Consider the following 57,671-nt stretch of genomic DNA (forward strand, 5'->3'; position numbering starts at 1 on the left):
TCTTAAGTATGAGAATTGAATTCTATAAGCAGCTTTACATTGAGATGGGCTGTGGTGAACTTGGAGATAAACAAGTGGCTTACCTATTCAACGCGGTCGATAATAATAAAGATCAAAAACTGAATGGTGACATCATCGCAATCACGGAAAAACAATGGCTGAATTTCGAAGTGATCGAATTTCCCGGGCATGCCCCGGATCAAATTGCTTTCCTTGACAAAGAAGGGAAACGGCTTCTTGCCGGTGATTTATTGATTGATCATATATCAAGCAATGCCTTGATCGAACCTGATGAAAACGGTAATAGAATGCTGACTCTTGTAGATCATATCGATTCATTAAAACGCTGTTTAGCATTACAGGTGAATCTCCTCTTTCCTGGTCATGGAAACATCATAGAACAGCCAGGATATCTGATTGAAAAAAGACTCAACAGCATAGAGAGAAAATCACGAAAAATCCTGACCTTGATAGAATCAGGAATTTCTACCGGCAATGAACTGGCAAAGGAGTTTTACAAACAAAAGTATATTGCAGAATTCCCGCTCGTCATGTCAGAAGTCATTGGCCATTTGGATTATTTAGAATATCAGGGGAAGGTCACGAAACAACTCGTTGAAAATGTAGTTCATTATCAAGCTAAATGACATCAAAAAAGGCTGAAATCATTAAAGATTTCAGCCTTTTCTCGCTGATGAAACTCACACACACACTACAACCTCTCTGGAAAAAATGCCTTTCCTGGCCACACAGCGATCAGCAATTTCAAATCCTGCTTCTTCAATCATATGATCCATCGTGTCTATCGTTACGACGACGACCTTGTCAGCAAAGCTTCTGGCATGTTTAAGGATCGATAGCTGATCTTCCGGCGTCGCATGTGTATATAAATTGTAAGGCATATCGATAATCGCTACATCATATTTACTGGTGACCTCCGAAATCGGACCTGTAGTTACATTACCTTCGAGTCCGAAATAGGCAATGTTCTCCCTGGAACCGTCGGTAACAAGCGGGTTAATATCCCTGCCATCAATATTGATCCCCATCGACAGGGCTTCTACCAATACCGTTCCAATTCCGCAGCATGGATCAATTGCCTTCACTCCATCCGGATGTGGAACGGCTATGTTGGCAATGGCCCTTGCCACTCTTGTGCTAAGCGCTGTTGAATATTCACGGGGCTTCTTCATATGTTTTAACCAAACCGCTTCAGGCTTGACATACTTCCCAAAATACCAACGTCCGCCAAGGGTCACGATTCCAAAGACTTGATCAGGATTACGCACATCGGCATTTCCCTGAATATGCCAGCCAATCTCCCGTTCAATTTCACGCTGTCCATCATAATCTATTTTTGCATCTTTATTCAAATCATTAATTTTTACGAATAATACTTTGAACGTCGAATCAGGCAAATGAATACCTTTCACTTGCTCAACGATTTCGGAAATGCTTTCCCCTTCAAACATGACGTCGACCCGCCCTTTTATGAAAGGGCTCCTGCTCGGTTCAATTTCTATATCACTTTTCAAAATATCCCCTGAAGTCTCAAAGCCAAAGAACGAGCGCATCTCCATTTTAGATAATGAGCGTTCGTCAGGGGTGCATGTAAACGTATATATATATGCCGGTCTGCGGCTCTGATTAGTCAATCCATTCCCATCCTTCATTACTTTAGATTATATCTTTCTATCAAACATAGCTGTAATAGTAGAGAAAAGCAAATGGAATCGTATGAAAAAAGCAGGAATGCTTTTCTTTCAACACTCCTGCTGTTATATTTTTCATTGTTCCATCACTATAGGAAAGGAATTATTAATCCAATTTATGCAGCCGGCTATTTATATACTTTGCACGGGCCTCAATGAATTTCAGGATGAATTCGGGCTCATTATCAAATTTCACAATATTTCCCTTGATATATGGATCTTTTGAAACATAAGGTCTTATTTGATCATGCATTTCAGAAATGATAGGTTTCATATAGCCCAAGTTAAAATGATTGTTCAAAATCTCCTTTAGAAGTTCTTGGTACCGGACACGAAATCCCCTTACATCAAGGATTCTAGCAGTCAATGTATTGAATCCCTCGATTCCCACATAATCCTCTTCCATCACTTTCCCGTTAACATCCCTGCCCCATGTCGCATCATAATCCCATGGAATCATTTCAAAGAGTCCAGTATCTCCATTTCGATACAAAGCATAGTTATGAACGAACCCATCATAGTTTTGCGTAAATACGACACCGGCCAGCCAGCGCAGGTACTTTTCCACATCGACATATTTTACGATTTCCTTTTCAAAATCCACTCTTGAAATTGTATTGATTTGGAGGATCAACTCTTGTAAATATAATTCATCCTTTGCTGTCCCGCATTTTTTTTGATAGCCCATCTCCAATGATTTTTTGATTCCTTTATCCAAATCGCTCATCAATGAGAAATTGGCATCACCATCCACTGCATAGAAAATGGCACCCTTGGGCAGCCCCCTTTTCTTCAAATAATATTCATCCACCGATTCCAATTCTAGGTATATCCCTTCGTCCTTTCCGTTCAGATTCAGGAAAACGAACTGGGAGTTCGGTGATAAGGTGCCTATATCCGCAAAAAAGTCTAAAGATAATTTATTTCTTAGTAAAGATTTATCTTTATATTCGGCATTTAAATGAACTTCCTTGGCATTCTTATAAGTATTAGGTTTATAAAAGACTACATTATAGGATTTTTTGCGAAAACCGCGGATATGTGAGCCACGGTAAACAATATCAATATCCAGTTTTTTTCTGTTAAGTGTTAACTTTGCCGGTAAAGGATCATTGCACCATATATCTCTGCGAAGTTCCATTAAATTAACTGGTGGAATAAAAAGCTGGTACACAGGCAGCTTCTTGTCAGAATTCATATAACTCTTCCCTTCACTTTCACTTTCATATTAAATTATGAAAAAAAACGAGGGGTGTCACCAAAAACAAATTTTTATTAAAAATGTGCTATTATCTCTGGCATATTACGTACAAGCGCATAGTTTAACGTATAGAAAGGGGGATATGTAAATATGTCTGATATCAATCGAAATATACAAAATGCGGTGGATAGAGCCAATTCCTTCGGGTTAGGCGATTTCATGTATAATGACCCATGTTCAAAAGGCCGTTCTTCACGTAAAAACAACAAGAAGAGGCGCACTTCCCGCAAAAGCACTAAACGTTGCACGAGCAGGAATCGGTCCACTTCCGGCACGCAAAGGCGCTCTTGCTGGAAACGGAGATCTACATGCAACACACAAAGACGCACTAGCAGGAGGAGGTCCACTTGCAGCACACAAAGACGCACCAGCAGAAACCGGTGTTCCATATGCAGCAGACGAAGGCGCTCCAACAGAAACCGGTGTTCCTCCAACCACTGCAGTTGGCTTTGCGGCAATAACTTTCGCAATAAACGGTGCTTCTAGATTCATGGTTCCGTTTTAATGTACAACTAATATTTTTTACTGGATATTAAGCTTTACTTTAAAGTCCAATTTCTATAAAAAAACACAAACTCGTCGTAAATTGGGCGAGTTTTGTGTTTTTTAAAATTATCACGATCGTTACATTCATTCATATGTCCCGTTCCTTAAACAATACAAACACTGCCATTTATAATGGCAGTGGATTTTATTGCGATGTACCTGAACCTATAAAAAGGGATCCTACCCTTTTCACATACGGTAGGATCCTTCCAGTTTCGCTTATTTAACGGAGACCAATTCGAACTGTGCATACACATCCTTCAGCCCTGCTTGAATGGCTTGACCGGCCTTCCCACGATAATGCATTTGCACACGATCAATCAATTCTTCGATACCATCTTTCAGGCAATAACCGCGCAGCAGTTGACGAATGAATTCCCTGCCATGTTCTGTAGCAAGTGTACAGGAAGCTTCGACTATTACACCATATTTAAAGTCAAGCTCTACCGTGATCGTGATGGAATCATATATATTTCTCGCTGCCATCCCTTGTGGAAGTTTTGCATGCCCTGCAATAAGGTATGTGTTCATCATCTGATCTCCTCTATCTATAGTTAATGGACGGAAACTTGCTCGAAGGGCCATGCAGGCAATTGCTTACGAAGCTCTTTATCTTGTCTGTAGCCAAGTGCGTATTCGCCCTGCATTACAGTATGAATCTCACGGGTTCCTTCGTAAATGACGGGGGCTTTTGAATTCCGCAGAAAACGTTCCACTGGATATTCATCCGAGTAGCCGTAGGCACCATGAATTTGAACAGCATCATTGGCCGCTTCGTTAGCAGCATTACATGATATCCACTTTGCAAGTGATGTTTCCTTCGTATTCCTTTTTCCTTGATTTTTTAAGGTACCCGCTTTAAAGACCAGCAATCTGGAAATCTCTAAATTTGCGGTCATCTTGGCAATCATCTGTTGAACGAGCTGATGCCTGCCAATCTCTTTTCCGAAAGTACTTCTTTCATGGCAATATTTCAAGCTTGCTTCCAGGCTTGCTTCTATTAACCCTACAGCACCTGCTGCCACTGTAAACCGGCCGCTGTCCAATGCCGACATGGAAATTTTAAAGCCCTCACCTTCTTCACCAAGCCTATTCTCCACCGGAACTTTTACATCCGTTAAAAAGATTTCCCCTGTATTCCCGGCACGAATTCCCAATTTCCCTTTAATGGCTTTCGACTCCACTCCATCGAAAGTCCGTTCCACAATAAAAGCCGTGATTCCCCTTGAACCGGCATCATGATCCGTCTTGGCGAAAATGAGGAAATGATCTGCATAATCACAGAGCGAAATCCATGTTTTTGACCCGTTCAAGATATAATGGTCCCCAACACGTGTTGCTGTTGATTTCATTGCCGCAACATCAGACCCTGCATTTGGTTCAGTCAGCCCAAAAGCGCCAATCTTGATCCCTTTTGCCTGCGGTACTAAATATTTCTGTTTTTGTTCTTCCGTCCCCCATTGCAGCAAGGTCATGCTATTTAACCCTGTATGTACAGAAACTGCAGTTCGGTAAGCCGTATCGCCTCGCTCCAGCTCTTCACAAACGATGGCAAGGGTATTATAATCCATTCCGACTCCACCATACTCTTCGGGTATACAAACGCCCATCAGCTGCAATTCCGCTAACCTTTTTAAAATATGCGGCTGGAATTGACCTTGCCTATCCCACTCTTGAATGTATGGGATAATTTCCTTATCCACAAATTTTCTTACCACTTTCTTCACACTTTGCTGCTCTTCTGTTAATTCGAAATTCATCATTAAAATTCCTCCTAAATAATTTTATTTTCCTTGAATTTACTTATTTGGTCTGTACTATATCCAATTTCAGCCAAAATGGAACCGGTATGCTCACCATACAGTGGCGGATGCTTTCTCATCGTAACCGGCGTTTTTGAAAGGTTCAGTGGCGATCCCGTCACTCTAAGATCTTCGATTGTGGGATGTTCCATGTTCACCAACATGCCTCTTGCGATGATTTGCGGGTCCTCGAACATCTCTGCGATATCATTAATCGGACCATTAGGTATCCCTGCATCATCAAATAGCCTTTTCCATTCTTTCTTTGTCTTTCCTTTCAACAAATCCTCTATTATCGGTATTAATCCTTCCTTGTTCAGCAAACGTTTTTCATTATGCTTAAACTGTTCCTGCTCGGCTAAATCAGGTCTGCCTATAACGGCCGAAAATCTCCTGAACTGGTCATCATTTCCTACAGCCACAACAAGCTCTCCATCACTTGTCTGGAATGTTTGGTATGGAACGATATTGGGATGTTGGTTTCCCATTCGTTCAGGGGTCAGGCCACTGAATAAATAGTTGCTGGCGACATTCACCAATGAAGAAACCTGGCAATCCATTAACGAAATATCAATTTCCTGTCCTTCCCCCGCTTTATCCCTATGATGCAAAGCGGATAAAATGCCAATGCATGTATACAAGCCAGTCAATATGTCAGCTATGGCCACCCCGACCTTCACGGGGCTTCCATCTTTTTCTCCTGTGATGCTCATCAAACCACTCATCGCTTGAATGATATAATCATAGCCAGGCAAATCTTTATAAGGTCCGGTTAAACCAAATCCCGTAATCGAGGCCATAATCAGCTTGGGGTTGCATTCCTTTAAATCCTCATAGCCTAACCCCAGTTTTTCCAACGTGCCCGTCTTGAAATTTTGAATCACTATATCCCCTGAAGACACCAACTTCCGGAAGATCTCTTTCCCTTGTTCTGACTTTAAATTCAAGGTCATGCTTTGCTTATTTCGATTAGCACATAAATAGTAAGCGCTTTCTCCTTGGGCGAATGGCGGACCCCATCCTCTCGTTTCATCCCCTGCCTCATGATGCTCGATTTTAATAACATCGGCACCCAAATCACCGAGAATCATTGAACAAAACGGCCCCGCCAAAACACGGGATACATCGATAATCTTGACTCCTTCCAAAGCTCCATTCATATCATCACCCCTTTCAAACTGTCGGGATACACAAAAAAGAGCCAGTAAAACCAACAATGAATTACATTGTATGTTTCACTGACCCTTATCCACGAACTGTCTTCCTGCAAAGGAAGATCAAGTGAACCAAGTCAATTTTTATGGATTCCAGTTTTATGACAAGCCGGCCATGCAACAAGGTAACTTGCTGTCATCGGTTTGGTAAATTAAGTATAGTCCCGTTTTTTGAATTTTGCAATAATTTTGTTCAGGTGTTTTCATTACATCCATTAAAATACTCTTTAGCATACTTCCCGTTTAATATAAAAATACACCCCTCAATCCAGAGTAATCGGAAATTGCCTTTATTCGTGAGGCATGTGATGATTGAATATGCATAACTGTCAATATATGAATTTTTCATACTATCATTTATCGCTCGACAGAAAAGGAAAGATTAAAAGGGAGATGGCGATATGGACAATAAAAAAACGGAAATAATCGAAGCAATCAAGAAATACCAAACAATCATCATTCACCGCCATGTTAATCCGGACCCGGATGCATTGGGATCACAAATCGGTTTAAAGAAGCTATTGAAGCATTCCTATCCTTCTAAAGAAGTCTATGCGGTAGGCGAAGAAGTGGATAAGCTTCTATTCATTGGTGATATGGATGTCATTTCCGATAACAAATACAAAGGTGCCTTAGTGATTGTTTGTGATACTGCCAACATTTCACGGATCAGTGATTCCCGATATGATCACGGGGACATGCTAATCAAAATTGACCACCACCCCGAATATGAGCAATTTGGTGATTTTTCTTGGGTTGACCCCTCTTATAGCTCTGCCAGTGAAATGCTTGTTGATTTATTCTTGGAATTTCCAGAAGGCTTTATCATGAATAAAGAAGCGGCTAAATCATTTTATACAGGAATACTTAGTGATACAGGTAATTTCATGAATGGGAATACAACTCCAAGGACATTAAAAATGGTTTCGCACTTAAGAACTTATAATATTCATCCAGAAAGAATCCATAACCTCCTTAATACAAAGACTAAAAGTTCTTCAAGGCTTCAAAAAGATATTCTTATGAGCTTCAAAGTAACCGAAAAAGGGGTAGCTTACTTCATTATTACGGAGGATCTATTAAATATGTATGGTGTGGATCGAATTGAAGCTTCGAATTTAGTTAACACCCTTTCTTCTATTAAAAGAAACAAAATCTGGGCGTTCTTTATCGAATATCCGACGGAAATCCGTGTCAGAATTCGTTCAAGAAACATCCCTATCTCTTCAATTGCCCGGCAATTCAATGGAGGAGGGCATTCATTTGCTGCCGGTGCAACCATCCATTCGTGGGAAGAAGTAGATCATGTTATCGAGGCCTTAAATCAAGTTTGCCCAAAGTAAGCTAGAGAAAAATTGCTGCTCCTAGGTAAAGTAAAAAGCCTCAAACCTATATCAGTCTACGGCATGAGGCTCTCTCTACCATTTATTTTTTAACTGCCTTCAGCTTCACTTTACCCAGTTCATCTGTTAAATTTTCAGGTTTATCGTAAAAAGTTATTGGAAATTCACAGCAATGGTTGTTTGACTACTCTTTTGACTCATTTCAAACCTCTCCGCTTGATATTCGAATTCATCTATTATTTTCATATGATTTGAAAAAACATTTTCACATTACTATATAAACCGTATTAAACATTCAATATTTCTCAAATTTATTAAGGCGCACAAAAAAACGCCCAAGGCTAAAAATCGGCTGAGGCGTTTTTTTACATTTATTATTTGGACACTTCTTCAAGAATTGATAAATCGATCATGCCTTTTATATCATTGCTCGGGATATAACCAGCTTCTTTGCTTATGTCTGCCATTTCCTGAATGACTTGCTCATTAACTTCAGTTGTCACTTCAAGGCGTGAAAATGCTGAAGCCACTTCTTCTTTACTTAATTCTTTTCCAGTCAGTTCCTTCAAATGCTTAATAACCAGTTCTTGGCTTTCTTCAGGGTTGTCTTGTATAAACTTCACCGCTTTTTCATGTGCTTTCAAATAGGAAGCAGCGAGCCCCTTTTTATCCAAGAACTTCTGGCTTGCAGCCACTACCGTGTTAGGTGAATCTTTCCCCCATGCAAATTGATCCCAGTCAAGCAATAACTTTCCTTTTGCCTGGTTTTCCAATACATACCCCCATGGTTCCTGAGTTGCTGCTGCATCGACAGATTTTTGGACAAAAAGGGCGGTTGTGTCAGCAGGTGCTGCCGCATACAGCTCAACTGTCCCCCCGTTTGTAGTCGGTTTTAAGTCAACATCTTGAAGGGCCTTCCTTAGCATGACATCCTGTGTGCTTCCAATGACGGGAATCGCTACCTTTTTACCGCCCAAATCTTTTAAATCCGTAACCTTGCTGCCCTCGCTAGCCACAAGTACGGCACCTCCATTAACAGCCCCGGAAATCAAGTGGTATTCAGGGTTTTTTACGTAAAAGTTAAGCAATGGACCAGGCCCGACCGTTCCGACATCAATGGCGTTTGTAGCCATTGCTTCCATGAATAATCCGCCATTGGCCACTGTTTTGGTTTCAATCTTAACATCTTTACCGAACTCTTCTTGGAAAAAGCCTTTTTCGAGTGCAATGATCGTTGCACTGTGGGTTAAGTTAGGAAAATATCCAATTTTCACGGATTTCCCTCCCGAACCTTCTCCATCTTCATCATTACTGCTGGATTGAGTGCATCCGCTTACTATCCCAATTAACAATACAGACAGAATAAGGGCAAAAAATGATTTTTTCAGCATATTTTTCTCTCCTTTTGAACTATTATTTTATTAAACTACCGCTGATTCACTCCCCATTTCAGTTGAACATTACGTTCAAGGCGGGAGAAGACAACATTATCCACGATTGTTCCGATGATTGCGATGATGATCATCACGGAGATGACCAAATCCATTTGTCCCAGTGATCTGCCCATTTCCAGCAATTGTCCAAGACCGCCTCCTCCGCCAAGTAATTCACCAGCCATCAGTGCACGCCAGGAAAAGGCCCATGCAATTCGGAGACCGGATATTATTTGCGGGACGGATGCTGGTAAAATCACGGTGCGAAGAAAATGAAACCCGGTCGATCCATATGTTTTGGCAACCCGCTGATACAACTGGGGTACATTCCGGAAACCACTTGTTGCATTAACCGTCATCGTCCAAGTTGCGCCGATGGTGACGATAAAGAGAATCGAAAAATCATTCAATCCAAACCAAATGATCGCTAAAGGGAACCACACGATACTCGGGATGGACTGTAATGCCGTCACGACGAATCCTAAAGTGTCTTCAACCAATTTAAAGCGCCAAATGAAATATCCTAATATTAAACCTACTATAATGGCAATCGTAAAGCCGATCAGGATACGGCCAAGGCTTTTCCCGATGGCTTCAGTTATTTGTCCGCTCATCAGTCCATTAAACAGAGTTTCCAAAACCTGGGTCAGACTTGGGAACATGAATTCCGGAAGACTGGAAAGTCTAGATGTGACTTCCCATATCCCCGCTATCATCGCGATGAATATGATTCGTCTTAAAGCTGTAATCATTCCCCATTTCCTCCTTCAGCACTTTTTCAATTTCCTCCTGTAAAATCGATAGAACCCTTTGTTCTGTATGCAAAGTTACACTATCCGGCATAACTCCATCTTTCATGGAAGGGACGGAAATCGTCTCTTTAATTTTCCCGGGACGGGTTGCAAAGACGATAATTTTTTCGGAAAGCTGAACAGCCTCACGAATATTATGGGTAACGAAAAAGATTGTCACTTTAGTTTTTCTCCAGATTTCGAGCAGTTCTTTATGCAAGACCATTCTCGTTTGCTCATCCAGTGCAGAGAATGGCTCATCCATCAACAGGATATCCGGTTCCATCACCAACGCTCTTGCGATGGCTACCCTCTGTTTCATGCCCCCTGAAAGTTGATGTGGATAGGAGTCAACATATCGGCTGAGGTGAACCATTTTTAAAATGTCCAATGCCTTCGCTTTAGCCTCTTCATTGGAAATTTTCTTTAACTTCAATCCGTATGTAACATTTTCAAGTACCGTCAGCCACGGGAATAACCCCGCCTCTTGAAATACTACGACCCGATCCGGACCTGGCTTCATCACTTTTTTCCCCGCTACACGTATTTCACCTACATCTGCCTTATCAAGTCCGGCAATCAGATAAAGGAGTGTGGATTTACCACATCCTGAAGGGCCGACGATCGAAACGAAGCTTCCTTTCTCGACCTCTATGTTTATCTTATCGAGCACCTTTATGCTTTCTTTCTTTTCATTCTTAAAACTTTTTTCAATGCCATCTATTGTTAAATACATAAAGTCACCCCACTTTTATATCGCATCGATTTACTAAACATTATTTCTTAATAATGATTAATCCAATGGTTTTTGTCAACTATAAAAATGCAAAAATTCTAATTTATCGGTATCTTTCTATTCAATTGTCAATGTATTGATAAATATTCCAAACTTACACAAAAATACATACAGGCAAATTCCATTCAGCAAATAAAAAACCTGAGCCCTTGTAAGGGTTCAGGCTAATTTTAATATCCATTTTTATAACCTTAAAAAATCCTGCTTCCATACAATTTATCCTTCATTTTTTGTGTCCTTGCATGCAGCGGCTTTTTCAAAATGATACCTAATATGAGCGTCATTATTACAAAGAGAATCAAGATAAAAATGTCCTTGCCAGCTACGCTCCATGTTATTCCCCCAACAGATTCACGAAGTAAACCCACAGCATAGGTGAATGGCAAGTAAGGGTTAATATGTTGAAAAAAGGGCGGTGTGACTTGAATGGGGAAAGTGCCGCCTGAACTTGATATTTGAAGGACCATCAAGACAACGCTTATCCCTTTTCCAACATTTCCAAGAACGGAAACGAAGGTGTAGACAATGAGTGTAAACACTGTACTTATCAGAACAGAAAACAGGATGTACTCAAATTTATCCGCTACATAAACACCGATAAGGATGATATTCCCAATGGAAACACTAAGAGCCTGCATTACTCCAATGATGAAAAATATAAGATACCTTCCGATATAAATTTGATACGGGCTGTAGACTTTTTGAGAAACACCCACGCTAAGCATGGAAATCAATATTGTACCGCCGACCCAAAGGGAAAGTGCCGTAAAGAAAGGGGACATGGCGGATCCATAGTTCGGAATCGGAAAGAGACTGTGTTTATTTAGCAGCACTGGTTCTGAAAAAAATTCACTTTCTTGTTCAATATCATTCCTTAGGAAATCGATCACTTCTTCCATATCATAAGACTTATCGATTTCCCTCATTTTAGAAGCTAGAGCCTTTATTTTCGTTTCGATTTCCGGAAACTTATTCTTTAACTTATCGATATCCCCTGTACGTGTTTCCAATGTTCGATTGGTCTCATTTAACAGCGTCCTCACCTCAGGAAGAACCTTGGTTCCCTCCGCCATCGTGACCTGGACATTATTCAATATTGATTCCGTTTCGTTCCAGATTTCATTGAATTTTGGCCCTGTTTCCTTTGAATAACTTTCCTGGAAGCTTGCCAAAACCTGATCATTGTTCCCTCCAAGTTCGATAAGATTGCCGTAGGCTCGGTTATTCAACGCTTGAAGTTGGTTCGAAGTATTATCCCTTAATTCATCAACTAGCTGTATTTCTGGCTGAAGCAAGTTTTTCTCATTAAATTGATTGACTCTCACCAATAAATTATACATACTGTCCAAAAGGTACAACTCTTTATTTATCCTCGTTACCCCTTGTCTCACTAGCTGATTCGACTCATTGTCAGACAAATCCTGACCCGTTAACCGATTCGCCAGCACTAACAAGGATTCATTATCGCTCCTGATGTTCGCAATATCATTTTTCAAGATGGGATTGATTCCTTCGAATGCCTGCCTTGTTGAATCTACATAACTAGAAACGTCCGATACCAATTTGTCCTTCTGCGACGTTATTCCTTCTATTGAATCCAATCCATCATTGACCCTCTTAATGATATCTTCAGCCTTTTTAACATGTGTTTGAACGGTATTGATATTTTGTTCAAGCTCAGGAAGTTGCCCCTCTAATAAATACACCATATTCTTCATTTTTTGAATTGTCGGCAACTCGTTTTGCAAGGTGATTCCCAGTTCATTAAAGATTGCAAGGATACTCCCACTGGCTGATTTGATAAAGGTTTTGCTCACATTGTCCACAATGCTGTTTGCACCCGCTGCCGTAATTTTAGGAGCAATGGAATTGATTTTTTCATTCACATAGTAATCAATCTCCGCCTTTTTAGGGTCATCGGTCATGATTGTCGCAATATGTTCGGAAAAGTTCTCCGGAATGATGATGGATGCATAATAATCCCCCTTTTCCACCTTAGCTTTCGCCTCTTTTTCCGAAGTGAATCTCCAGCCTAAATCCTTATTCTCCTTTAACCCCTCTATGACTTCCTTGCCTATGTTCACGGCTTCGCCATTTAACTCCGCACCTTTATCATTATTGGCAACACCGACAAGAATTCCTTCCGTATTTGCATACGGGTCCCAAGATGCGACAATATTAAACCACGCATAAATGGAAGGGATGAACATGAGAAAAACTACTACGATACAAACAAAGAAATTTTTATATATGCTTTTTAAATCGTCAATGAAAATTTCCCGAATATTTCTCAAAACATACCCCCGTGCAAATGTATTTTGATACTATTATTCGAAGAAATTTCTTAATCGATACTAAGTAAACATATCCATGGATTTATTTGATTAATTGTTCATGATCTCTATCGCACCCATTGAATCAATTATCAATTTAAGCAAGATGGGATCCATATTAAAAGACGGTTTTTCAGTTACAGAATAAACGGCAAGGTGCAAGAACATACTATCACAATCTAACTGTCGGGAGCTTTGTAAGGGAGAAATAGTCATGTCAGAAGCTGTTGAAATCATCTTTCGAACCTTTTCCTCTTTTATTTTATTATGGGTATTTGTCCATCTTCTCGGTAAACAGACGATTGCCCAGAGGACCTATCACCTTTATATTGCTTCAATTACGATGGGGACAATTGCTGGGAATCTAACATTCAATATTAATATTAAATTCCTGTATTTTATCATTGCAATTATTATTATGGGTACCATCGTTTTTATACTGAATCTCTTAGCGGTTCGAAATCCGCGCTTCGGGAAATGGATCGCTGGAGAACCTGCTACCTTAATTCAAAAAGGGAAAATACTCGAAGAGTCAATGGAACGAATGGGGTATTCACTGGATTCTCTTAAACAGGCTTTGCGTGGAAAAGATATCTTCAACATAGAAGAAGTGGAATGTGCCATTTTAGAGATAAACGGCTCCCTCTCTGTATTAAAAAAAGAACAATACCAAAATGCCACCAAGCAGGATTTACCTTTACTGCCCTCAGCAGGAACGGTACCGATTGAACTGGTCTATGACGGGAAAATCTTATATGAAAACTTATCCAAACACACCTACGATGACGAATGGTTAATGGCTGAACTCAAAAAAAGGAACCTTGCTGTTTTTGACATCTCGTATGCTGTGGTAGGGACAAAAGGAAATTTGTATATTGATTTGATTAAGGATCAATCAAGGGATTAATCCATTGCATTTCAGCGAGAATCATAATCAAGATTAAAAAATATCATATCAATTTTTGTTAAATATATCGCATTCGGGTAATTGGATAGCAGGAATAATAAAAGTGGTTTTTCCAGAGGAAAAACCACTTTTTCAGCCTATTATGAATTAACTCTTTTCAATCACGTTTATCAATTCCCTTAAATAATCCGGTAGATCAGGCGGGCGCCTGCTTGATACAAGGTTTCCATCAACGACGACGGGCTTATCTATCCAAGTTGCCCCTGCATTTTCCATATCATCTTTAATGCCCGGTGTACTCGTTACATTCTTCCCTTGTAAAATTTTAGCGGAGATCAACACCCAACCAGCGTGACAAATTTGCCCGATGGGTTTTTTATTTTCTTCCATGCTTTGGATAAGTGATATCACTTCAGGAAACCGGCGAATTTTGTCAGGTGCCCATCCGCCCGGTACAAGAATGGCATCATATTCTTCAGCTTTAATACTGCCATACTCATAATCAGATATAGCTGGTACACCATATTTTCCAATGTATGTTTCATTTGCCTTTTCTCCAGCGAGGTGAACAATCGCTCCTTCTTCTTTTAATCGTAAAATCGGATACCAGAGCTCTAAATCTTCAAAATCATGGTGCACAAGACTGATTATTTTCTTTCCTGCTAATCTCATGAAAATCTCTCCTTTTTTCGTTCTATTCCCCTTTACCATTCTTCCCTATTACTTCCCTTTATCTACTGCCTGTACACTTTACATGCGTTAACCGATGCATCAATATTTGGTCTAAAAATCAACCTTTACCAAGTACAACCCAGCTGACTCCGCCATACGGCCCGTTTGGATTCTTTCTTTTGACCCTAAAATGCTTGGTATATTTTCAGCATCTATTTCACCCAACCCAACTTCTATCAACGTCCCGACAATCTTTCTAACCATATTATAAAGAAATCCATCGCCTCGCACTGTAATTTGGATGAATCCGGCATTTTTTTCTATATCAATGGAATATATTTCACGCACCATGGATTTTTTCTTAGACTTTGCATTTGAAAAAGCTGTGAAATCATGTTCACCTATAAAATGTTGACATGCTTTTTTCATTCTTGTGATATCCAGCTTTTTCTCTACATGCATACTGTATTTTCGCATGAAAGGATTTGTATATTGCTCGTTCCAGATCTTATACAAATAGGTTTTATCCTTTGCATTATAACGGGCATGAAAACGCTCAGGAACTAACCTAACCTCGACAATGCTGATATCTCTTGGTAAATACCTATTCAAATAATTCATGATTTCAGCTTCAGTCAGATTTTCACCAATCTTAAAATTGGCGATTTGAGCAAGGGCATGTACACCGGCATCCGTTCTGCTGCATCCGATAATCTCGATTTTTTCCCCCACCATTTCCGTTAAGACATTTTCTATTTTCCCTTGAATCGTATCATCACTATTACCGAGTCGTTGCCAGCCTTTATAGCGCCCACCATCATATTGAATGGTCAATTTATAATTGTTCATTGCTTCCTCCTTATTTTATTACTGTATAGTCATCTAAACAGAAAATTCTTGATAAAATACAAGCCCCCATACAACTCCTGCTGTATGAGGGAACAGATTGCCTTTTCTTAGAAACACATTTAAATTGTTAAGTTGTTAAGGTTTTGTATCATAATGTAATGAGTTTTGTCCCTTTATCCCCTTACTTCCACAAGTCTGCAGTGAATGCAGTAAATGGAGTTCCATTGTCCTATTTCATTTGGGAGCACCCACCGCTTACAAGGACCATGATTTATGAAAAATCATACATCTTATCTATGCCACTCGATAGTAAATCCTAGCTATCAAAGTGAAATGCACTTCTGCATAGTGTACCAAAGTGGCTAACGTCATGCAACGAACGATTCACCGTCACGCGCAGTTTCTGTACAACTTTGTGCAATGCATAAACACACAGGGAATAATAAATGGAAATGAAAAATAGAAAAGGCCAAATCCTTGTTATATCAAGGATAAAAATAAATATGGCTCAATGAAATAATTATGTTAGCACATGTGTGAGCAAGATGGTGAGCAGGTGGTCTGCTATAATTATCATTGTGACTAATCGTTTAATTTTCAAGCCACTGATCAATTAGGAAACGGAATATCATTACAGTTTAGTGTTTTTTTATCGGAATGGAGCTCACTATTTGGATTACAAATAATAACATCTGTTCTGTCTTTTCCTGTGCTACTAAACTTAAATCAACTTGGTTAGTTTTTAACTCTTCTAAACTTTTTTTGAGGATGCCTGAACAACAAACAATATGTGCGGAATGTATTTGGCTAACAATGGGATGATGGGTTTATCAATATTCATTGAGTAAAAAAGCTGCCTTAAAGATATCTCCGATCTACAGCTAGTCGAGTAGAAGGGAACCTCTCTACCTTACGTAGATTGTGTTCCTGCCCCTCTCACAGAACCGTGCTTGCGCTATTCACGCACACGGCTCCTCCTAGTTACCATTCACAAAATGTAGTTAATCACTCAGATTCAGATTTTGCTAATTCTGCTATCCATAGTAGTTTTGTTTCCATTTATCCCTACCTCTGAGTTTAGTAAATATTCCCCTAGTATGGGCGATAACTGGTAGCTAGCCTTTCCTCCATCGGCATTACCCAACTTCATTGGTACTACGCTGCTATCCGACTCTCTACACAGCAATTGGTTTCCTTGCTTTTTATCGCTTGTACACCATACTCTTCTAACAAGAAAAGACCGGTAGGGTCTCCCGAGTTGCCGTATCATATCGATGTGTAACGTGCCAAGGTCTCTGACTCCAGAGAGGTTTTATCCATCTTGCCCTTAACGAAGGATAAAATGTAGCTTTCTGCTGTGCGTAAAGCATCAGCCCTCTCGGTTTACTAACATTATGGAGCTCAATCCCTTCAACCATTTGGCTTTCCGCCCGCCACCTAACTGTCTACGCTTAAAGACTAAAGTTACCTTTAGCCCTCCAAGACTCGCTACGAGCGAATGGCTAGTTATTACTCGACGGGAATCCCACCCGCTATATGATACGACCTAGGCTCGGCCGCAAACGCACCCATTAGTTTAAGTAGAAATCTTCACAATATTAATTAACATAAATACATTCATTTTCCCTTTAAATTAGAATCTTATAGTGTAAACGGGTTTAGTAATTATAAATACAGGGTAATTGTAGTTTTGGTATATAAAAAATAGGGGGACTAATTTATGAATGGGTCACTAGATACATATAAATTACTGGAATTCATCCATGAAAATAAAGCGGATTTTGAAGATTCATTATTAAACGAAGCATCTAATGTGAAAGAAAAAATTGAAGAAATTTTAACGATCGGCAATATTGACCTGATAAATAATGCCCATAGGCTGATTCAATACATTATTGAGGCTAAAGAACAAGAACTTCAATCATTTGCTAAACAAGAAGGTATAGCTTGGGCGACACACGCAATACCATTATCTTTCAAATTAGAGTGGGTGCAAGCCATTCGAAGGACCTTGTGGAGGTTCCTACAAGAATATAACGAGGTAAAGAATAAGGTTATTACTGAAGAATTTTTTTCGGTAGAAAAACAAGTTAATAATCAAGTAGACAGATTTTTAAATGTTTTCTTTATCACATATTCTCAATACAAAGATTCGTTGATAATGGCTCAAAAAGAATTGGTTGAAAATCTTTCGGTGCCTATAATACCAATAACACCCACTATATGTATTTTGCCTCTTATTGGTGCGGTTGATCTTTACCGAACGAATATTCTCGAGGAAAAAGTTTTATTAGAGATTGGAAAATTACGTATTCAAACATTGATTATGGACTTATCTGGTATTATGGAAATGGAGCCTGAAGTAATTGATCATTTAATGAAGATTATTGACGGCACTTCATTAATGGGTTGTACCACTGTAATTACCGGGTTAAGAGCAGAAGTGGTTAGAAAAATGATAAACATAGGCATGAGATTAAATGAAAAAGCACAAACATTGGGAACTTTACAACAAGCATTGAATAAATACTTATTAAGTTAAACACGGAGAATCTTAGACTAGGGTCGCTTTGCCGACTCTTTTTTCTTATTCAATATATTCTGACCAACTGTCTAAATATTTGTTCCTGGCCAGCAGTTACATCTTGCTATAAAAACTATAGTTAGGTATTTAATTCAATACCAATCAATTCGTATTCTCCTTCAACTAAACTGCCCCGTTAGTTGCATACAAAAAAGGTTGCCTCAGCAACCCGCCTTATTGAAGTAAAGCACACGTTACTTTAAGTACAACTTTTTACTATCTTGAAAGCAAAAAAACAACTAGCAATAATTTTTCAGGAACGATTTTTTATTAAAGAGATATAACTCTATAACTGTATGGATTATGACTGCCCTAAGCATTAAAAAGGATTTGTGTAGTTCTTCAATTCGTAAGGTGCTTTAAAAAAGTAAAGTCAGTAATTTGCTTATTACGTTGCTTGAAAATCAAGTAAAAAAACAAAAGTAATATACTTTTATAACCCCTATTTTTTTATCCGGGCAGAATTCTTTCTTAATGATTAAAGACTGATACAATATGAATGATATGGCCTATATGAAATTTGTTAGATGGCTGGGTGCCTGACTTCACTAATAAGTGCTGATCAGCCACTCTTTTTCTTATGGAATAAAAATATATTTGAAGCAAAAAGCTAGATTAATCAAGGTGAGGGAAAAGATGGATGCGAAAAGAGAGTATTTAGTTCGAACATTTTCCAGGACTAAAAGGAAAGATTACGAGAATTATATTTTAAACAGGATTTGGAATCGATTAAACCGGTTAGATTTAAAACCTGTTACTCAACAATATGTGAAACGAGCGGATGGTAAATACGCCTTGCTTGATCTATATTTCCCACAGATTCATTTAGGGATTGAATGTGACGAAGGGCATCACAAAAGTAACGCACGTAATGATGAAATTCGAACATTAGAGATTGGAAAAATGTTTAAAGCAGTTAAGGAAAATGAAATTAAGATTGAACGAATAGATGCCACCAACTCAATAGAAATGATACATACTAAAATTGAAGATATCGTTCAACTAATCAATAAAATGGCTTCTGACAGCAAGATAATACCTTGGTCTGAAGACGTAGATTATGCAGCGTTAGCAGTCAAGCAGGGAACATTATCCGTTTATGATGAGTTTACGTTCCGAACAATTTCTGAGGCGATGCGTTGTCTAGGAAAGAATTATGATAGTATACAAAAATCTTATTGGAAGTTTAATGAACGCTATATGATGTGGTTCCCCCAGTTATCTATAGACATTGGACAAGGAAATGTCTCAAATACTCGAGGATGGATTAACCTTTTTAACGACAATTGGACTGAAATTGAAGAAAAAAGAATGGAAAGGGATTATATTCCACTCAACCTCCCGGAGGGTACACCAAGAGATCGGATTACATTTATGAAAGTTAAGGACCCCATATTTAAAACGAATAAGTATCAATTTGTTGGTATTTTTCAGTGGGATCAAATCGAAGGGAATTCTGTATTCTATAAACGAGTCGCCGAAGAAATTGATTTAACCCCCTACAATAAATAAATAAATAAATGGGAATGATAATTGCGTCTCCATTTTAGCAGATAGCTTTAAACAGGGAGGATTTACCTCACTACTTTCTTCTTATTAAACAAAGAGTAGGTTGTTAGCGAGTATACAAAAAGGCCTCTAATCGGGGCTTTTTATACGTGTTTTCAACTTTCGTCCATTCAAATACCATATTAAATTAGTGTTGGTTCATTACCAATTTAACCAAACGATAATTCCTAATATGATAATGGGAATGAGAGCCATAAAAATCCCATAAAAAGAAAGCTTAAATTCCTCAGGATTTCCCATAAACGCTCTTTGACCGGCTCTATCCAGGGAAGGCTTTTGTATTTTACTTTGTTCTTCAGTTTTTTTACTCATAACTTACCCCTTTTATAAATTTGTCGACATCATTGAATTTACGTACCTTTTTACTACTATGTTTCGATCGTTTAGGTACATAAGTTAACATTAACATAATTATCCAATTTGGTTAATGCGTGATTAATATAAAATAAAGCAGACTGAGGTTAAATTAGAAAGAGGTATATAGTTTAAATCGACATTTTAACTAAATACCCCGTTTTTGTTCCGTAAAAAAAAGTTTACCGCAGCAGCAACCTTCTTTATTAAAGGAATTAACTTTGTCATTCCTCGTGTTTTTTACCTGTCACTGCAATTTGTTCTACTTTCCCGGATTTTTCATCATACTGGTAGTAATATACACTGTCTTTATCGTCTTTAAATACAACTGCGATTTCAAATCTTTTCTTTCCTTTTAGCTTAGCGTTATCAGTCACTTTAATTTCTTCTATGTTGTCTTCAACATAGTTCTTCTCATTGATTAAGTATTTATGGACAACCCATTTTAATTGTTCAGAGTATTCTAATTCCGCACTTGTAGGTTGTGTGGAAAAATATAGAATACTTCCCCTATAATTAAAACGGCCACAATCCCTAAGACTATTAAAAAATTTTTCATTTCTTTATATACCTTGCTAATAAGTAAATTCCCCCTATTATTATTACTGCCCAAAACACTAAAGGAGTTATTTGCATTAAGTTTTCCATATTCATTCTCCTTTCTTCATAAAGGTTTTTCTGAAGCTCCTTATCCTTGGTTTAGCATTGCAAATAAAGCTTGAACACTTTCAGGTAACCAACGATATTGCTGATAAGCAATAACCAAAAGGCTCGCCGCACAAACAACTAAAACACCTACTTTGATTTGCTCCAGTAACTCGGAATCAATATTAAATTTCTTCAATAAAACCATCTCTTCATTTACTTTATTTATATATTTTGGCAAATATTAGTTAATTTAAGCAGTGTGTAAAAAAATAGGATTGGGGGGAGCATCCCGGCTTGCTTATAAAACTCATAAATTATGGTAAAATTAAATAACAATAAATACTTTAGACCTCTCTCCAAGACAAGAGGTTTTTTTATGCTGTACTCAATTTCTCAACAGTTGTAAAACTTGATTTTTGACACGACGAAATAAACATATGCTCCACCTGTTTTTCGAAAGACAAATGCTTTTCTATTTCGAGATTTATGACTTGAATAATTTGTAGGGCTCTTAACATACCCTTCTATTTAACCTAAGTCAGATTTAATTAATCTGTTGCAAGGATAAGGCATATTGGTAATTGGGAGTAGAAAAATAATGAAGAGATAAGCTCATTGCCTATCTCTTTTAATTAGGAGCAGATTGGTTTATGAAAAAATACTACATAGCTGCGTTTTCAGTGTTGTTATTGCTCGGAGTTTTTTACTGGTTTTATTCTTCATCTTCTCCTAAAGAATTAAGCACTTCTGATATGGTTGCTATTGAACAGGAAAGTGAAGTAACGAATGCGGCTGATTATGGTTCGATTGGATATGGGTTGGAAAATTTGAAAGGTAAAGTTATCGATGAAGGAAGTACACTTAATAGTACAGACAATGAAGTGTCAGTTGTTGCCTCAGTAGACAACGACATTGATGAGGACAGAAAGTATGCTTTACTTGTTTTTGAAGATTATAATCAAGTAAAATTTAAAGTTAAAAATAAGGAGCAGGACGTAAATAAATATTTCTTTGATATGAAACCTAACAGCTCCATAAACTTCAATGTTTCCGTTCCTATTCGTTCCGACTCCAGTGAATTGACTTTTGTAATCGTGCAAAAGCCAGAGTATAAATTAAAGGAGCTCGATCTAAATAGGGCAGGAATTTTGGAACAAGTTTTAAGTATGCGGTATTCCATCAACAAAGCTGACAACGGGAAAGATGTAAAAAAAATAAAGGAAGTAAAGCCTGATGCTATTGTGAAGGATGGTTTAAATGAAAATATATCTATCACAAATAGTCAGGAAAAGTTGCAATCAATTATGACTGAAAAAGAAGACAAGAAGCTAAAGTTCTCTGCCGGAAATGAGACGAATGCTGAGATCGGATATGCAATCATAGCTTTAAAAGATTGGGAACAAGTTGCAGTTAAAGATAACACAGACGTCTTATATACCACTGTTCCTCCAGAAACTAGACATCTTTTTGATTTTAAACTACCTGAAGTTGAAAGCGAAGAAAATTTCCAACTCATCGCCTTTCCATTTCCTTATGAAGTAAGTTCTGATAATTATGAGAGTCAGCAAACTTTCGGATCCTTTAGGGTTGTGATTCAAGATAAAGAATAAGATTATCAACAGAAAGGAAGATTCGGTTTGTCTACTATAATTAATATATTAGGTTTCGCGGGTATAGTTGGATTTATAGTTTTTTTAGCCATAGTAAAAACTAAAAAGATAAACCAAAAAGGTAGTTAATTGATTAAAGCTTTCTTATTAGATGTGAATTCATTAGGAACACATATCGAATGCTAAAATCCAAAAGGAAAAACTTGAATTGGTGGAAATCGAAAAAGATGTTTAGAAGCGGTATCGCCAGCATTTCGGGAATTTGTATGCTAAGCAAAACCCAACAAAAAATGTCCCTTTCCGGTATGTTAGGAAAGGGACATTTTTATTTCTTATTGTGCTAATGCACCGCACCCGTTCGTTGATTAAGGACCTATTGTAGAGTATTGTCACCCTCTTCTACCCTTTTTTAACTCTTATGTTTCTCAACCGTGATACCATCCTATTTTAACATTTACAACAACTACATAAGCTTCTTCTCCTTCAAATTTTGTATATAACAGCTTCTTTATCAAAAATCATGTTCATTACCTCCATCTAGTATTTCTGTTATAGATGCACTCTATCTTAATTAAAAAATGTAATACTTGAAAGTTAATATTCTAGAAAAATTTCCCTAAATGGATAAGAAAAGGATTATCGAATACGATATAATAAGGATATTAGCAAGATGATAAATCAAGAAGGAGCTCAGATAGACATAGTGTCACTGGGGTCATCTGTTTTCCCATTTACTCTAGGAGGTACATTTTGAAAGAATCTAAATCGAATAAAGGATGGTTAAGTTTGGGGGCAATCGGGTTATTTTTCCTAGGGAAAATGAAATGGTTGTTTGCGCTATTGAAAATAGCAAAAGTAGGTTCTCTGATTTCTATTTTCGTTTCATTAGGAGCATATGCCTTGGTTTACGGTTGGAAATTTGCCGTAGCCCTAGTCTATCTAATTTACATCCATGAAATGGGGCATTTACTAGCTGCTAAGAGAAAAGGCATCAAAACATCCAATGCCATTTTCATCCCTTTTGTCGGAGCGTTAATTGCCCTTAAAGAAGAACCCAAGAATGCTAACCAAGAAGCTTATCTTGCCTTCGGAGGTCCTTTATTAGGTACATTAGCATTTCTACCAGCCATCCCCCTATTTATGATGACGGAAAATCCATTCTGGCTTTTAGTTATTACACTTGGAGCCATGATTAACCTATTTAATCTAATGCCTGTGCATCCTCTTGATGGAGGACGTATAGTGGGAGTCATCTCCACAAAGCTTTGGGTATTAGGGATTATCGGAATGGTTGTATATTTGTTTCTCCATCCAAACCCATTTTTAATTCTTTTCTTATTATTGGGTATTTCTAAGTGGTGGAAAGAATTCCGTAGCGAGACAACCAGAAATCAAAGAGACAACATCATTGAATTGAATCAATATGGTTTAAGGCAACTAGAACAATATGCAGGTGCAACAGATGAAGAAAAAATTCGCCTGGTTAATATTTGGAATATGGAATTAAGCCAACTACATGAAAAGTTTAACAACATGAAGAGTTGGCATATCCCGCTATTTGATGATAATAAACTAAAAGAAAAACAGCTGACCGAGGTAAAATTGAATATTTATAGGTCCTTAATGGATGCTGCTAATTCGAATGAATACCAGAACGGACCGACCGATTTTGAAAATAAAGGCACGTATGAACGAATAGCAGCAACCTTTTTTAAAGAAGTGCAAGAACAAACTGAAATTAGGGATAAAGAGAAATCCTATTACTCATCGAGTCTCAAAACAAAAGTCACCTGGTTCTCATTATACATTGGGCTTGCCATTTTCTTAATGATAACAAGCTTATATGCAGGTGATTTAATGGAACAATATAAAACTTCATTACCGTAATACATTATGAAAGGGGACCTCATTTATGAGTGTCCCCTTTAACTGTCCATTTATTTAGGCTTGTGAAACATTAATGTTGATAGAAGAGACTACTTCTTGTACTCTCTTTTATTACACCCTATAGAACTTACGCACCTGTTAGTTCAACAAGAAAAGGATTCCATAGGTTAGTTTAACCTGATACCACGGTTACTTTTGGTTCTTTACAAGAAATAAAACCAATCGTTGATAATGAATGTAATTTTCAGAGGGACATATATCTTCTCGTTCATTCGTGGCTATTTCTTTAGCCAAGTAATCGATATGCTTTTCCATGTTTTCTCTTAAAAATTGAGCACGAACTTTGAACTTCATTTTCTATTTGTTTATTCATCAAGCTTTCTAAGACAACTCCTCTTTCTCTGGGTCTTGTCTTATTGGATATCAGTTTAATTTCTCACTCAAAAGTCAGCTCCAGAGAGATTCTCCAAGGAGGCTTCTTTTTCTTGTTTTAGTTTAAAGTCGGGTCTCCATTTTCTTAAAGTACATTAATTTATTAGCATTTTATCTAATTCACGAACTTTATCATATGACTCCAATAGTTGTTCAGGTATTAATGTTCTCCCATAATCCCAAGCATTAGTTTCTATTTCAGATTTTAGCTTTTCTTTTTCTTCTTCGTGACCATACATTAAAATCCTTAAATCATGTTTGTTTTTCTTAAAATCTAAATAATATCCGATCATACGATAAAGAATAATTTTAACAAAGTCTTCCTCTGTCTCTTTAATTCTAATTTTCCCTTTATAACCGTTAACTTGAATGTAATTGAATTTTATAGTATTGGTCGATACGTTATAACTCATAGGTGCACTTAGATTATTGTCAAATACATAAATAATATCCAAATTGTGCTCATTTAATGTGTTATTAATTATCTTTTCGATATCGCTTATATAAAGCATTTAACAATCACTTCCCTTTTAAAGACTTACTTTATTATAGTAGTAGATTAAGTTATTCTTCCTTTATCAATATAATAAACTGTTGAGATATTAAAATCACACAGTTAAAAATAAAGGAAATATTTACTATATAATACTGAAGTGGAGGGTAATTCCTACGAGAAGTGTGATTAATCCCCTAATAGGAAAGGAATTTGCTTTTAATTACTCTTCCATACTTTCCTCCTTCTATTTATTTCACTTTAAAACTTTCTATCATTGGTTGTAATTCTTCTTGATATTGTTCTACCATCATTTCAAGTGAAGGCGTTGTATTATACTTTTCAAGTCAAGAAACGTAATGATGTGCTACATTATGCGCAATATCAAAGTAGGGGACAGGGTTCGTTGTAACCACTCTCTCTGTGAGCTGGAAATTTATCTCTGAAGCCTTTCATCATTTCCAATATTTTATATCGTCTTCATGCGTCATGTTCAGAGCTTCCAAGAAGTATTCCCGTGCATGGTATTTGGTAGTAAAGGTAATCCAACACATTATAGTAAAGTGGGTTTTACCGAAGAATATAATTATGTACCTTTTAAAGAAAAGCCAAAAATACGGTCTTATTTTTAACCTCCATCGTTAGCAGATAACAAAAGGCTTACTCAAAGTCCTTGAAATAATAATTATCACAAATAATTGTCTGTACTACGTTTTACTTCTTCTCTATCCGCCACAAATTGAGTAAATTATACAAAATGAACTAATTCTTTATAAACAAAAAAAGACCCAAATCCTTGTTATATCAAGGATTTGAGCCTTTGGTAGTTGATGACCTGTGAGGGATTCGAACCCACGACCCCTTCCCTGTCAATTTTGTTTCATAAATTCAAACTGGTTTAACTGCATTAAATAAGTGTAAAGAAGGTTGATTTCTCAAGGTTTTGTAAGGTGCTTATATCAACTCAGTAAAATGAATAAAGCTCAAAAAAATAATTATGTGAGCAAATGTGTGAGCAGGTGGTCTTCTTGTCCTTATACTTATTAAATATTTTATACATAAGGCATCTACCGGATATCAAAGAAAGTTAAATTACCTTTTTAAATTTTTGAGTGATTAGAGATACTACTTGTGTGGACTGCAATTGACAACACAAAGAGATGTTGGTGGGTTTATCAACAAATCCTATTAGGAAACCTTACTAAAAGAAGCGTTTTAAATAAATAGAGTAAAAATGGGCATTACAATGGCAGATCTTAAACAAGAACTATTAAGGAGACCAAAATCTATCCAAGGTAGATGATTTACTGAATTTATATTTCACTAGAAAAAAGGTGCTTACAAATAAATACAAAAAAGTTAATCTATTTGTTATTATCGTGGGGGAAATTCTAGATCTTTTGGAACCAAATTGTACTTCTCTAGTTTCTGGCGAATTTCCTTGTGTTTTTTGGATTAGAGTAAACTTCTTCAAATAATTTCAAATCAACATTTCCTTTTTTAGAAAGGTACTTCTTTTCAACCAACTTATCAGCAATATAATTCCTTACCTCTACGTAACTATCGTATGCTGCCTGAGCCTCCTCATTAGTAACAAAGTACTTTCCACTATGAACTATATCGTTTCTGATTTTATATAAGTGTTTATACCATTTATAAACCACTGGATGTTTAAAGAAGTCGAGCTTCTCCCCTAATTTTCTCGAAAGGTGTTGTTCAATCAAGTTTCTAAATGCAATATTTTTCTTTTCTTCAATTTCTTTTTCTATCTCTTTCTACGGCCTATTCTGTCTTTGCCCATCAATTTTCACAACTAGCCGCATTTTGTTTCTAATGTTATTAAACTAGATTAATCTTTTCATACTCATTAAATTCTCAGTATAGATATGATTCTCACACCAAAAAGGTCGGAATCAGTATTACAAAGAGCCTTATTGGATAAACAAAATATAGCTCTCTACTCAAAATCATCTAATCTAGAGTAGATTTCCTTAAGGTTATCAGGAGAAAGTTGGAGTTGATCTTGAGAATGTGTCTCCCAGACATGGTGCTTTTCACCACTCAACATTTTTTCTATTTGATCAGTATCATAAACTTTAAGATCATATATCCAATTGTCAATCATTAATGTACTAACATATGTGCGCCAACAAAAAATACCCGTTTGCAAAAGTGTACTTTCACGAACGGATAAAATAACAATCAGCTACCTCAATATTAAGTGGCATAGAAAAAAAGAACAGGCAGATTTATGAAATCCGTCTGTCCAAAATCAGAAAGAATTCATCCATCGATTGTTTGGGCTTGCATCATAAGATACGATTCCGCTAGGAATATATGCATTATATTCTCTTTTATTTTATCTTTGCACCAAAGAATCGTTAAGAACTATTTTTTTGTAATCCCGTTATTTTGCTCCCCTGCTTATTTAACTCCTACATTAATTAACTTTTCTTCTATCGTATTTTTTATTTTTTGTTCCCTTTTCATTTCATTGTAAAAGTAGTAGCCCACATACATGAAGCAAATCATAGGTACTAGAAATGCATGTTGTATAGATCCTAACACATCAGATACAATACCTTGTACCGCGGGTACTACGGCACCTCCTACAATAGCCATAACCAAGATAGCACCAGCCATTTCGGTATATTTTTTTTCTTTTACTACTTCTAGTGTTTCTCCATAAATAGTTGCCCAACATGGACCAAAAATCATACTAACGGCTATAGCTGCATATACTGCCATCATATTCGATGCAACTACAATATAAGCAAGCAAACATGTACCAATAATAGAATATATAAATAATACTTTTTTTGGAGAAAAGCGCGTCATTAAAAAATTAGCAATAAGCTTCCCAATAAAAAAAGCAATAAAGCTATAAATCATATAATTTGAAGCACTACGTTCATTAATATCATCGTTAAGAACTAGTGCTAGCCTAATAGTAAATGACCAAACTGAAACTTGCATTCCTACATATAAAAACTGAGCAATGATTCCCTTACGAAATCGTGCATTCCCCACTAAATATCTTAAAGTTTCCAATATACCCGGATTTGAAGCTTTATTTGATGACTGTGCATCTTTTTGAGTCTTACATGAAGGATATTTGGTTATAAGGAAAATGACTAGAACACCAATAAGTATAAAAATTATATATTTGTATGGTTGTAGAGAATTCTGCAACATCTCCAAACTAAAAGCATGAGCCTGTTCTGGACTCATTTTTGCAAGCTGTTTATCAAGGCTTTCTCCCTCTTGAAATATTAAATATTTTCCTAATAAAATACCTACTACAGAACCTATTGGGGTAAATGTTTGGCTAATATTTAGACGAAGAGTAGCATATTCTCGAGGGCCCAACATCGAACTATATGTATTAGCTGATGTTTCAAGAAACCCCAATCCAATAGCGATTGCAAAGATTGCACATAAGAACATCATGTAAGTAGCCATATGAGAAGCTGGGAAAAATAAAGAGCAGCCAATAATATAAAATATTAATCCCGTTATAACAGCAATTTTATAACTAGTTTTTTTAATAACTAATGAAGCTGGAATAGCTATCAAAAAATATCCACCATAAAATGCACTTTGTACTAATGCAGTGGCAAAGTCGCTTAGTGCAAACACGCTTTTAAACTGAGCAATTAAAATATCATTTAAACTAGCTGCTGCACCCCAGAGTGGAAAGAGTATAGATAATAGTATAAATTGGAAAATAGGAGTTTTCTTAAGATATCCATCAGGCATTTGAGTTAAATTTTTGTTTTTCATCTCAATACCCCCTTATTATAAATTTATATTTTTTTCGTGAGATTTTTATATAGCCTGCCTTTTATAGATCTCTGTTGTTTAACTTCAACATTAAAAAGGGGGGTAATAATATAGTCAGAAAAATATGTTCTTATTTATTCAAAATTATTTTCATATGATAGTTAATTTTATTTTTTAGCTAATATTGTCCACACTATTATTTAAACTTTTGAATATATTAAAAATTATTATATGAATACTCTGTCAATATTTTAAATTATTTCTTATCTTAATTAAGTAATCTTGCTGCTTTCTTATCTAAAATAACAGTCAAATTTGCATGTAATTGTAAGAGAGAAGATGGACAGTGAGTTGTGATCTTTTCATTAAAAGTTTTTCTAACGGCCTCAGCTTTCTCATCTCCACTAGCAATAAAGATAATGTGTTTTGCTCTTAAAATACTCCCAACTCCCATTGCTACTGCTTGTTTAGGCACTTCATCTATATTTAAAAAGAAACGAGAATTATCTTTTATGGTCTCGTCAGTTAAATTAGTAATATGGGTATTTGGATGTAAGAATTGATTTGGTTCATTAAAGCCAATATGTCCATTTCCACCAACGCCAAGTATTTGAACATCTATACCGTTTACTTCAAGTATCTTTTCATCATATTCTTTTAAAACTTGCTTTTCATCTTTAAAAATGCCAGGTGGAATATGAACATTTTGCTTTTGAATATTCACCTTAGATAAAAAGTTATCCCACGTATAACGCGTATAACTTTGAGGATGTTTTGGTTCTAAACCGATATATTCATCCAAATTGAAGGTTGTTATTTTGCTGAAATCCAGGTTTTCATTTTCATGCAATTTTATTAGTTCCTGATATGTTCCTAATGGTGTTCCACCAGTTGATAATCCTAAAACTAATTCTGGGTTTTCTTTAATAAATTTCGCTGTTTCTTGAGCAGCAGAATAACTCATTTCTTCATAATTTTCTGTAACAATCAATCGCATTGTAAAGACACTTCCTTTTTAAACATACATTTTGTTTAAATTCGGCGTTTCTGCTGTACTGCTTGAAAGAGAACTGCGAATACAATGATAGCGCCTTTAATAACTTGCTGAGGGTATGCTGGAACGTTCATAAGATTCATAATGTTTCCAATCAGTGCCAGAATAAATACACCCATTAACGTATTTAATGCTGTTCCTCTTCCACCGTTTAAGGCCGCCCCGCCGATGACAACTGCTGCAATCGCATCAAGTTCCATTCCAGCACCAACTAATGGAGATCCGACACCCGTTCTGGCTGTCGTCAACACTCCACCTACGACAGCTAATGCACCTGAAATACTATATACAGAGAACTTATAATAGTGTGTTTTTACACCAGATAAAACAACTGCAGATTCATTGCTGCCTATAGCTTTTAAAAGACGTCCATAGACTGTTCTCCTTAAAATGAATACCGTAATAAAAAAGAATACGAACATGACAATTACCGGTGACGGAATACCAAGAAAATAGCTTCTATCAAACATTGTTACTGCTAGATTATCAATCATAATAGGCGAGCCTTTTGAAACTATAAAGGCAAGTCCGCTAGCGACAGTCATCATAGCAAGAGTTGCTACAAAGGAAGCCATATTTCTATACGCAACCAGATAACCGGAAATACTACCAAGTACTATACCGATTGCTAATGTAAAAAGTAAAGCAACAGGCAGGGAATAACTTTGTAGAAAGAAAGCCATTAATACACTTCCTAGCGCTAAAAATGAACCGACCGACAAATCAATTCCACCTGTCATAATAACAAGAAGCATCCCCATACTAATGATCCCTATTGCTGCTGATTGGCGAAGCAAGTTTAGGATGTTTTTATCTGTGAAAAAAACTTCAGAGAGAGAACTTGCCATGATGATTAATAATCCGAAGATAATAATCGTATTGTATTTTAAGAAAAAGTTAAAAAGATTAACGGGCAATACGAGCTGCCTTCCCTGGGCTGTAATTACCTGCTCTTTTCCTTGTGATGAATGTAAATCTTTCATTTTAGCTACCTCCTACAGCAAGACTCATAATTTTTTCTTCTGTAATCGATTCCTCTTTAGTGAGTGAACCTTTTATTCTGCCGTCATCCATTACATAAATCCTGTCACATAAACCAATAACCTCAAGGAGTTCTGAAGAAATTACGATGATACCAAGGCCTTTTTCTGCGAGTTCATTAATTAATTGGTATATTTCCACCTTGGCTCCCACATCTACCCCCCGCGTTGGTTCATCTAAAATAAGAACTTTAGTATTGGTATGGTACCACTTCGCCAATACTACTTTTTGTTGGTTTCCACCACTCAAGTTTTCTACAGGTGTTTCACAACTATTAGTTTTAATCCGAAGCTTCTGTATTAAATCATTGGCAATCCCTTTTTCTTTCTTACTTTGAATGACGTTGACAAATTTCGTAATAGACTTTGTTTGAGTCATCGTTATGTTCTTTCGAATCGACATAGGCAGGACCAGTCCATCCTCTTTGCGACTTTCTGGTACAAGGCCAATTCCTTTTGCTACCGCGTCAGAAGGCGATTTAGTTTGAATCGATTTACCGTCTAAAGTAAATTCACCTGATTCGAGTTTATCAACGCCGAACAAGGCTCTAGCAATTTCTGTCCTGCCGCTTCCCACTAAACCAGCAAGACCAACTACTTCTCCAGCATGCACGGTCAAAGACACATTTTTGAGTTTTTCCTTCGTAGATAAATTGACAATCTTTAATATTTCTTTTCCAATTTGAGCATTTCTTTCCGGAAATAAGGCTTCTAGGTTTCTACCAATCATCATGCTGATCAACTGGTCTTTTGATACCTCTTTAGGTAAAACGCTACCTGTTACCTCTCCATCCTTTAACACTGTAATAGCATCTGCGATCTCAAAAATTTCTTCTAAACGATGGGAAATATATATAATACTTACTCCTTGGGATTTTAAGGTTTTCAAAATATCAAATAGTTTTTCTACATCTTGCGGAGCCAATACCGCTGTTGGCTCATCTAATATGAGAACCTTTACGTTCTGTGACAATGCTTTACAAATTTCAACTACCTGTTGATGTGCTACACTTAAGTAACCGGTAATCGTTTTCGGGTTCACCTGAAACCCAATACTTTTAATCAATTCAGATGCTTTACTATTCATGTCGTTCCACTGAACGATCCCTTTTTTATTTTGAAAACTTCCAAGAAATATATTTTCAGCTACAGTTAAGTCCGGTGCTAGTGCAAGTTCCTGATAGATGATACCAATACCGAGCTCTTTTGCAATATTAGGATTTTTTATATCTATTAAGTTGCCATCAATCTTAATTTCTCCATCATCTTTCTTATGAATCCCTGATAAAACTTTCATTAACGTTGATTTCCCTGCCCCGTTTTCTCCTAAAAAGGCGTGGACCTCCCCTGGTTTTACTTTTAATGATACGTTTTTAAGCACGTTCACTTTTCCGAATGACTTTTTGATGTTATTCATTTCAATTCGATATGTTTGATCCATATAACATCTCTCCTGTCACATTTACCGGTGCAGCTAACTGAATAGATTTATTAACAGCTGCAGCAATTTTCACTGCTTCCAGTCCGTCTCTGACTCCTACAATTGGAGTTTGTCCATTAAGGATGCAGTCGATAAAGTGCTGCCCCTCTTTTATATAAGCTTCAGCAAACCGATCAGTAAATGAAGGTGCTGTAGGTAGTGAAATTTTGTGTTCACTTGTGCCAGTGACTACATCAATATAATTCATTTGACCAATTGAAATAACTCCTTCATCACCTATTATTTCTGTTCTTGCGTCATATCCGTACTTAATATTTAATAGTCCTTCAACAGTACCAAGAGCACCTCTAGAGAATTTTAATGTAAGAGCGATCGTATCATTCATCATTGTCCCGCCACAAATTTCCTTTTCTTTTATAGAAGAAAGAACAGCAGCTTGACCAAAAACGCTTTCAACCTCATCATCCAAAAGCCATCTAATAGAATCATAGTCATGTGAACAAAGCTCAAAAGAAATATCACCTGACTTCTCAGGGAAACAGCCCCAACCTGGAACAGGAGGTAATCCCGGATCCCTGCTTGTTGATCGAATAAAGACAGGGGTTCCAATTGCTCCTTCTGAAATTTTTTGTTTTGCGGTTTCATAACCTTTATCAAAACGCCTCATATAACCGACCTGAAATACTTTTTTAGTTTCCTTTGCTTTCTGATACATATCATTCGCATCTTCAATATTTAAGCAAAGTGGCTTTTCACAAAAAACATGCTTTCCTGCTTCCAGTGCCTGCAATACAAATGTCTTATGTGTCTGAACGGGTGTAGTAATAACAACGGCATCAATAGATTCATCAAGAAGTAGAACTGAAACATCGGAATACACCTCACCTTCCACTTCTATTGCGAGCTTTTGTGCCAATGCTTTCTCTTGGTCACATACCGCTTTAATATTTGCCCCATAGACAAAATATTCAAAATTTTTTGCGTGTAATTGTCCCATCCGCCCAGCGCCAATGATTGCAATATTTATCTTTTTCATTGTTTGCCTCCTGTTATGTGAGAATATCCATGCTAGCTAGTAGCAGGCTACTCATTAATTTTTTTCAAAATTCTGAGTCTGGATTATAATATTTATCAACATTATCTTTTGTAATAGCTACCGCTGGTGTATAGGTAGTTTTCGGATAAGACTTTCCTTCTTCGAGAATAGCAAGGGAGGCTTCAATACCCGTTCGCACAATTAAAGCAGGATCATTTAAACCGGTTACTGCATACTCACCATTTTTAATAAGTTCCAATGCTTCTTTTTGTCCATCAGCTGCAGCTGCTATCATTATTAGATCTTCTTTACCAGCTTGAGCAATTGCTGTTTTAGCACCAAGTGCCATACTATCATTTTCAGTGATCATTAAATTTATATCTGGATGGGCTACCAGGATATCTTCCATTGCTTTCTGTCCACCTTCTTGAGCCCAATTGCCCCATCCCTGTGCCACAAATTCTAAATTAGTAGTCCCGTTATTTCTAAGCTGGGCTTCAATCAAACCTTGAATGACACCCTGGCGTCTTTCTAGACCCGCAGGATTTCCTTTTTCTCCACTAAGAATAGCTGCCTTCACTTCTTTTTTACCAAACTGGGAAGCAACCCATTCACCAACCAATTTTCCATTTTCAGTATTGTTTGATTGAACGGTAGTCACGTAATCAGCTTTTGAAGAAATAGTACTATCTACAATTACAACAGGAACCCCAGCTTGAGTTGCTGATTTGGTCGCTGGTACTAAACCTTCTGGATCTGCTGGATCAAGTAATAGCAAATCAATGCCTTGTGTGAGCATGTCATTCACATCACTAATCTGTTTAGTCATATCACCTTGTGCGTCAGCTGTAATGATCTGAAATCCCTCCTTTTTTGCTACATTTTCAGCCTCTTTTACCATCGCTACAAAATAAGGTGCATTTTGATTTTTAATTGAAAATCCAATTTTAATTTCACTTCTTTCCTTGTCGATAGCCTTTCCAGCTTGACCACTATTGCTTTCTGATGAAGCTGTGCTAGCTGGCTGATCATATGAACAAGCCGCCGTAAATACAACTATTAGTAATACCATGAACAATAATTTGAATTTCTTAAAAATATTTATCACTCTATTTCCCCCTCTTACCATTTTTGTGTAGTTCTAATTTCTATCAAACTCTTAGCAAGACTTTGAATGTAGTATCTTTATATTGTTCAATAAATTCGAAAGCACTTTGAACATCTTTCAAATCAAATGTTTTGGTCTGCAAATCTTTTAGATTCGCTTTCCCTTCTGCAACTAAATTCTTTGCTTTATCAAAATCTTTTTTCGTGTACATTAAATCACCTAAAAGCTCCAACTCTCTATCCTGAATTAAATTAACAGGAAGCATTACACCTTCATTAACAACCCCTACAATTACAACACGACTTCCCTTTCGGGCAATTTCAATCGATTGGAGAATGGTTGATGGATGGCCAACACATTCAAAAATAGTATCTATTCCATTTTTCGAAATCATATTGATTGAAGTTAATATATCTTCTTTGCTTGAGTTAATTACATTTTTAATCCCTAGATCAATAGCTTTTGAGAGTCTTTTTTCTGAAATATCAACTATTGTAACGATAGCACCCCTTACTTCTGCAGCTTGGGCAAGAAGAAGACCAATTACACCGCTTCCAATTACTAAAACATGATCTCCTCTATTCACCTTTCCAATCTCAACAGCATGAATACCCACTGCCAAAGGTTCAAGCATTGCAGCATCTTCGAAAGACATGAAGTCATCTAAAGGCACAACTTTTTGCCATGGGACTGAAATAAATTCTTTAAATGCTCCATCAGTTTGACATCCTAATACAATTAAATGGTCACATATGTTATAACGACCAATCTGGCAGTTATAACATTTTCCACATACTAACGATGGCTCTACTGTCGCTTTTTGATCTATTGAAAACATCTCTTGAGGTACTTCTTGTCCTATTTCAACAATCACTCCTGAAAATTCATGTCCAGGTACAATAGGTGTTGAAATAAATGGGTGCTTTCCATTAAAAGAATGAATATCTGTTCCACAAATCCCTGCATTTTTTACACGGATCAGTACTTCATTAGCCCTTACCTGAGGTTTTGCTACTTCTTCCAATTCAAAACGTCCACTCTGAACCAATTTTGCTTGGATCAACTATTTCTCCCCCTCTTATAACAGCGTTTTCATTTAAATACAAAGTAAGTCAGAAATGACTCACTTTGCTACTCTATTGCTTTGCTGCAGCTTTTTGTTGATTAAACTCACTTGATATCCGTTCAATTTCTGTAAACTGTTCACTATTCAACTGAATATGGAATACCTCTGATATAACTTGCGTCCAGCCATGGATGAAATATATCCAACCATCTTCAACATGGAGAGATTTTTCATCTTTTTGAGACAGTGCTTGATGCATAAATAATAAATCCCCTCGATAGTTCAGCTCCCATACAAGGCTATTTTCAGGAAATATAGCTTCATTACTTAGAGGAGAACCTTGTCTATCTTTGCCTAATCCAGTGGCGTTAATAATGAAAGAATAAGGCTTCAATTTAGAAATTATATTGTCATTTTTAGTAAGATCATCTGCTTTAATGAAATCAATATTGACATCATTTGATACTTGAGAAATAACATCTCTCATAGAATCTAATCTTGATTGGGTTCGGTTTGAAACATAAATTTTAGAAGGACTATTGTTACCATTTATAACTTCAATTAAATTAGAGGTAATAGCAATCGCACTTCCTCCCGCCCCCATAACAAATACTTCACCATTATGGTTTTTCCAAAAATCATTTGGAATAAAATTTTGCATAGCTAATCCACTAGAGATATGATCCTTTGCATGACCAATTAACTTCCCATCTTTTTTTGAAATACTAGACAACTCTCCGAAAAGTTGTGCATAAGGATCTAGTTCATCAAAAATATCGTTTGCTGCATTATATAAATCAATTTTGTGCGTCGTAACAAGAGCACCAAGTGATAAAGGATCATTTTTGAGGAATGTAACGACTTTACGATATTTTTCTGGTTCAGCGTGAATTTCAATATCAATACCTTTAATATCAGCATCCAAACCCAAATACTTTGCCCATAGTGGAAATAACTTCATAATTGAAGACTGTGCTGTTGTAACACCAATAAAATAAAAAGTTGGTTTCGTTGCTTTTTCTAAATTCAAGATAATATCCTCCTCTGATTGGTTTTATATAATTATTGAGGTTATTAGCTCCCTTAATTTAAAATATATTTTTCTAGAAATCTAAATTTTAAAATAACAAACCTCTTTTTTGACTAATGAGTTAACTCTTCCACTTAGGGTTATCAACAATTTCGACTTTTCCATCTTTTTCAATAATCAATTTTCTATACCCTTTTGTTTCAATCGTTCCATAATCATGACCTGCATCTGCTCTAAATACAAAGAAAGTAACTAGTGGTTCATCTCCTACATTAACACTCCTATGAGCATATCTACCTGGTACATATACAGCTTTACCTGGAGTTAGTTCCTCATCAGCCCAATCTCCTTCCGGATTTTCCATCAGCATATACCCTTTTCCACTTAAGCAATAATATACTTCAGCGGTATCTAAGATTGTGTGGAAGTGTCCTTTTGTCATGAAATATTCGTTTCCAACTTTTCCTGGATAAACGATACTTGTGCCAAATAATAGGTTACTATCTTTTTCAGGCAAGCTTAATTCATAAAACTCATAAGCAAGAATATCTTCTTCTTTAATCATTTCTTTTAATGCTTCGTTATCAGCAAACATTCCATTCATATTGGAAAGATATCTTTTGGTAGTGCTTTTTTCATCAGTCATGCCATTTTTTAAGTCAAAATACATGGTAAAAGGGGTTACAGCGAAATCTTTAATCATCATAAACACTCCTTATTTTTTATTAAAATGTTTAATTGTTGTTTCATGAAGGTGAAAGTCAAAGACAGATTTCTCTACTTGGTTATTATACTTAAAGCTTTCAACGGATTATGTTGTGTAATGGTATTAATGACATCTTCGTTAATTCCATTTGCTTTCATTTGTGGTATAAACGTTTGAGTTAAATAATCTATTCCAATCGTGCCACCATACGTTCCAAGGCGGGCTCTGGTAGTATCAAGACTTAACAAGAGTGAACCTTGTAAACCACTTTCTAGCATGTGTTGAATTAATTTCAATTCCTTATTATCATCGTGATATTTAAACCGGCCAATCGTATCATACTCAAGATGAACACCAGACGAGGCAACTTCTTCATGCAATTTATAGTCATGATGAGTTCGGTCTAGATGACATAGAATAATTTTTTCTGGATTCACCTTTCGTTTCGTTAGAAAATGAATGATTTCAAAAGGATCTGATCCTACTTCAACATGAACCATAATCGAAACATTCGTTTTCAGTGAAGCTTCTGCAGCTGCCTCGAATTTTGTACGATAATAGGGAGTCAATCCATCTTTATCAACAGCTGTTTTAATTAAACCTGCTTTTGCATCAATTGATTGAATAGGTTTTTCTGTCCTATTACCAAGGTACATTCCTTTTTGTATTTCTGAAATAAAAACGTCGACTAAAAATTCAGCATTGCTAGTATGAATCCAATGATCTGGCCAATAAAAATTAGATTTATGAAATCCAGTAGATGCAACAAGGTGGATGCCCGTTTCTTGTGAGACCTTTACCAGCTCATTTGCCATACGTCCTGCGCCAATTGGTTGTGCATCTACAAGAGCAGAGCCAGTTGGCAGTTTTTTTAATTCATTAATTGTTAAAGATATATCATCAATACATAACTCAGCATTCAATTGTGCAGCATATCCGCTTTCTAACATGACGTGCTCATGAGGTTGAAAATATGGTATTTCATCAGGATTTACTGAACCTAGAACAGTTTGAATATAAACCGATTCTTTAAGTGTCACTGAAACGCACCACTCATTGGCATCTTAGTCTGTTGAACTTTTTTTACAAGCATTGATGCGTAATCACTTATTTTATTTGGGTCCAGATTAGAACCGCCTGCTTTTGTTAAATTAGATCCAACTCCAACTGCGACAGCTCCTGCTTTAATCCATTCTTCAATATTTGACTCATTTACACCACCAGTAGGCATAATATTCACTTGAGGAAGCGGTCCTTTAACATTTTTGATATGATTAGGTCCTGCTAAATCTGCAGGAAATAGCTTTAAAATTTCACATCCCGCTCTTAATGCATTTACCATTTCTGTTATTGTAAAGGCTCCTGGCATAACAAGGGTTTGATATTGATGACTCACATTGATAATATCTAAGTCAAAATGAGGTGTAACAATAAAGTCTGCTCCTGCTTGTATTGCGTTGACTGTTGAATTGACATCAAGTACAGTGCCCATTCCTATATAAACAGACTGTGATTCAAATTCACTTTTCAGTTCACGCAGTACGTCAAACACATTTGGTACTGTCATGGTTAATTCAATCGTTTTTATACCTCCTTTAATAGCAGCTCTTGCTGTAGTCATAACTTCTATTTCATTCCCTCTGAGGACAGCTACGACACCGCTTTCATAAATGGCATTAATTACTTCATATTTACGTAACACTTTTATTTCCTCCCTCAGTCTTTTTAACTTGTTGTTCAAAAAATTCAAGTATGTTTCCAGTTGATTGTAATGTCATTCGTTCTATGGCTTCTTCACTCGCTGCTGCATTGTGCGGTGTTAAAACAGCATTATCCAACTCAAGCAACGGGGAGGATGTCGGTGGTTCTACGCTAAATACATCTATCCCAGCTCCTCTAATAATCCCTTCTTGCAATACTCGGAATAGGTCTTGTTCGTTAACAATTCCACCTCTCGCTGTGTTGATAAGAATTGCTTCTTTCTTCATTTTTTTCATAGTTTCATAATTTAACAAATTAGTAGTTTCCGGTAACAGTGGCATATGAATTGATAAAAAATCACTGTTCTTTAGGACTGTTTCTAAATCCGTATACGTAATGCCATAATCTGTAGCAGTCTTTTCATCTTGAAAAACATCATAGACTATGACATCCATTTGAAATCCTATTGCCCGACGGGCAACAGCTTTTCCAATTGCACCAAACCCTAAAATACCTAGTGATTTACCGTAAAGTTCAATCCCTACCGTTTTTGTCCATTGTCCTTCTTTTAATTTCTGTGCAGATGAAGAAATCTTTCTAGCAGTTGATAGCATTAAACCGAAAGCATAGTCTGCAACCGCCTCATTATTTACTGCAGGTGTATTCGTAACATAGATACCCTTTTTTTCTGCATATTCTTTTGGAATATTATCAATTCCCGTACCATACTTAGCGATAATTTTAAGGTGTTTCGCGTTATCTAGAATAGTTTCGTTAAGATAATCTGTTCCTATAAGTAATGCGTCCACATCTTTGATAAGCTCTATAAATTTGGACTCAGGAAGTGGCCCCTCTTCTCTTATCACTTCAAACCCTGCTTTTTCCCACATTTGATTAATATCTTTGTTAAACATTCCATACGATCGAGGAGTTATTAACACTTTGGGCATTCTTCTCTCTCCTTTACTAGTATTTCTTCTGCTAAATGAATGATCTCTGTTAAACTATTAATAAGATAGTCTGCATTTAGAAGCTCTTTTTCCGAACCAAATCCATACAGGCATCCTACTGTTGTTAAATTGTTTTGCTTTCCAGCCTCAATATCTGAATAACGGTCTCCCACCATGACGGCTTTATCCAGATTATTTTCTTGTAACAACAATTTCACGAGATCTACTTTATTAGCTGTTTTATGCAGACCAGCACAATATAAATTAGTAAAAAGATGTGTAATATTGTGAGTCTCTGCGGCCATTGGAACATATTTGGCTCCGCCATTCGATGCCACGTACAATTCATAGCCATTTTCTTTGAGCTTTTGCAATGTTTCGATAACACCTGAATAAAGAGTGGTAGTTCGTTCAAAAAACTCATCTTCCACTTCTTCTAAAATCCGCATTGTTAACTGGATTTGATCCTCACTAGCTTTAGGAAGCAAATAGGTAAATAAATCCTCTGTTGTCATACCAATAACATGATTAATTTGATCTTCAGTCCATTCAATATCCCCTACAACTTTTTGCTCTTTCAATCGCCTTAAGACTTCTGGATATGTTTGTTGAGCAAGCGACTTGCTATCGAGCAGTGTGCCATCCATGTCAAAAATAAATGCTCGTTTCATTTATTTCCCCACCTCGCATACGATTTACTTGTAACGTGATTTTTTTAATGTAAATACGAAATCTTTTCCCTTACTAACAATCTAATCACTTATATAAATGCCTTTTCTTAGTGGTTTAATTAAATTTTTTTAATCTCTCGTACACAGGTTTTAATTGGCTATATGTTTCATTAAACAAAGGGAAGAACTCCCAATATTTTTTTTGAATGTCTGGTTGTGGATGATGGATATTGACTCTTTTCACCCATCGTTTTGCTTCTTGAAAATCTTTAATTAGGCCACTTCCCACAGCTCCTGCCATAGCAGCTCCCATTGATGTTGCTTCATCTAAATAAGATGGTACATATACATCAAGTCCATAAATATCAGCTAAAATTTGCCGCCACGACGCACTCTTAGCTCCTCCACCTAGAACCCACATATAGTTGATCGGAGCACCCTCTTTTTGAAACGTATCCAACACAATTTTCAAGTTGTAAGCAACACCCTCCATGACAGAACGCGCCATGTCTCCACGTGTATGCGTAATAGACAAACCTACAAAAGCACCACGCGCATCAGGATTCCATCTTGGCGAGCGTTCACCCATTAAGTAAGGTAAGTAAACCAACCCTCTTGAGGTAGGAGGAGACTTTTCAGCTTCCAGATTCATTAATTCATACATAGATACATCTGGTTTAGAATCCTGGTAAAGAAGCTCTGTCACCCATTGCATAGAGCCACCACCACATTGCATTGTACCGTTTGGTGAATACTTATTGGCATCTAGGTGAACCCATGTATAGGTTTTCATTTCAGGGTCGAAAATGGGTTTGTTTGATGCAGTTGCTATCCATGAAGATGAACCAATATAATTGAATGCTTCTCCCTCATCAATCACACCAACTCCAGCAGCGGCGCAAACTCCATCTCCACCCCCGATAACCACAGGTGTACCTTGAAGTAAGCCCGTTTCTTTTGCGGCCCAGTCTGTCACACCACCTATTACATCCGTTGAAGCATGCAAATCTGGAAAAATGTCTTTTTCAATTCCCCATGCCTTTAAAATATCGTCTGACCATACCTTGTTTACAAGATCAAAACAGTTTGTGCCACATGCATCCGAATAGTCTGTTGCAAATGTTCCAGTTAGTCTGTAAACAAGGTAATCCTTTGCTTGTAGAATTTTATAAGCTCTTTTGAACACATCTGGTTGATGTTCCTTAACCCATTTGATTTTTGCCCCAGAATATGATGAACTGATGCGATGCCCTGTGATCTGATAGACCGTCTCCATACCCAGTTCTTCTTCTAAACGCTTAGCTTGGTCAGAAGCTCGCATATCTGCCCAGATAATTGCATTACCTAATGGATCTCCTTGGCGGTCTACTAACAAACACCCAAGCATTTGACCACTGAAGCTTACAGCCCCAATTTGTTCACGTGTTACACTCGTCTTCTCTAGTAAAGTTTTTGTTGTATCGCAGACTGCTTGCCACCAATCTAATGGATTTTGTTCAGCCCATCCAGTTTTCGGATAAAAAGTTTGATATTTATAAAGTGTGCTACTTATTAGCTCTCCATCAGATGAATATAGAGTTGCCTTATTTCCAGTAGTACCAATATCATGAGCAATAATATAATGTTTTCCCATACAATTATCCCCCCCTCAAATTTAAAAAGTATCAATTTATAATCATATAATGATGTAATTACCAGTTGGTTTAAAAATTGAACAAGTTAAAAAACTTGCTCGATATATTACTTTCTTTCATATTTTACTTCAACAGTAAATTTACTCAAATCTCCTCTGTAACGCGCTATCGAATACTCAAAGGGCTCGGAATCAATTTGAAAAGCGGTAGTTTTAGTCATTTGAACAGCCGCCATCGGAGGAATTTTTAAAATGTCAGCATCCTCTTCAGTTACATTATTCGCCTCTATCACACGTTTTGCATAACTAATATTAAAGCCATACTTTGATTCGAGCACTCTGTACAAGGATTGCTTTTCTAAATCCACATTAAGCAAATCAGGTGCACTAGCTGCTGGGATATATGTTGTAACCAAAACGTAGGGTTCCTTCTCAATACACCTTAACCGATCGATTCTATAGAAAAATTGGTGGGCTTCACCAAATATTTCTTGAAGAGTAGCGTTTTTTTCGATAATTTGTTTATTTAAAACTTTTGTTTCGAATGATAAACCACTTCTCTCCATTTCATCTCCAAAACTACTTAAGCTTTTTAAGAACATTTGATCAATTTTCTTATGGGCCACAAATGTACCCCTACCATGTTCTCTTCTTAACAAGCCCTCTGCTACCAATTCGTTTAAGGCTTGGCGGACAGGCGTCCTGCTTATGCCATACGTATCAATCAATTCTCTTTCTGAAGGAATAATATCGTCTGGTCTGTATATTCCTTTTTCAATTTTCTCTTTTAGTACTTCTTTCAGCTGAAAATATAAAGGCAAAGGTTTGCTTTTTTCAAATACTATTTTGTTGGAGTTTTCCACCGTGTTGCACCTCTTCTAAAATTTATTTTTCCACTTTATTTATTTTAAAATAAACCAGTAAAAAAACAAATTTCGTGGATCGAACCAACAAGGTAATGATGTAATTACCAGATGGTTAATATTAGTAAACCATATGATGAGATTGCTGTCAATTAAATTCCTGAACAACCGTTGTTTCATTTTCAATTCCATCTGCTCACACTTTGCTTTGAATAAGGCGACCAGTCCATTGTCAATCATGATTGTCCGGATTGAATTTTTTGTTTTTGGTGTTAGAAGTTGATAACCTGTACTTTTGTTATTTGGTTATAGTATGTTTTGGTGATTCTTTCTTAGTAAGGTCCAGGGCTGTCCATTTTAATGCTAACATTTCGCCTAAGCGCATACCGGTATATGCCAAAGTAGCAAAACATAGATAGTCTAGATATAATCCTTGTTCTTTTTTTCTTTAATATTTTCCCGTTAGTTAATGTTACAAATACACTTTTACCTAACCCTTTCGGACGAATTTGAAATGTTGGATAGTCTGCTTTTCCTCCTGTTAAGGTGTCAGACCATCTCCCATGTATTCCTTTTGTATTATCAATGTCTACATCTATGGAATCTTTCTTATTGTTGAATTAACCCAGCCGATAGTTTGTGAAGAATAATACTTAAACTAATGGGTGCTTTAATACAATAGTTACTTAGGCAGCTACTTTTTCGGGGCTAATAGGGCAGTTACTTTAATTAGTTACACAGAGTATTCGAACTGTTCATTAACTAATTTCGACAATAAATATCGAAAGGTACAAAAAAATGTCTAATAGATTTTGTTAAGATTATTAACAATAATAGTATTGTTAATATCAGGTAGGCATACCAGGCACATCCATACGAAAGATTGGAACACCTAAAATTAGGAGAGTGAGCATGTCAAATTCTTTACTTATCGAAAAAGACTTAGATAAGTAGTGACCAGTTGGCTCCATGCCTACAATCACTTGATTTAACTTACACCCTTTAACAAGTTGGGTAATCCAATCTAGAAACGAATGAAATCCTGCTTTCGTATTTTCAAAGAAACACGTTTTACCTAGTTCCAATCCTCTAAAATCTTGTGCTCTCGCGACATGATTGTGCTTGGCTATATCTACTCCGACAATTAAGGTTTCAGAAGTAATTTGAGAGATTTTATGATTTTGGTTATAATTCATGGTGAGACCTCCAAATAGATGTATTGTCCTTTTTAGCTGGCCAGCTCAGGACACATTCATCTTATCAAGAGGTCTTTTTTCGTTCAAACCTCATTTTCAGTTATTACAGGAATGCTGCCCCGATAGTTGCATAAAGAAAAAGCTGCCTTTTAAAAGACAGCTTCGATCCTAAGCTAACCAGTAAGACAAAATAAAAAAGGCCCAAACCCCTGTGATATCAAGGATTTGAGCCTTTGTTAGTTGATGACCTGTGAGGGATTCGAACCCACGACCCCTTCCCTGTCAAGGAAGTGAAAGTAATCGGATTATAACAGATTTAGTTGGAAAGCGTTGATATAATAGGCCTTTATTTTTTCTATGTATGATGTAAACAGATGTAATTGGTGGTAATATGATTGGTTTTGCCACCAATATACCACCAGCTAAACCCCTTGCGTTACAAGGTTTATTAAATAAAAACTTGAAAGTAAAAATCTAAGTCAGTTACTGTTTCTTATAAAATTACTTGCAAACACTCCTCATAAAATATATTTGATGTAGCAGTCGTTAAGTTGAAAAGATGGCAAACAAAACAACCCTCTTCCTTCAATTAAGGAGGAGGCTATGCTGTCGTGAAAGTGACTGGTGGGACTGGTTTTATCCTTTTGAATCATTACATCATGCCGCCCATATAGTTTCAAACTGTAATATATTTAACCATAGTAGAAATAAACCGCGTAATATCAACATTCTACAGGTACTATGTGTAATATCTTTAACCTGAATTTACTGCGATTTATTATATTTCGTTAGCAAAATGTTAGCAGTCAATGATATGTAATTGACTTGATGATTCTTATAACAAAAGCGATGCAAAGTCTATATGCATCGCTTTAAAACAGTGGTTGCATAATACACATGTCCCGATGTATGTGGTAAACATGATTGCTGGTGAGTTCAAAATTACCATTGTAAAGAAGGTATGATAATAAACTTAATCATATCTTCTTTAGAACTTAATTATTATTTTCCACAAGTCTATATGCAGTTGCATTTCCTTTCCGTTCTGGTATACGTTCAATGATGCCACTTTCCATCATTTTTTGGAAAATACGCTTCATTACATTTTCTGAACCAATATGGCAAATTTGTCTCGCCTTTGAATTATTAATTTCACTATGATGAGATAAAAACTCGGCTATTATATCTGCTGGAGAATCTAATGGTTCATGTCTAATAAAAACAATTACAGAGTTCTCCCTTTCTTCGATAATTGGTTCTTTAAGTCTTAAGTCAACCATAGCCTCAAAAGCAGCGTCTAAACCTTCACCCACATCTTTGTTGGGAGGGTTTGGGAATTTATGTATCAGCCGAACAATAGATCCGTTCCTCGCAAGTTGCTCATTTAATATGTTAGTAACAGTTATGTGGCCAGGCAACTTTCCAGGACTCTCAATTTCTATTCGATTATCGAAAATTCTTATATGGGTGTCGGCCGCAATACTGTAGTCCCTATGTAAGACTGCATTGGTTATTATCTCTTGTAATGCAACCTCAGGATATTTTACATTGCTGAAGCCGGTCGCTGTTAATACTTTAATGTCTTCTAATTTATTAATTGTTGTATTCACTGCATCAGCAATTTGTTGATATATACAACCTTCAATTGTGATTGGTTCAAAAGCAAGAGATTCTCTTTTTGGCTCTAATGTTGTGTATCTATATATTTTAACGGAACTGCGTTTAGGGAGTATAGCCTGCGGTTCATCATCAAAAAGCAGTATGCCCCCTACAGTAGGCTTTCCATCTCTAATAAGGAATTGTTTTTTCAACCATTTTTCAGGCTCCTGAGTTGGCGCTATTATAGGTAAATATTTTTGAATAGTATCCGATTCACTGATACGTTCAACATCAATATCAATTGTTTCTGTTTCAAAGCTTACGATTCCCTTATCATACCTAAGTCTATCAATGTCTTCAGCAGTATCTACTGGTAAACTTTGAGCACCGCGTCTTTTGTATGGTTTCCCATCAGAAGCTTTTACAATCTCGCGGGTACGGAACACTTCTACTTTCAGAACCAAGCCATTACATTCTTTATTTTTTAAAAATGTATAATTAAAATCTTGCCCCAATGGAAAAAGTTGCTCAAATATCTGTATGTGACCATTCGCAGCCTCTATGTCTGAGAATCCATCCCATTTTCTAACCTTATTTCCATCTACTTCCTCTTCATTTATACCAATATACAACTCCCCTCCATCAGCATTTGCGAACGCTGCTATTGTACGGGAAAGTTTAGCTGGTTTTATCTGAAATGATTTTAAATCGCTGAAATGATCTTCTTCTAAAGCTAGTATTGTTTGTACAATTTCACTTGAAATTACCTCAGTAATTATCGGCATACTAATCCACTCCAATTTAACTAATTCACATTTCTCTATCTACTTTCACAACATACTAATAATACCAAATAATTCATAACTTTTCAAACATTGTAAAAAGAGTGAGTATTAAACTCGATATTCTGTCACGGACCTTAGCAACCGTTTTTTCTCATATGTAATTTATTACAAAATGATTATCTGATCTTCCAATCATCCCTATGTGAAAATTAATTATAATAAAAAGTTGCATCTCTCCCATTAAAAGGTTGTATTAACCTTACAAAGGTAAATCCCCAAAAGGGTCAGAGCTGCTACCTCTGTCAAAATGCTGTCGTTTGGTAGTTTCGACATGAAAAACTATGAAAAGAATATAGAGCGTGGGAAATCCTTATATCACGTTAAATAAGAGGTGGTGAGCTGAGCCGAGCAGAAAATCAGCGTAGTAATCATTAGTCAAGGTCTTTTGCTGCTGTTTTCAGGCCGGATTACTAGACTTAGAGGAGCGGGAACGGCTTCTTGCAGTAACGGTTCGGTTGGAGTTTCGGGAGTTTGGGCACTTATTACATCATGCTACCCATTCATTTTCATATATAATAGGAACAAATAGTGTTTTAAAAAAAGCTTTAAATCAATGTTTTTAAGTAGTTTGACTTAAATGTTTTAAATGCGATATAAAACATTGGAGGACAAATAGGAGGACAAAAAAGGACTACTATGTATATATAAAGCCCTTCTCATTTGAGTGGGGCTTTTTTCCGCTTCAGCAGACAATCCTTTTATTTTCTTTCCCCATGCTCTTTGTCAAAAAAATCCAGGGTAAAATTAACCCTGGCTTTTTCGAGATTGTGGATTACTTCCTTACAACCTCAATACTAAAAAACCCCTTCCTGAAAGGAAAGGATCAAAATAAATATGTGTCTATTTTTTCGAGGCATTCCTCAATTAAATCTTCAACCACCTGATCATTAACCGAATCCGTGCCATTACAAGAACGAAGAATTCTTACATTGCGAGAACTCCAATCCAAGTTTTTCAATTGATCCGACAGAATCACACCTGTCACCGGAACCCGTTAGGAACTGGAATTCCTTCGTCTGGAAGAGGTACCTCATAAGGGTATTCCTTCTCTTGATTCGTGATCGGACAGATGGAACAGAATCCTGTGGACTGATTGAATACTATAGGAGATAAAACAATGGCAGTCCTTCTTCCGGCCTGTTCATGACCTGATTGTGGAAGTTGGAGATTATGGATCACTTCCTTTGATTAGCAAGCAAATTACTATATAGAAAAAAGCTCAAAGCCTAATGCTTCGAGCTTTTAACGTTATATATCAGGTTATTGAACTATAGCACCCTATAGTTGAAGAAGGACGATAACCAATTTTATGGCTATCGTCCTTTTTTATTTCCTACTGAACAGTATCGTTGTACTGTGCAACCAATAACTTTGTGGTATTAGTTAATTCTCCTCCATATTGTTATATTATCTGTGATACATCAAAATAGAAGTTGCCACATTCGACAACTCCTTGGTCAACAAATGAATGGATTTATGATTGTTTACAGTCAAACGTGGATAAAGGAAACACGTCAACTTGACAATTCACTTAACCAATTATCAAATAGCCAATTCAATTAATATCACATTTAAACGTTAATATCATTTGAAAATAAAGCCGTTTTTCTTTTTTTAAACTCTTCTTTCGGAATTAGTCCACCATCTCTCAAGGACTTAAGTTTTTCCCACTCTACCTTTCGCTTTTCTCTCTCTTGTTTTTCAACATAAGCCCAATCATTAGCTGTGCCACCAGATGTCATTGCATCTTCAAGATCTTTCCCACTTAAATCCCATAGGAAATCCCATTCGCTCATAATACAGATTCTCCAATCTGAAATATATTGTTTAGATTTTATTTTTGATAATATACCAACAGTTACGCTAAAAATAATCGTCTCTTAATGGTTGTGTCTGCCAGTATTTTTGTACTACAGCAACTGCTTTTTGATTTTTATTATGAGCAATTTTTGTTCCAAAAGATGACGTAATAAATCATAATAAGCATTCTTTTTAAATATGTCTGACCAACATTTACTACCTTCTAAATCTCATTGCAACAAATTGTTTTATAGGTTTTAACAATAGATTTGCAAAACCATCTTCCTCATCCTGCATTTCTTTCAGCTCTAGCCCTTTCTTATCAAGACGGTCATACAAGTTATTAATTCTTTCTTGGTTAAAGTCTTCTTTAGCCGCTTCTTTTTGAATAGTTTCCAATAAATCTTTGATTTCCAAATACAGTAATTCTGTTCTAAAATCTCTGATTTTCTTTTTTCCTTCTCGCTCATTATCAAAGTGCTTCTTTAGCTGATCTAATAAAACGGATGCTCCTTCTATCCAAACTTCTCTTGGTACTTGCTGTAACCCCTTAGTTACTAGTTCTATCCCAGATGATCCATTATTGTTATTCTTACTTGGATTTGGATTACTCTTAACTAGTTCAAAATCCTTGGAATCAACTTTTTGACTCACAATTTTTTCCTCCCTACCACTTTTTTTCAATCAATAAAATATAACCATAGTGATGCTTTCCTTAGCATTTTAAATTATTTAAATCACACTTCTTGATCAACTAATTATCTTTAAATGCTCACTTTTTTCTCTACTGTTTTTTATATTCTACCATTAAAATCCAGTGTTTTTATTAAATTTTACTCTGGTTAACTTAAGTACATTCCTTCTCAAAAAATAGTGAATCCTATTACATAGTATTGGTCTGCTACGTAATATAAGTGTTAATCTGGACATTTACACTGAAAGTCAATTGATACCAAATAGCATCTTTATTCTTCAATCTACGGCATTTTATCTTATATCACATGAAAGATTGTGCTGGTAAACAGTCTGTCATTCTTAGGTACAATTCTTGTCCTTATGATGTAAATGCGATATCAAAAGTGGTATTTTCCTATAGCTGTAATCACCCTGTAATAAAAATAAAGCGACCAGTGTAATGTAAATGGTCGCTTAAAGTCAGTTCCTCCTCGTGAATCGACTGCTTTGCTCCACATGAATAGCTTTTACTAAGTAACTATAGAAGCCTCCTGGGTTCCAAGTCTAACCATCTTCTCTACTATCATCCCAATCCTCTTCTCAATCTCCTCCCTTCTCAACCCCCTGTCCAGCTGCAGGCTCCACTGATGAATCGTAAACGAACTGTTTTTAATTGAATCACTCCGCTCTCCTCCGCCTGCATACAGCAAAATCCCGTGTTCTGCTCTTCTTGCCGTCAAGTAAGCGAGCATCTGAAAGACGTTGATGTTAATCGAAGAATCGTCTCGGCGTGAGATATATTTTAAGTCCAGTATGATCTCGCGGCCGTCTCTTGTTTTTATTACTACATCAGGGATAATCCTGATTTTCCCTCCTTCAGCGAGGGAGTCATGCTTTTGTAGGCTTACTTGCATGCCGTACTTACCCAGTTCCTTTGTCAGCCGTTTTCCGATATACATTTCAAACAGCTCGTTCATATCAAGAAGAAAAGAGCTGCTTTTCCTGTCGCCAAGCTCAAAGCTGAGTGCTGACGCCTGCCAATATAATATCGCCCACTGAAAGGCAGGCTTGTAATGCATATTCAGTCTTGTTACCGGAAGATGCTCGATTTCCTTCAGCTGTTCTGCCGGGACTGTGCTTTTTTTCAATGTAAAGCTATCTAACTCCCTGCCGAATATATTCCTTATCACCCGCAAATCCTTCAATACAATTGGATCCTCGTACTCTCTATGAAGCATATCAGCTAGGGTACAGACGATAATATAGTTTTCCTTCACATTTTCGGTCAGTTCGTCGTACCGGCAGTCAAACTGATAATCATGCTTCAGCCAAAGCCGGAGAGTACGTTGCGCCTGAAGTTGTCCCCTCACAGCCCGAGAGGGTGCTTCCTCAGTAATATAACCCTTCTTAATTCCCCGGGAGTATATCTTCTTGCATTCATGGAGGAAAAACTTAACGACCCATTCCAGATCGCCCAGCTGCTTTTGAAAACCTGTTTCTGTTCTGCTCCATTGGACAGAACTCAAATCATAGGCAGCTGCAAGCCAGTCCCAGATGACTGGGAGATCCACCTTTGGAGAGATCCGGAACGTATAATTTTCCACGCGAAACACTCCTGCAACTGCTCCTGCCCGTAGGCTGTAATGGCTTTCCCTGCCTGTATGCTGCAGTTGCACAACATTGGAATATGCCTGCCTTAGTTTGACCGCTGTCTCTTCCGGCAGATATACATCGTTCAACTGTTCATATTCCTTCAGCTCGATTACTTGTTCATCACTCATTCTCTTCAGCACCGTTCTCAAGCATAAAATCAAGCTCGAACTGCTCCAGCTTCTGCCTGTCATGGACAAAGCACTCCTCAAGGTAAGGCATAATCTGATATTTCCAGATACGCCTCAGCTTCTCCATAGAAAGATTCTGCCCAATAAAATAACTGTGGCCGATAGAAATATCAGGATCACCGATTATACCATTCACTTTTTGCACTAAATCAGCTACCCAGGCCATCTCCGGCTCATTGTCCAAAAGATAATTCTTCAGGACGCCCTCTGTCTCCTTCGCAGAAAATGGAATGAACTGAAACCTTCTCCTTAAAGCGAAATCAATTTGCGCCAACGAGCGGTCAGTAGTGTTCATCGTTCCGATTACGTATATATTTTCAGGCACAATCAATTTCTTTTTCGAATAGGGTAGCGGTACAGACGTATTCCGGTACTCCAGGGCATACAGGAGCTCCCCGAATACCTTCGCTGTGTTTGCCCGGTTGATCTCATCGATGATCAGCACATATGATTTCTCCTGGTTCTCCGGTTTCCTTGCCTCCTGGCAGAGGAACGTAAAAATGCCGGGCTGCACTTTCACCGAAAGCTGCTGTGACCCTTCCTCTCCAGCAAGTTCCGGGCGTAGACCTTCAATAAATTCCTCGTATGTGTAGGATGGGTGGAACTGGATCAGCTCAATCCGCTGCGGCTGCTGGGTTAAAATTTTTGCGAGGCGCTGTGCGATAAAGGTTTTTCCCGTCCCTGGCGGCCCATAAAAAATGACCTGCCGTTTTTCGGTGAGGAGCTCGAGCCATTCCTCCATGCTTTCTTTGCTTACATATGTTTCCTTTACTGCGTCCTCAATTGTGTACGGCTTTCTGCTCCCGGTTCGCTGCTGGAGAAACGATTTTAGCTCACTGATAAATCCCCTATCATCGAGAGCCTGGACAGCTTTCCCTTTTTGCAGTTCGCCTTCTTCATTTACCGTGTACAGATCCGCATGATAAAGCTCCTCGTCCTCCCAAATTATCATCAGGCTCATCATATCTTCCTTCGCCTCGCCCCTGTATTGCCAGATGAGATTGTCCGTGTATTTTTCGTTGAGTCCCGCTTCCTCCCAGTCGGCCGTCTGCATTTGTGAAAACTTATAACCTTCTTCAAAAAGCACATCCCGGATTTGAAGCGCGAATTCATCTTCCTCGATTGGGTCAGTACCGTCTCCGACCGGGTTGGGCTCTGCTTCAGATATCGTGGTCACATAGTATAAGAAGCTACTAATCGACATCATATCAAGCTCATATGTTTCCCTTGACGATTTCACAATGTCTTTATTCAGCTCATAAAGCTTATTGACGAAAAGAAAATACCTATTATGTTCGGCAGCCTGTGAGTCCTCGGCCAGACTGTAGCCTAAATATTCAAGACCGTCCCGGCTGGCTTTATAATAGATCGGATATTTATCTATGCCCTGGATGCCCCAGAAAAAGCTGAGGAAGAAGGTCATATATTTTATCGTCGGGCATTTTTGCGGTGGAAAACCTTGCTCAATCGCCTTTTTCTTCAGTTTTTTAATATAACCTCCAAAACGCTCGTATTTTTCTTTCGTCCAGCTGAAGTCTTCTTTTTCATGAGCCGGGATGTAAATTGCTGTTAAAAATTCATCTTGAAGCTGGCGGACGGTTTCGGTGTACTCCGCCATATTGTACAGTAGGTTAAAGAACATCTGTCCCGAGAAGCCGCTGAATCCCCATAAGTTAATGCGTTCCCCTTCAAATTCCCGCTTTGCTTTCGTCTTTTGGTCAACCTTTCTCTTAAACTCTAATATATCGATCTCGCCGTTCCGTAGTTCGTCCAGCTCTGTGAAATCAGAAATGAACATCGATCTTTCGTGTAAAATGAAGTGGTTCCTTAATCGCACTGTTTCGTCTTTATCATATAGGTGGACCCACTCCTCTAGGGATCTCGTTTTATATCCCACTGTCTTTTCCTTTACAGTGGAGCCCTTGTACAGCTCGTCCTTCAGTAAGGCTACAAGTTTATCGATATCTTCATTTGAAGTAAGCATGATATCCGTTTTTTGATTCCCTAACTCAATGCCGGATTTTCTTACCTCAGCCATGTTCACCTTATTCGTTAAAATCACATGAACATGCTTATATCTTTTTCTCGGCGCTGCAACAACAATTCTCTGCCCTTTTGAAAAGTAAAGCATCCTCCCGTCCCCCCGCTCAGGTGTGGGGCTGTCGGCAGAAGAATCTACAATATCATTATTGAATAGCTGCTTCTCCAGATACTCCATCAAACTCTCGGATTCTTTATTAGCCTGATAGATTTTCTTCGTTTCAGACTCGTTCCAGCGAATTCCCTTATTCACCACGAAAAACCGCCTCCTGTATTGCTTTATGTATTAGGTACACATTTCGACATTTAGAAAAAAATTCCTGCCGATAAGCCAAAAGTGGGACACAGGGACAGGTCCACTGCCCCCGAAAATTTAGGGACACGGTACTGTCCCTCTGTCCATTGTCATCCCTTTAAGTGCCAGCTGTAATTTAAATGAAAATTCTCGGTCTTAAGTCGCAGAATTAAGAATAATAACTTTTTCAGCCCTAATAAGCACTGATAAATGCTTCCTGTAAACTTTGAAGCGAAAATAATGGAGCATAAATTCCGAGTAAAATAACCGAAGAAGGGGCATAAACATCTGCTCCGCTAAAGGGGAAACTCAAATGGCTGAAAGTGTTGCTATTGAGCCATTAAACAGATCACGAAATACGTGTATCAGCAGGACAGAACAGTTCTATTAATATCTAACAGCTAATTTTTACTCATATAACAAATGAAGATACTTATTGCACAGTATGTGTCTACTACGCTTCTCCGACTTGCTTATTAAACATTACTGCCCCATTACTTTAAGTATATTATTTAATAATCTCCTTTACACCTTAAACATAAATATCAAATCTCCTTATTGAATGTTATTCCAGAAAATGGCCCGATTGTTAAACTCAGGTTAACAGCGATCTTAAACTAAACTGCCCCGTTCGTATTATAAGGTCAGCAAGTAAATTATTTCTGGTTAACCTTTTTTTATCGATATATAATACTACAAGTCCATTTTTCATATCAGCATTTCCTTGTTCTAAAATATGGTCGCTAGAATTGTCTGTATAGTTTCAGGAGTTTGGCGATTGACCCATAGTAATTTGCAAAACGTCCTCATGTTTATGCTGTTCCCAAGTGAAAGTAAAAAGAGCCAAGGAATATATCTCCTCGACTCTTATAATTAAACATATTCTGTTTTACTGGTTATTCTTCGTTTTCACAGTCACTTTAAATCCATCATCAAGTTAACTATATTTTTGCTTGACTTCAGCAATCCACTCTGGAAGTTTAGCAGTTAGCGTCATATTATGCCTTAATAAATTACCAGCTGATTGATTGGTTGCCTTACTAAAATCAACGTTGATATAACAAGGTTTTAAAACCCTAATTACATCATGCCGCACTTTCATTTTCATATATAACAGAAAGAAATAGTGTATAAAAAAGGCTTTAAATCAACATTTTTAAAAGGTTCGACTTAAATATAGTAAATATGATATAAAACATCGGAGGACAAATAGGGGGACAAAAGAGGACAAATTGAGATGTAATAATGTATAAATCCCTTCTCAATTGAGTGGGGCTTTTTCCTCTTCAAGATACAATCCTCCTTAAACTCATGGATAAACGGAACTAAGAAAATCACCTGTACTCTTAATAATCGAGTCGCACTTTTCTCTGGAATTGCGAACCTCCCAGCCGGAAAAGAGAAGAAAAAGCACATGTGGAAAGCGAATGTTAAGGTTAAGTTCCTTCTTTATATCTTCTACTTTCATGTGATTTGTTTATCCATCACAACTCTTTCCTGTCCAATCCTCATTTTTATAAGTGCATTTTTATTAATTTAGCCATTTAAAAAATAATATTTGTCCTACTTACTATTTTCCGGTAACATTTCCTACATATACAAATTTCCAATACCTGAAGAGGGAGATAAATATTATGGAACAGGCAGAGAAGCTTTTAGTAAAAGTAAACGGCAACAGGTTTTTCAGCAGAGAACAGGACCTATTGTCAAAATATATTGACCTTGTTAAAACTGAATCACTACTAGAATTAGCAAACACCCTAGAAGAGACAATTTTTTCTCTAACATTTATTCAACTGAATCAAGAGATAGAAATAATAGAAGCTTATATTCAATTTTTATATGAAGTTTCTAAAACCACCGAAGGTAAGGAAAACATTCAACTGTTACTTTCAGCAAAAAAAATTCTCATAATACTTGCTGATTTATACGAACAAAATGGATGTGTGGGGATAGCTTTTGACTACTTAGTAAAAGTAATAAACCCTAATTTCAACCATTTGGATAGAGATAAAGTCAAGATTGATGCAGATTATAACACTTTTAAACTGGCAATGGATTTCGAAATAGAACATTCAAGGACAATCTTCCTTCATTATTGTTCTACCTATTTTAATGTAATTTCAGTGTTGGGTCATACCTTAGAGGAAGCAATAGAAACATACCAGTATAGTAGCATTTATGCCAGAAAAGAAAATGTCGAAGAAATTGATATTAAATATTGGTGTTCTGTCTCTTCAATCCTATTTAAATCTAAAAATGATACATTGCATCGTGTTGTTAGTATTCTAATAGATTTACATAGAGGTGAGCATAATGCATCTAGAAGGTTTATGATAATTGAAGCTTTACTCAGGAATACTTTAATCTCTCCCCGTGAGAAGGCTACCCTTTTTAAAGAGGCAAGAAATTTAAAGGTATATGGTATAAACAATGTTATAAAAAAAGCCTTAAAGTTCTGGAGCTTTTCACTTATAAGTCCTGTCAACGCTCCTCATGTAAGGGAAAGCTTTTTGGAATTATTAAAATTTATAATTGAGGCTTACCCAGACAAAGTTCAGCAAAGATTACAAAAAACTCGATTTAGTTGGGTAATTAATGAAATGATTTCCCAGTTATTATCCCGGGAATATTACTATAAACTAGCTTTTGAATTAGCTTTTAGGTGGCAAACCAATGAGATTGGCAGGAGGATAGAGGTGCCAAATGATCGATTGTACATAGTGGCAATTGCTACTATGGAGCCAAATAAATGTTGGTATTTAATTAAACTCGGTAATTCTATTCAACTTAAAAAATTTGAAAGTAAAGGGACTTATTCGGAATTTGCAAGCAAAAAAAATAAAATTGAGTCAAGTTGGCTAGCGATGTTAGAGGAAAAAGAGTCACATGAGCCTGTACTTCCTGGTAATCCTGATATTCAAAGGGAAAATTCCGAAGAGTACTTAGATAGCTTCAGATCTGTATATTGTTTGGATAAACTAATTGAAACAGTAACTTCATTAAAACCTTTTAATAGTGTACAAATTTTTGAACTTTCTGCAGCAAATGTACCTATACAATCTTTCCTAAGTAAAAGTTTTAATGGAGAAATTCCGATTTCGTTGTTAAACTCCTCAGAAGCCAAACGACAACGCGAACTAAAAAAGGCTTTGTTTTGGATTAATCCAGACCAAAGTCTTTATATGGCAGAAAAAGAACGCGATGCTATTTTATTCATTTTGAGAGAAAAAGGCATTGATATGAATAACATAATAATGCGATATGCAAATGAATGCACGAAAGAAGAGTTTTTAGAGCTATACTCTGACCCATCTATTGATCTTATTTGGATATCAGGACACGGTGAAAGAGACTCTGATAATCCACAAAGAAGCTCTCTAAAAATATCAAGCTCCGAAGAAATATTCTTAAGTGATTTGGCCAATTTATCTATTCCAGGAAAAGAGCTAGGTAGACGTCTAGTTGTCCTTAACATGTGTGAAACAGCGAGTGTATATATTCGTTATAACTCTATGGATTTTTTAAGTATCTCCTCTGTATTAACAAATGAATATCAATCTGTTTTAGGACACATGTGGCCAACCCATTACTTAACCTCTGCCACCTTCGGTTCTTTGCTTTTTTTGCTTCTAATGGAGGAAAAAAATTGGTCTCATGCAATAAGTAAAGCCCAATATATAATATCTAAAGGTAGTACTGAAATAGTTAAATACTTTCGTCAAATTTATCCTGAAGGTGAACTGGAAATATTAGATAGGATTCAAAACCAACAAAGTATTGAGATGGAGATTATAGCAAATTGGGGTTCTTCTACCTATAGTTGTTAACAGCCAAAGTTTTTCTTATGGACTAATAGCAAAAAAGAGCAACACTCCATAGAAGATGGGAATGTTGCTCTTTTTAAGTAAAGAAAATGTAGGGATAAGGTAATTTAAGTACTTGTTGATTTTTCATTTGTGCTTTTTCTTCTTCAACCTGCCCCGTTAGCAATCCATGAAGCACAAAAACCAGCAAAAGTTCCTATTAAAAAGTATGTAAAGATAAAAAAGACCCCCAACC

General features: G+C 36.8%; 46 protein-coding genes, 1 tRNA gene and 3 pseudogenes (1 of these 50 running past the window's edge). 11 read left to right on the forward strand and 39 right to left on the reverse strand.

Annotated elements, in window-relative coordinates; genetic code table 11:
* Window positions 1–647, forward strand: the 3' portion of a protein-coding gene (locus ACFX4I_RS00875; protein ID WP_377418417.1) for an MBL fold metallo-hydrolase. The gene continues 319 nt to the left of window position 1, outside the view; 647 of the gene's 966 nt are visible here — the last part of the coding sequence; its start codon lies beyond the left edge, outside the window; it ends in the stop codon at window positions 645–647.
* A gap of 54 nt (window positions 648–701) precedes the next feature.
* Here the strand turns inward: ACFX4I_RS00875 and ACFX4I_RS00880 are convergent, their stop codons facing one another.
* Window positions 702–1,673, reverse strand: coding sequence for a TRM11 family SAM-dependent methyltransferase (locus ACFX4I_RS00880; RefSeq protein WP_377418420.1), 972 nt, complete (start codon window positions 1,671–1,673; stop codon window positions 702–704).
* A gap of 145 nt (window positions 1,674–1,818) precedes the next feature.
* Window positions 1,819–2,910: a CotH kinase family protein gene (locus tag ACFX4I_RS00885; protein ID WP_377418423.1), complete on the reverse strand. Its 1,092-nt coding sequence runs from the start codon at window positions 2,908–2,910 to the stop codon at window positions 1,819–1,821.
* A gap of 153 nt (window positions 2,911–3,063) precedes the next feature.
* On the opposite strand from ACFX4I_RS00885, the pseudogene ACFX4I_RS00890 reads away from it, so the two are divergent.
* Both ACFX4I_RS00890 and ACFX4I_RS00895 read left to right on the forward strand, forming a co-directional pair.
* Window positions 3,064–3,117 (forward strand): annotated as a pseudogene (locus tag ACFX4I_RS00890) (hypothetical protein); the annotation flags it as partial.
* Window positions 3,118–3,139: 22 nt separating this feature from the next.
* Window positions 3,140–3,478 carry a hypothetical protein gene (locus tag ACFX4I_RS00895; protein WP_377418748.1) on the forward strand — a complete coding sequence of 113 codons (339 nt, stop codon included), beginning with the start codon at window positions 3,140–3,142 and terminating at the stop codon, window positions 3,476–3,478.
* Between the two features lie 260 nt (window positions 3,479–3,738).
* Here the strand turns inward: ACFX4I_RS00895 and ACFX4I_RS00900 are convergent, their stop codons facing one another.
* From ACFX4I_RS00900 to ACFX4I_RS00910, 3 genes are read right to left on the reverse strand one after another with little or no spacing between them, the layout of a single operon-like run.
* Entirely contained in the window at window positions 3,739–4,050 is a 312-nt protein-coding gene (locus tag ACFX4I_RS00900) for a DUF3870 domain-containing protein (RefSeq protein ID WP_096338406.1), read from the reverse strand.
* Between the two features lie 23 nt (window positions 4,051–4,073).
* A complete protein-coding gene (locus tag ACFX4I_RS00905; RefSeq protein WP_377418736.1) occupies window positions 4,074–5,279 on the reverse strand; it encodes an acyl-CoA dehydrogenase family protein in 1,206 nt (401 codons plus the stop codon).
* A 14-nt stretch (window positions 5,280–5,293) separates the two neighbouring features.
* Window positions 5,294–6,481, reverse strand: coding sequence for a CaiB/BaiF CoA transferase family protein (locus tag ACFX4I_RS00910; RefSeq protein ID WP_377418426.1), 1,188 nt, complete (start codon window positions 6,479–6,481; stop codon window positions 5,294–5,296).
* 455 nt (window positions 6,482–6,936) lie between these two features.
* Here ACFX4I_RS00910 and ACFX4I_RS00915 point away from each other — a divergent pair, with 455 nt between their 5' ends.
* The gene (locus tag ACFX4I_RS00915; protein ID WP_283932693.1) at window positions 6,937–7,878 is read left to right on the forward strand and encodes a DHH family phosphoesterase; all 942 of its coding nucleotides are present in this window, start codon (window positions 6,937–6,939) and stop codon (window positions 7,876–7,878) included.
* Window positions 7,879–8,252: 374 nt separating this feature from the next.
* Here the strand turns inward: ACFX4I_RS00915 and ACFX4I_RS00920 are convergent, their stop codons facing one another.
* The 4 genes from ACFX4I_RS00920 to ACFX4I_RS00935 all read right to left on the reverse strand — a co-directional run bounded on the left by ACFX4I_RS00920 (window position 8,253) and on the right by ACFX4I_RS00935 (window position 13,192).
* Entirely contained in the window at window positions 8,253–9,269 is a 1,017-nt protein-coding gene (locus ACFX4I_RS00920; protein WP_377418429.1) for an aliphatic sulfonate ABC transporter substrate-binding protein, read from the reverse strand.
* A 35-nt stretch (window positions 9,270–9,304) separates the two neighbouring features.
* Window positions 9,305–10,063, reverse strand: a complete 759-nt coding sequence (locus ACFX4I_RS00925) for an ABC transporter permease (RefSeq protein WP_063232113.1) — start codon at window positions 10,061–10,063, stop codon at window positions 9,305–9,307.
* Window positions 9,996–10,838 (reverse strand): ABC transporter ATP-binding protein, encoded by an 843-nt coding sequence (locus tag ACFX4I_RS00930; RefSeq protein ID WP_377418432.1) that lies wholly within the window; start codon window positions 10,836–10,838, stop codon window positions 9,996–9,998. The genes ACFX4I_RS00925 and ACFX4I_RS00930 overlap by 68 nt, the downstream gene beginning before the upstream one ends.
* Window positions 10,839–11,089: 251 nt before the next feature.
* Window positions 11,090–13,192 carry a YhgE/Pip family protein gene (locus tag ACFX4I_RS00935; RefSeq protein WP_377418434.1) on the reverse strand — a complete coding sequence of 701 codons (2,103 nt, stop codon included), beginning with the start codon at window positions 13,190–13,192 and terminating at the stop codon, window positions 11,090–11,092.
* A 253-nt stretch (window positions 13,193–13,445) separates the two neighbouring features.
* Between ACFX4I_RS00935 and ACFX4I_RS00940 the strand changes: the two genes are divergently transcribed.
* Complete coding sequence (locus ACFX4I_RS00940; RefSeq protein WP_283932692.1) at window positions 13,446–14,138, forward strand: DUF421 domain-containing protein; 693 nt, start codon at window positions 13,446–13,448, stop codon at window positions 14,136–14,138.
* Between the two features lie 147 nt (window positions 14,139–14,285).
* On the opposite strand, the gene ACFX4I_RS00945 is transcribed toward ACFX4I_RS00940, so the two are convergent.
* Window positions 14,286–14,810: a type 1 glutamine amidotransferase domain-containing protein gene (locus ACFX4I_RS00945; RefSeq protein WP_283901620.1), complete on the reverse strand. Its 525-nt coding sequence runs from the start codon at window positions 14,808–14,810 to the stop codon at window positions 14,286–14,288.
* Window positions 14,811–14,921: 111 nt separating this feature from the next.
* Window positions 14,922–15,659, reverse strand: coding sequence for a tRNA pseudouridine(38-40) synthase TruA (gene truA / locus ACFX4I_RS00950; RefSeq protein WP_377418437.1), 738 nt, complete (start codon window positions 15,657–15,659; stop codon window positions 14,922–14,924).
* A gap of 1,720 nt (window positions 15,660–17,379) precedes the next feature.
* Between truA and ACFX4I_RS00955 the strand changes: the two genes are divergently transcribed.
* Window positions 17,380–18,201 carry an STAS domain-containing protein gene (locus tag ACFX4I_RS00955; protein WP_230301511.1) on the forward strand — a complete coding sequence of 274 codons (822 nt, stop codon included), beginning with the start codon at window positions 17,380–17,382 and terminating at the stop codon, window positions 18,199–18,201.
* A gap of 678 nt (window positions 18,202–18,879) precedes the next feature.
* A complete protein-coding gene (locus ACFX4I_RS00960; protein WP_377418440.1) occupies window positions 18,880–19,755 on the forward strand; it encodes an AbaSI family restriction endonuclease in 876 nt (291 codons plus the stop codon).
* 198 nt (window positions 19,756–19,953) lie between these two features.
* On the opposite strand, the gene ACFX4I_RS00965 is transcribed toward ACFX4I_RS00960, so the two are convergent.
* The 3 genes from ACFX4I_RS00965 to ACFX4I_RS00975 all read right to left on the reverse strand — a co-directional run bounded on the left by ACFX4I_RS00965 (window position 19,954) and on the right by ACFX4I_RS00975 (window position 21,010).
* Window positions 19,954–20,124 (reverse strand): hypothetical protein, encoded by a 171-nt coding sequence (locus ACFX4I_RS00965; protein WP_155726552.1) that lies wholly within the window; start codon window positions 20,122–20,124, stop codon window positions 19,954–19,956.
* Between the two features lie 266 nt (window positions 20,125–20,390).
* Entirely contained in the window at window positions 20,391–20,543 is a 153-nt protein-coding gene (locus tag ACFX4I_RS00970; protein ID WP_377418443.1) for a hypothetical protein, read from the reverse strand.
* A 311-nt stretch (window positions 20,544–20,854) separates the two neighbouring features.
* Window positions 20,855–21,010, reverse strand: a complete 156-nt coding sequence (locus tag ACFX4I_RS00975; RefSeq protein WP_377418446.1) for a hypothetical protein — start codon at window positions 21,008–21,010, stop codon at window positions 20,855–20,857.
* A 454-nt stretch (window positions 21,011–21,464) separates the two neighbouring features.
* Here ACFX4I_RS00975 and ACFX4I_RS00980 point away from each other — a divergent pair, with 454 nt between their 5' ends.
* Both ACFX4I_RS00980 and ACFX4I_RS00985 read left to right on the forward strand, forming a co-directional pair.
* Entirely contained in the window at window positions 21,465–22,424 is a 960-nt protein-coding gene (locus ACFX4I_RS00980; protein ID WP_377418449.1) for a hypothetical protein, read from the forward strand.
* 819 nt (window positions 22,425–23,243) lie between these two features.
* Window positions 23,244–24,311, forward strand: a complete 1,068-nt coding sequence (locus ACFX4I_RS00985) for a site-2 protease family protein (RefSeq protein ID WP_377418739.1) — start codon at window positions 23,244–23,246, stop codon at window positions 24,309–24,311.
* Between the two features lie 527 nt (window positions 24,312–24,838).
* On the opposite strand, the gene ACFX4I_RS00990 is transcribed toward ACFX4I_RS00985, so the two are convergent.
* A complete protein-coding gene (locus ACFX4I_RS00990; protein ID WP_230301504.1) occupies window positions 24,839–25,255 on the reverse strand; it encodes a hypothetical protein in 417 nt (138 codons plus the stop codon).
* Between the two features lie 1,402 nt (window positions 25,256–26,657).
* A complete protein-coding gene (locus tag ACFX4I_RS00995; RefSeq protein WP_377418453.1) occupies window positions 26,658–26,960 on the reverse strand; it encodes a hypothetical protein in 303 nt (100 codons plus the stop codon).
* Between the two features lie 507 nt (window positions 26,961–27,467).
* Between ACFX4I_RS00995 and ACFX4I_RS01000 the strand changes: the two are divergent.
* Window positions 27,468–27,551, forward strand: a pseudogene (locus ACFX4I_RS01000) (IS6 family transposase); the annotation flags it as partial.
* Between the two features lie 109 nt (window positions 27,552–27,660).
* On the opposite strand, the gene fucP reads toward ACFX4I_RS01000, so the two are convergent.
* The 23 genes and pseudogenes from fucP to ACFX4I_RS01115 form a co-directional block, all read right to left on the reverse strand.
* Window positions 27,661–29,019 carry an L-fucose:H+ symporter permease gene (gene fucP / locus ACFX4I_RS01005; protein WP_377418457.1) on the reverse strand — a complete coding sequence of 453 codons (1,359 nt, stop codon included), beginning with the start codon at window positions 29,017–29,019 and terminating at the stop codon, window positions 27,661–27,663.
* 268 nt (window positions 29,020–29,287) lie between these two features.
* The gene (gene nagB, locus ACFX4I_RS01010; protein ID WP_377418460.1) at window positions 29,288–30,016 is read right to left on the reverse strand and encodes a glucosamine-6-phosphate deaminase; all 729 of its coding nucleotides are present in this window, start codon (window positions 30,014–30,016) and stop codon (window positions 29,288–29,290) included.
* 35 nt (window positions 30,017–30,051) lie between these two features.
* Window positions 30,052–31,056 carry an ABC transporter permease gene (locus ACFX4I_RS01015; RefSeq protein WP_377418464.1) on the reverse strand — a complete coding sequence of 335 codons (1,005 nt, stop codon included), beginning with the start codon at window positions 31,054–31,056 and terminating at the stop codon, window positions 30,052–30,054.
* Window position 31,057: 1 nt separating this feature from the next.
* Window positions 31,058–32,554 carry a sugar ABC transporter ATP-binding protein gene (locus ACFX4I_RS01020; RefSeq protein ID WP_377418467.1) on the reverse strand — a complete coding sequence of 499 codons (1,497 nt, stop codon included), beginning with the start codon at window positions 32,552–32,554 and terminating at the stop codon, window positions 31,058–31,060.
* A complete protein-coding gene (locus ACFX4I_RS01025) occupies window positions 32,532–33,590 on the reverse strand; it encodes a Gfo/Idh/MocA family oxidoreductase (protein WP_377418470.1) in 1,059 nt (352 codons plus the stop codon). Before ACFX4I_RS01025 ends, ACFX4I_RS01020 begins: the two co-directional genes overlap by 23 nt.
* A 64-nt stretch (window positions 33,591–33,654) precedes the next feature.
* The gene (locus tag ACFX4I_RS01030; RefSeq protein WP_377418473.1) at window positions 33,655–34,698 is read right to left on the reverse strand and encodes a substrate-binding domain-containing protein; all 1,044 of its coding nucleotides are present in this window, start codon (window positions 34,696–34,698) and stop codon (window positions 33,655–33,657) included.
* Between the two features lie 43 nt (window positions 34,699–34,741).
* Window positions 34,742–35,761, reverse strand: coding sequence for a zinc-dependent alcohol dehydrogenase (locus ACFX4I_RS01035; RefSeq protein WP_377418476.1), 1,020 nt, complete (start codon window positions 35,759–35,761; stop codon window positions 34,742–34,744).
* Between the two features lie 73 nt (window positions 35,762–35,834).
* Window positions 35,835–36,794, reverse strand: coding sequence for a shikimate dehydrogenase family protein (locus tag ACFX4I_RS01040; protein ID WP_377418479.1), 960 nt, complete (start codon window positions 36,792–36,794; stop codon window positions 35,835–35,837).
* A gap of 121 nt (window positions 36,795–36,915) precedes the next feature.
* Window positions 36,916–37,497 carry a glucose-6-phosphate isomerase gene (locus ACFX4I_RS01045; protein WP_377418482.1) on the reverse strand — a complete coding sequence of 194 codons (582 nt, stop codon included), beginning with the start codon at window positions 37,495–37,497 and terminating at the stop codon, window positions 36,916–36,918.
* A 74-nt stretch (window positions 37,498–37,571) separates the two neighbouring features.
* Complete coding sequence (locus ACFX4I_RS01050; RefSeq protein ID WP_377418485.1) at window positions 37,572–38,540, reverse strand: phosphotriesterase family protein; 969 nt, start codon at window positions 38,538–38,540, stop codon at window positions 37,572–37,574.
* A complete protein-coding gene (locus tag ACFX4I_RS01055) occupies window positions 38,537–39,202 on the reverse strand; it encodes a bifunctional 4-hydroxy-2-oxoglutarate aldolase/2-dehydro-3-deoxy-phosphogluconate aldolase (protein ID WP_377418488.1) in 666 nt (221 codons plus the stop codon). The genes ACFX4I_RS01050 and ACFX4I_RS01055 overlap by 4 nt, the downstream gene beginning before the upstream one ends.
* Complete coding sequence (locus ACFX4I_RS01060; RefSeq protein WP_377418491.1) at window positions 39,192–40,151, reverse strand: phosphoglycerate dehydrogenase; 960 nt, start codon at window positions 40,149–40,151, stop codon at window positions 39,192–39,194. The genes ACFX4I_RS01055 and ACFX4I_RS01060 overlap by 11 nt, the downstream gene beginning before the upstream one ends.
* On the reverse strand, window positions 40,136–40,822 hold the full coding sequence (locus tag ACFX4I_RS01065) for an HAD family hydrolase (protein ID WP_377418494.1): 687 nt from the start codon (window positions 40,820–40,822) through the stop codon (window positions 40,136–40,138). Before ACFX4I_RS01065 ends, ACFX4I_RS01060 begins: the two co-directional genes overlap by 16 nt.
* 115 nt (window positions 40,823–40,937) lie before the next feature.
* Entirely contained in the window at window positions 40,938–42,455 is a 1,518-nt protein-coding gene (gene xylB / locus ACFX4I_RS01070) for a xylulokinase (RefSeq protein WP_377418497.1), read from the reverse strand.
* A gap of 107 nt (window positions 42,456–42,562) precedes the next feature.
* Window positions 42,563–43,318 carry a GntR family transcriptional regulator gene (locus ACFX4I_RS01075; protein WP_377418500.1) on the reverse strand — a complete coding sequence of 252 codons (756 nt, stop codon included), beginning with the start codon at window positions 43,316–43,318 and terminating at the stop codon, window positions 42,563–42,565.
* Window positions 43,319–44,238: 920 nt separating this feature from the next.
* Window positions 44,239–44,514, reverse strand: a pseudogene (locus tag ACFX4I_RS01080) (IS110 family transposase); the annotation flags it as partial.
* A 244-nt stretch (window positions 44,515–44,758) separates the two neighbouring features.
* Window positions 44,759–44,859: transfer RNA gene (locus ACFX4I_RS01085), tRNA-Ser, on the reverse strand.
* A 650-nt stretch (window positions 44,860–45,509) separates the two neighbouring features.
* Complete coding sequence (locus ACFX4I_RS01090) at window positions 45,510–46,898, reverse strand: ATP-binding protein (RefSeq protein WP_377418506.1); 1,389 nt, start codon at window positions 46,896–46,898, stop codon at window positions 45,510–45,512.
* Between the two features lie 1,041 nt (window positions 46,899–47,939).
* Window positions 47,940–48,137 carry a type II toxin-antitoxin system PemK/MazF family toxin gene (locus ACFX4I_RS01095; protein WP_377418509.1) on the reverse strand — a complete coding sequence of 66 codons (198 nt, stop codon included), beginning with the start codon at window positions 48,135–48,137 and terminating at the stop codon, window positions 47,940–47,942.
* Window positions 48,138–48,529: 392 nt separating this feature from the next.
* Entirely contained in the window at window positions 48,530–48,754 is a 225-nt protein-coding gene (locus tag ACFX4I_RS01100) for a hypothetical protein (protein ID WP_377418512.1), read from the reverse strand.
* A 220-nt stretch (window positions 48,755–48,974) separates the two neighbouring features.
* A complete protein-coding gene (locus ACFX4I_RS01105) occupies window positions 48,975–49,412 on the reverse strand; it encodes a hypothetical protein (protein ID WP_377418515.1) in 438 nt (145 codons plus the stop codon).
* A 551-nt stretch (window positions 49,413–49,963) separates the two neighbouring features.
* Entirely contained in the window at window positions 49,964–51,214 is a 1,251-nt protein-coding gene (locus ACFX4I_RS01110; protein WP_377418517.1) for an McrC family protein, read from the reverse strand.
* Window positions 51,207–53,570: an McrB family protein gene (locus ACFX4I_RS01115; RefSeq protein ID WP_377418520.1), complete on the reverse strand. Its 2,364-nt coding sequence runs from the start codon at window positions 53,568–53,570 to the stop codon at window positions 51,207–51,209. Before ACFX4I_RS01115 ends, ACFX4I_RS01110 begins: the two co-directional genes overlap by 8 nt.
* A 1,673-nt stretch (window positions 53,571–55,243) precedes the next feature.
* Here ACFX4I_RS01115 and ACFX4I_RS01120 point away from each other — a divergent pair.
* Entirely contained in the window at window positions 55,244–57,439 is a 2,196-nt protein-coding gene (locus ACFX4I_RS01120; RefSeq protein ID WP_377418523.1) for a CHAT domain-containing protein, read from the forward strand.
* The last annotated feature ends 232 nt before the right edge of the window (window positions 57,440–57,671 follow it).

Origin of the sequence: Peribacillus sp. YIM B13472, assembly GCF_042788005.1 — a bacterium.
Taxonomy (GTDB): Bacteria; Bacillota; Bacilli; order Bacillales; family DSM-1321; genus Peribacillus; species Peribacillus simplex_E.

Bases quoted from the DNA above. Each gene is read 5' to 3' on its own strand.
- ACFX4I_RS00900 (WP_096338406.1), bottom strand. From the start codon at position 4,050: ATGAACACATACCTTATTGCAGGGCATGCAAAACTTCCACAAGGGATG.
- ACFX4I_RS01110 (WP_377418517.1), bottom strand. From the start codon at position 51,214: ATGAGTGATGAACAAGTAATCGAGCTGAAGGAATATGAACAGTTGAAC.
- ACFX4I_RS00905 (WP_377418736.1), bottom strand. From the start codon at position 5,279: ATGAATTTCGAATTAACAGAAGAGCAGCAAAGTGTGAAGAAAGTGGTA.
- ACFX4I_RS00965 (WP_155726552.1), bottom strand. From the start codon at position 20,124: ATGAGTAAAAAAACTGAAGAACAAAGTAAAATACAAAAGCCTTCCCTG.
- ACFX4I_RS00895 (WP_377418748.1), top strand. From the start codon at position 3,140: ATGACCCATGTTCAAAAGGCCGTTCTTCACGTAAAAACAACAAGAAGA.
- ACFX4I_RS00930 (WP_377418432.1), bottom strand. From the start codon at position 10,838: ATGTATTTAACAATAGATGGCATTGAAAAAAGTTTTAAGAATGAAAAG.
- ACFX4I_RS01120 (WP_377418523.1), top strand. From the start codon at position 55,244: ATGGAACAGGCAGAGAAGCTTTTAGTAAAAGTAAACGGCAACAGGTTT.
- ACFX4I_RS01060 (WP_377418491.1), bottom strand. From the start codon at position 40,151: ATGCCCAAAGTGTTAATAACTCCTCGATCGTATGGAATGTTTAACAAA.
- truA (WP_377418437.1), bottom strand. From the start codon at position 15,659: ATGAACAATTATAAATTGACCATTCAATATGATGGTGGGCGCTATAAA.
- ACFX4I_RS00915 (WP_283932693.1), top strand. From the start codon at position 6,937: ATGGACAATAAAAAAACGGAAATAATCGAAGCAATCAAGAAATACCAA.
- ACFX4I_RS00980 (WP_377418449.1), top strand. From the start codon at position 21,465: ATGAAAAAATACTACATAGCTGCGTTTTCAGTGTTGTTATTGCTCGGA.
- xylB (WP_377418497.1), bottom strand. From the start codon at position 42,455: ATGGGAAAACATTATATTATTGCTCATGATATTGGTACTACTGGAAAT.
- ACFX4I_RS01100 (WP_377418512.1), bottom strand. From the start codon at position 48,754: ATGAGCGAATGGGATTTCCTATGGGATTTAAGTGGGAAAGATCTTGAA.
- ACFX4I_RS00945 (WP_283901620.1), bottom strand. From the start codon at position 14,810: ATGAGATTAGCAGGAAAGAAAATAATCAGTCTTGTGCACCATGATTTT.
- fucP (WP_377418457.1), bottom strand. From the start codon at position 29,019: ATGAAAAACAAAAATTTAACTCAAATGCCTGATGGATATCTTAAGAAA.
- ACFX4I_RS00955 (WP_230301511.1), top strand. From the start codon at position 17,380: ATGAATGGGTCACTAGATACATATAAATTACTGGAATTCATCCATGAA.
- ACFX4I_RS00880 (WP_377418420.1), bottom strand. From the start codon at position 1,673: ATGAAGGATGGGAATGGATTGACTAATCAGAGCCGCAGACCGGCATAT.
- ACFX4I_RS00885 (WP_377418423.1), bottom strand. From the start codon at position 2,910: ATGAATTCTGACAAGAAGCTGCCTGTGTACCAGCTTTTTATTCCACCA.
- ACFX4I_RS00985 (WP_377418739.1), top strand. From the start codon at position 23,244: ATGAAATGGTTGTTTGCGCTATTGAAAATAGCAAAAGTAGGTTCTCTG.
- ACFX4I_RS00925 (WP_063232113.1), bottom strand. From the start codon at position 10,063: ATGATTACAGCTTTAAGACGAATCATATTCATCGCGATGATAGCGGGG.
- ACFX4I_RS01015 (WP_377418464.1), bottom strand. From the start codon at position 31,056: ATGAAAGATTTACATTCATCACAAGGAAAAGAGCAGGTAATTACAGCC.
- ACFX4I_RS01090 (WP_377418506.1), bottom strand. From the start codon at position 46,898: ATGCCGATAATTACTGAGGTAATTTCAAGTGAAATTGTACAAACAATA.
- ACFX4I_RS00920 (WP_377418429.1), bottom strand. From the start codon at position 9,269: ATGCTGAAAAAATCATTTTTTGCCCTTATTCTGTCTGTATTGTTAATT.
- nagB (WP_377418460.1), bottom strand. From the start codon at position 30,016: ATGCGATTGATTGTTACAGAAAATTATGAAGAAATGAGTTATTCTGCT.
- ACFX4I_RS01025 (WP_377418470.1), bottom strand. From the start codon at position 33,590: ATGAAAAAGATAAATATTGCAATCATTGGCGCTGGGCGGATGGGACAA.
- ACFX4I_RS00910 (WP_377418426.1), bottom strand. From the start codon at position 6,481: ATGAATGGAGCTTTGGAAGGAGTCAAGATTATCGATGTATCCCGTGTT.
- ACFX4I_RS01020 (WP_377418467.1), bottom strand. From the start codon at position 32,554: ATGGATCAAACATATCGAATTGAAATGAATAACATCAAAAAGTCATTC.
- ACFX4I_RS00960 (WP_377418440.1), top strand. From the start codon at position 18,880: ATGGATGCGAAAAGAGAGTATTTAGTTCGAACATTTTCCAGGACTAAA.
- ACFX4I_RS00990 (WP_230301504.1), bottom strand. From the start codon at position 25,255: ATGCTTTATATAAGCGATATCGAAAAGATAATTAATAACACATTAAAT.
- ACFX4I_RS01065 (WP_377418494.1), bottom strand. From the start codon at position 40,822: ATGAAACGAGCATTTATTTTTGACATGGATGGCACACTGCTCGATAGC.
- ACFX4I_RS00940 (WP_283932692.1), top strand. From the start codon at position 13,446: ATGTCAGAAGCTGTTGAAATCATCTTTCGAACCTTTTCCTCTTTTATT.
- ACFX4I_RS01045 (WP_377418482.1), bottom strand. From the start codon at position 37,497: ATGATTAAAGATTTCGCTGTAACCCCTTTTACCATGTATTTTGACTTA.